The organism is Nocardioides insulae DSM 17944, assembly GCF_000422825.1.
GTDB lineage: Bacteria > Actinomycetota > Actinomycetes > Propionibacteriales > Nocardioidaceae > Nocardioides > Nocardioides insulae.
Genome location: NZ_AUGU01000016.1, coordinates 173,015 through 214,363, shown reverse-complemented (window position 1 = coordinate 214,363; position 41,349 = coordinate 173,015). Strand labels below are relative to the sequence as shown.

Genomic DNA, 41,349 nt, shown 5'->3' with positions numbered 1-41,349 from the left:
GCGAGACCAAGGACGTCCCCACGGCCGACCTCGGCCACCGGCCCTCTCCCGACCGCGAGTCGGAGCTGGTCTCGGGGTGAGACCACGGGGCGGACCCCTTGCCCCTTCGGCGAGGTAGGTAGCCGAGATGCCCGCTTCCCGGGGTGGAGTTCCACCCCGGGAAGCGGGCATCGTTCTGCATCCTTGCCGGACGAGCACCCCCTCACCGCCCGCCCGGCAGGATCGATCAGGCGTCGATCAGCTCCCGGTCCTTGGTCTCACCGAGCGCGAGCAGGCAGACGATGCTGAGCGCGCAGAAAGCCGCGATCACGGTGGAGAGCAGCATCGTGCCGGCGCCGGCGCTCTGCAGCCAGGCGAAGAGCAGCGGCGAGATCCCGGCACCCATGCCGGCCAACTGGTAGCCCAGGGAGGCACCGGTGTAACGGGACTCGGTCGAGAACACCTCGCTCATCAGCGCGGCCAGCGGGCCGTAGAAGGCGGCGTGGATGACCGACTGCCCGAGCACCGCGGCCAGCACGAGCAGGGCGGTGCTCCCCGAGTCGATCATCGGGAAGAGCAGGTAGCCGTAGACGGCGGTCACGGCTGCCGCGGTCATCACGACCGGGCGTCGACCCAGCCGGTCGCTGAGCGCGGACCAGCCGATGATGCCGAGGATGGCTCCGGCCGAGGAGATGGTCAGCGCGTTCAGCACGGTGGACCGCTCGAAGCCGGCGCCGAGGGCGTAGCTGATCAGGAAGGTGGTCAGCACACCCTGGATGATGAAGGCGCCCAGCCCGACGCCGGCGGCCAGGAACAGGTTGCGCGGGTGGTTGCGCAGGACATCGAAGAGCGGGACCTTCGCCTCCTTCTTCTGCTCCTTCATCGCGGAGAACGCCGGGGACTCCTCGACGCTCAGCCGGATCCACAGGCCCACGCCGAGCAGGACGATGCTCAGCAGGAACGGCACCCGCCAGCCCCAGGCGAGGAACTGGTCCGGCGTCGTGACCGAGGCCATCACCGCCATCACCGCGGTGGAGAGCAGCATGCCCGCCGGGGCGCCGGCGTTGGTGAAGGAGGCCCACAGCCCGCGTCGGGTGGTGGCGTGCTCGGCGGTCATCAGCACCGCACCGCCCCACTCGCCACCGATCGCGACGCCCTGGATCACCCGGAGCAGGATCAGCAGGACCGGTGCGGCCGCCCCGATCGCGGCGTACGTCGGCAGCAGGCCGATCGCGAAGCTGACCAGCGCCATGATGGTCATGGTGAGCACCAGCATCTTCTTGCGGCCGAGCTTGTCGCCGTAGTGACCGAAGATCACGCCGCCCAGTGGCCGCGCCAGGTAACCGGCGGCGAAGGTGCCGAAGGAGGCGATGGTGCCGGTGACCGGGTCGAGGTCGGAGAAGAACACCTGGCCGAACACGGTGGCCGAGGCGGTGGAGTAGAGCAGGAAGTCGTAGTACTCGATCAGGCTGCCGGTGAAGCTGCTCGCCACGATCTTGCCCATCCGGCGGGACTGCTCGCCGGTCCCGGCGTCGGGGGTGCCGAGGGTGCTGGTCATGATGTCTCCTAGTTCAGGAATCCTGATTAACAGGGTTCCTGGCAATCATGGTGATACGGGTCACCACGGTCAAGTGGATCGAGGGTGAAAATGTGGCGACCCCTCGAGAGAGCCTCGAGGGGTCGCAGCGACAGCGCTCTACCGGTCAGGCCAGGCCGAGCACCTTGGCGGCGTTCCCCTTGAGGATCCCGGGCATGACCTCGGGCTTCCAGCCCAGGCCCTCGGCGTCGGAGATCCAGCGCTCCGGGCTGATCAGCGGGTAGTCGCTGCCGAAGAGCACCTTGCGCTTGAGCATGCCGCCGGCCGCGCGGACGAGCTCGGCCGGGAAGTACTTCGGCGACCAGCCGGAGAGGTCGATGTAGACGTTCGCCTTGTGGGTGGCCATCGAGATCGCCTCGCCCTGCCACGGCACCGACGGGTGCGCGAGGATCACGGTGAGACCGGGGTGGTCCGCGGCGACGTCATCGAGCAGCAGCGGCTGGGAGTAGCGCAGCTTGATGCCGCGCCCGCCGGGGAGACCGGCGCCGATGCCGTTCTGGCCGGTGTGGAACAGGGCCGGCACCCCCAACTCCTCGAGCGCCTCCCACAGCGGCGAGAACGCCGGGTCGTTGGGCGCGAAGGCCTGCAGGCTCGGGTGGAACTTGAACCCGCGGACGCCGTGATCGGTCACCAGCCGGCGGGCCTGCGCGACCGCGTCCGCACCGCGGTGCGGGTCGACCGAGCCGAACGGGATGAGCACGTCGGAGTGCACGGCGCACCGCTCGGCGATCTCCTCGCTGGACAGTGCGGGCTGGCCGGTGGCGGTGGCGGCGTCGACGGTGAAGACGACCGCGGCCATGCCGTGCTCGCGGTAGCGCTCGGCGAGGTCGTCGACGGTCGGGGTGCGGTTGTCGGAGGACTTGAAGTACGCCGCCGAGGCATCCATCAGGTCATCGGAGAGCGACAGGCAGCCGTGATCGTCCTGTTCGACGTGCACGTGCATGTCGAGGGCGGAGATCTCCTCGAGGTCGATGCGCGGTTCGTAGCGGGTGGGGGTGGTCATCTGGTGGCTCCTTGGGAGAGATCGGCGTCGCCGTGCAGTTCCCGGACCCGGGACTTGAGCAGCTTGCCGGAGGCGTTGTGGGGGATCTGGTCGACGAAGACGACACTGCGCGGGATCTTGTAGCGGGCCAAACGGCCGTCCAGGTGGGCCAACAGATCGGCCTCGGTCAGCGAAGTGTCGGCGCGTCGCACGACGACCGCGCGGCCGACCTCGCCCCAGCGCGCGTCCGGGACGCCGATGACGGCCACCTCGGCGACCCCCGGGTGGGTGTAGACGGCCTGTTCGACCTCGGCCGGGTAGACGTTCTCCCCGCCGGAGATGAACATGTCCTTGACCCGGTCGACGACGTAGAGGAAGCCGTCCTCGTCCAGCACGGCCACGTCCCCGGTACGCAGCCAGCCACCCGGTTCGAAACTGCCGGCGGTGGCCTCCTCATTGCGCCAGTAGCCGGGCGTGACGTTGGGGCCGGACACCAGGATCTCCCCCGGCTGACCGGTCTCGGGCGGGTCGCCGTCCGGGCCGACCAGGCGGACGTCGGTGAAGAAGCACGGCGTACCGGCCGAACCGAGCCGATCGAGGGCCTCGCCGACCCGCAGCATCGTGGTGCCCGGCGAGGCCTCGGTGAGGCCGTACCCCTGGATGATGGTGAGCCCGCGGTCGCGCCAGGTCTCCAGCAGGGTGACCGGGATCGGCGCTCCCCCGCTCAGCGCGGAGCGTAGGGTGCTCAGGTCCGCGGTCTCCCAGTCGGGGTGCTGGGCCAGCGCGAGGTACATCGAGGCCACCCCGAACAGCAGCGTCACGCCCTCCCGCTCGATCGTGCGGAGCGCCTCGCCGGGGTCGAACTTGGCCGCGATCAGCGAGGTGCCGCCCTTGAGGAGGGTCGGCAGCAGGATCTGGTTGAGCGCGGCCGTGTGGAACAGCGGCGCGGTCACCAGTGCGACCTCGTCCGAACGCAGGTCCACGTCGACGAGCAGGTTGTAGGCGTTCCAGGTGATGTTGCCATGGGTGAGCTGCACACCCTTGGGGCGGCCGCTGGTGCCGGAGGTGTACTGGATCATGAAGAGGTCGTCGAGCCCGACCGTGCACGCCGGCACCGGCTCGGCGTCGGGCACCAGCAGCGCACCGAGGCCGCGGCCGCCCTCGGTGCTCACCCGGTGCAGCGGTACGCCGGTCGCGGCGATCTCCGGGAGCGCGACCGTCTCGTCGAACTCCTCGGCGTGGATCAGCACAGCGGGCTCGCTGTCGCCCAGGATCCAGGCGAGCTCGGGTGCGGCCAGCCGGGTGTTCAGGGGGAGGAAGACCGCACCCAGCCGGGCGGTGGCGTACAGGGTGACGATCAGCTCGATCGAGTTCAGGCCGAGGAAGGCCACCCGGTCACCGCGGCCGATGCCACGGTCGCGGAGCCCGGCGGCGGCGCTGCCGACCAGCGTCTCCAGTTCGGCGTAGGTGAGGGTGTGGTCGTCCTGGACCAGCGCTCGGGCGTGCGGGGTCATCCGGGCCCGGCGGGCGGGCCAGGAACCGATGCCGTTGTCGTTCATGCAGTGTCCTGATCGGAGGGTTCGTGGGGCGGCGGGGTCACAGGGGGCTCCTCAGAGTCCTTGATCCCGCTTGAGGTCGAGCAGGGCGGTGAGGGCGCGGTCGCGCCGGGCGACCAGGTCGGGGACGTCGACGCCGTCCATCTCCTCGTCGACGCCGGCGACCAGGGTGCTCACCAGGTCCTCGGAGAATTCGGGGCTGCCGAGGTCATCCCACCACTCGACCATCGGCGGTCCGAGATGTGCCATCACGTGCGCGAACCCACCGGGGCCGCCCGACACGTGCTGGGTGGCGAAGGGACCCAGCAGCGCCCAGCGTAGGCCGGGGCCCGAGGCGATCGCGGTGTCGATATCCGCGACCGAGACCACCCCCTGCTCGACCAGGTGGTAGGCCTCGCGCCACAGCGCGGCCTGGAGCCGGTTCGCCACGTGACCGGGCACCTCGCGGCGGATCCGGATCGGCTGTTTGCCCAGGTGGCGCAGGACGGCGAGCGCCGCCTCGGCGGCCTCGTCGGAGGTCGCCGCACCGCCGACCACCTCGACCAGCGGAACCAGGTGGGGCGGGTTGAACGGGTGGGCCACCAGCACCCGCTCCGGGTGCCGGGTGCAGGCGTCCTGGAACGTGCTCGGCCGCAGACCCGAGGAGCTGCTGGTCAGCAGGACCTCCGGGCCGGCCGCGGCATCCAGTCGGGCGAACAGTTCCCGCTTGGTCTCCAGTCGCTCCGGGCCGGCCTCGAAGACGATGTCGGCCGCGGCCGCCACGTCCTCGGGGGTCTCGACGAAGGTGACCCTGGCCTCCCCGACCCCCACGTCAGGGGAGGCCAGGGAGTTCAACCGCTCGGAGAGCCGCTCGGGGGCGTCCTCGGCGGGATCCCAGGCGACGACGTCCAGTCCGTGCTGGAGCCCGAGGGCGACCCAGCTGGCTCCGATCGCGCCGGTGCCGACGACGCCGATGGTGCGGACCTGCTCCGGGGCGATCATCGGGCGGCCATCGCGACGAAGGCGTCCAGCGACGCGGGGTCGGCCAGCGCGTCCCGGCTGGCGACGTCCTCCAGGCGAGCTCCCTGCAGGATCCGCTTGACCGGCAGCTCCAGCTTCTTGCCGGTGAGGTTGCGCGGGATCACGGGTACGCCGATCACCCGGTCCGGCACGTGCCGCGGGGAGAGCGCCGTCCGCAGCGCCGCGACCACCTGTCCGCGCAGCGCGTCGTCGACCTCGCCCGACTCGGCGACCAGGAAGCAGAGCAGCTCGCCGTTGCCGCCGTCGGGGTCCTCCAGGTGGACGACGAGGCTGTCCGCGACGCCGTCGACCTCCTCCACGACCCGGTAGAACTCGGCGGTCCCGAGCCGGACGCCGCCGCGGTTGAGCGTCGCATCGGAGCGGCCGGCCACGTGGCAGGAGCCGTTCTCGTGGAAGACGATCCAGTCACCGTGCCGCCACACGCCCGGGAAGTGGTCGAAGTAGGCGGCCCGGTAGCGGCTGCCGTCCGCATCGCCCCAGAAGCCCACTGGCATCGAGGGCATCGGGGAGGTGATGACCAGCTCGCCGAGCTCGTCCACGACCTCGCGGCCCTGCTCGTCGTAGGCGTGCGCGTCGACGGCGAGGGCGCGGCCGGAGATCTCACCGGCATAGACCGGGAGGAGCGGGTTGTTCTGCACGATGCCGGAGCACACGTCGGTGCCGCCGCTGCCGACGTTGATCATGGCGCCGGGCAACTGCTCGGCCAGCCAGGCGTAGCCCTCGGGCGGGAGCGGCGCACCCGCCGACCCCAGGGTGCGCACGGCGAGCTCGCGGCCGCCGGTGGCGCTGCCGTCGCGCAGGTCGAGGCCCTCCTTGCGGGAGGCCATCACGAATCCGGGGCTGGCGCCCATCACGGTGGCGCCGGTCTCGGCGGCCAGCCGCCACTGCCAGGCCACGTCGGGGTACATCGGGTTGCCGTCGATCATCACGATCGAGGAACGCACCAGGAGTGAGGAGACCAGCGCGTTCCACATCATCCAGGCGGTGGTGGAGAACCAGAGCATCCGGTCGCCCGGACCCATGTCCCAGGAGAAGGCGTGGTTCTTCAGGTGCTCGAGCAGGATGCCGCCGTGGCCGTGCACGATCGCCTTCGGCTTCCCGGTCGTGCCGGAGGAGAAGAGCACCACCAGGGGGTGGTCGAACGGCACCGGCTCGAAGACCGGGTCGCCACCGTCCTCGGCGGCGAGCAGACCGGACCAGGACAGGGCGTCCTCGACCCGGTGGTCGCCGTACTCCACGTCGATCACGTGCTCCACGGTGGGGAGCTCGGCCCGGATCTCGGCGATCTGACCGCGACGGTCGATGTCCTTGGCGCCGTAGCGGTAGCCGGCGGCGACCAGCAGCACGGTGGGCTCCACCTGGGCGAACCGGTCGATCACGCTGCGCGGCCCGAACTCGCTGGCGCAGCTCGCCCAGGTCGCACCCAGGCTCGCGGTGGCGAGGAAGGCCACCAGCGTCTCGGGGATGTTCGGCAGGTAGCCCACGACGCGGTCACCCCGGCGCACCCCGAGTCGCTCGAGGGCCTGCCGGGCCCGGGCGACCCGGTCGCGCAGCTCGGCGACGGTCAGCTCCACGTCCGGCCGGGTCTGGGAGCGGCCCAGCACCGCCACCTCGTCCGGATCGGCCCAGCCGTCGAGCGCATGCTCGGCGTAGTTGATCGCGGCGTCGGTGAACCACCGAGTCCCTGGCAGCTCGCGGCCGGTCAGGACGGTGGAGTACGGCGCCCCGTCCGCCAGCTCGGCATGGCTGCGGACCTCGAAGTACTCCCACACGGCCGACCAGAACCCGGCCAGGTCGTCGACCGACCACTCCCACAGCTCGTCGTGGCCACCGAGGTCGAGCCCGCGCTCGGCTCGCAGCCAGCGCAGGAAGCCACCTACCTGGGTCCGGTCGAGTACGTCGCTCGGGGGGGTGGAGATGATCTGACCCTGTTGGACAGCGGTGCCGCCGACCGACTCGGAACGCTCGGTTGCCATCGGGGCGGTCATTCGTCGGTCACCTTCTTCGCGCGGCCGGCGAGGAAGTCGCGCATCCGGCCCTTCGCGTCATCGGTGCCCTGGGCGATGGCGGCCATCATCGACTCCATCAAGAACCCGTCGCGCGGGTTGGCCTCCGCGATCCGCGGCAGTGCCTGGACGACGGCGAAGTTGGTCTGCGGGGCGTTCTGGGCGATCCGGTGGGCCAGTTCGATCGCGGTCTTGCGGGCGGTGCCGTCCGGCACGACGTACTGACTCAGACCGATGGCCTGTCCCTCCTCGGCGGAGTAGCGCCGACCGGTGAGCATCATGTCGGCCATCCGCGCCACCCCGATCAGGCGCGGCACCCGTACCGAGGCGCCGCCGCCGACGAAGAGTCCGCGCTGCCCCTCGGGGAGCGCGTAGAAGGTGGACTCCTCCGCGACCCGGATATGGGTCGCCGAGGCGAGCTCGAGCCCGCCCCCGACCACGGCTCCCTTGAGCGCGGAGACGACCGGGACCGGCCCGAACTCGATCCGCTCGAAGGCCCGGTGCCACATCCGGGAGTGCGCCACACCGGAGAAGGTGTCACGCTCGGCCATCTCGCCGAGGTCGAGTCCGGCGCAGAAGTGGTCGCCCTCCGCATCGATGACGACGGCACGGACCTGTTCGCCCTGTCCCTGCTCGATGGCGGCGAAGAAGCGCTCGATCCCCAGCACCGCCTCGTCGCTCAGGGCGTTGCGCTTGTGGGGACGGGCAAGCGTGAGCACGGCGATGTCGTCGACCAGCTCGGCGCGCAGGGCGTCCGGCAGGTCGGCGGGCCACAGATCTACTGGCATGGGTCGACTCCTCGGAATTAACAGGAATCCTGATATTCGCACGTCCCGGGTTCCTGCCGCAAGAGCAGGGGCGGACTGGTTCAATGACCGGGTGACCGAGGAGACCCGAGCCCCGCTGCTGCTCTACGTCGTCAAGCAGCTCGAGCTCGTGACCCGTGCCCGGCTGGACGCCGTCCTCAAGGGGTCGGGGGTGACCGCACTCCAATACACCGCGCTGTCGGTCCTCGAGCGCGTCCCCACCATGACCGCCGCCGACCTCGCCCGTGCGTCCTTCGTCCGGGCGCAGTCCGCGGCCGACCTGGTCGGCGCCCTGGAGCGACGCGGGCTGATCGAGCGACGGACCGATCCGGACAACCGCCGCAGGATGCTGATCTCGCTGACCACCGAGGGCAGGGCCTTCCTCGACGAGTACGACCCCCGGGTCGAGGAACTCGAGGAGGAGATGCTCCGCGAGATCGACTCCGCCCAGCGTGCCGACCTCCGCCTCATCCTCGACACCTGCCGACGTTCCCTCGCGGCCGGCCACTGACGCGCCTCGGCACGGTCCGGGGTCGAGGAGCGTCAACAGGCCAGGCGATGGGCCCGGAGGGCCTCGTCCAGAGCAGCCGCATCGGGCGTGGGCCCCCGCCGCGGGATCGCGGCCGCGACGAACCCGTCCGAGCGGACCAGGTAGGCCCGATCCGGGCGAAGTCGACCGGTGGCATCGGCGGCGAAGTGGTGCGGGCCCTCGATCCACTCGGGCGCGGCCGACATCTCGACGGGTACGCCGCCGTAGGTGTGCCACTGCCAGGCCAGTGCCCGCAGCGGCAGCTGGTTGTCGTGGGCGGGTGGGAGTCGGCGACCCACGAGGGGGTCCTCCGCCCAGCTCGGCAGCCGGTCCGCGGCGGTGAAGTGGTAGCGGATGCGGTACTGCCCGAGCCAGCCGGCGAGGACGCGGCCGACCGGGAGCCGGCGTACCGCACCGAAGAGCAGCGGAGGCAGCGCACTGCCGCGCAGCCGCAGCAACCCAGCGAGCCGCCCGCGGCGGGCGACGAGGCCGAAGGCGCGGTCGGTCGAGGACACCAGGTGGCGGGCGACCGGTCGGCGCTCGGCCTCGTAGCGGTCCAACGCCGCGGGCTCGGCGCGGCCGTGCCGCACGTCGGCGATGGTCAGGGCGAGGTGATGCGCGTCCTGGAGGCCGGTGTTCATGCCCTGACCGCCGACCGGCGAGTGCACATGGGCGGCGTCACCGGCGAGGAAGACCGGGCCGACCCGGAACCGCGTCGCGCAGCGATGGTGCACCCGGTAGGTGGAGAACCAGTCCAGCGACCGGTGGTCGATGCCGAGCTGGCGACGCAGGCTGCCCAGCGCCTCCTCCGGGGTGACCTCGATGCCAGGGGCGAGCGCGATCAACCGCACGTGACCGTCCGGCCCCAGCGGGAAGGCGACGCAGAACAGCTCCGTCCCGAACCGGAAGGACACCGCGTCGTCCCGCACGCCGCTGGCCCCTCGGACATCGGCCACCCAGAACAGCGCCTCGTCGGTCACCCCCTCGAAGGGCAGGTCGAGCAGGCGGCGTACCAGCGACCCGGCTCCGTCGGCCCCGAGGCACCATCGGGCCCGCACCCGGAGCAGACCGTCGACACTCTCGACCAGGGCCGTCACGCCGGACTCCTCGGACGGTGCCTCGATGAAGCTGATCAGGCGGTGCTGCCAGAGCACCGGACCGCCCTGCGCCGCGAGGGCCTCGGCCAGCATCGCCTCGTTGCGGCTCTGCTCGAAGACCCGGATCCCGGGGAACCGGGTCGCTCCTGCCTGGAGCTCCGCGAACGGGAGCGGGGCCCGACGCGTGCCGACGGAGACCTGAGGGGCCATCACCGCCTCGGCCTCCACCCGCTCGGCGAGACCGAGCTGGTCGTAGATCTCCATCGTCCGCGGCTGCACCGCCAGGGCCCGGGACTCACGGGTGGGTCCGCTCTTGGGATCCACGACCACGGCGCCGACCCCGACGCGACCCAGCGTCAGGGCCGCCATCAGCCCGGTGGGCCCCGCGCCGACCACGAGCACCTCGGTGTCCAGGACCGGAAGATCGGCGTAGGAGATGTGCCCCATACCGCTCCTTTCTACAGGTCGATCCACCAGGGTGCTGTCGCGGTGCTTGTCCGACCTGGGATGCTGGAGGAGCCGCGCGATGAGGAGCCCGAGACGCATGGACGACACCGCCACCACGAGTCAGGACGACCCGCTGGCGGTCGCTCTGAGCCGCTGGGGACCCGGTGACGACCTTCTCCCGGGTGCCGTGGCCGACCTCCAGGAGTTGCAGCGCGAGGCCTCCCGGTTCAGGTTGCGCTACAAGTTCGCGATCGACGAGGTCACCACCAAGATCTCGATCCTGCGCCAGGAGTTCGAGGAGACCCACGACCACAGCCCGATCGAGCACGTCCGCAGCCGGCTCAAGTCACCGGCGAGCCTGATGGCCAAGGTGGCCAAGCTCGACGTCGAGCCCACCTTCGCCGCCATCGAGCAGCAGATCCGCGACATCGCCGGGGTGCGAGTGGTGTGCCCCTTCGTCTCCGACGTCTACTGGATCCAGGAGATGCTCACCGGGCAGTCCGATGTCACCGTGCTCGAGGTCGAGGACTACATCGCCGACCCGAAGCCCAACGGCTACCGCAGCCTGCACACCATCATCAAGGTGCCCGTCTACCTCTCCGACCGCACCGAGCACGTCCCGGTCGAGGTCCAGATCCGCACCATCGCGATGGACTTCTGGGCCAGCGTGGAGCACACCATCTACTACAAGTACGACGGCACCGTGCCCGCCGGCCTGCTCGACGAGCTCGGCTCCGCAGCCCGCACCGCAGCCGACCTGGATGCCACCATGGCCCGGCTGCGCGGCGAGGTGCGCAAACTGCCGTGACGGGCGCCGCCGCGCCCCGACGGGACGCGGCGGCCCGGCCTCAGGTCAGCACGAAGGTGCGGATGAGGACGGCGTCACGCTCGGGTTTGAGCGAGTTCAGCGTGCCGACGAGTACCCGCTGGTTGAGCCAGGCGTGCGGCCCACTGGGCGCGGTGACCTCCATCCACGAACGGGCATAGCGACCCTGGTCGGTCTCGTGGATCACGACGTGGTTGACCACGGTGAGCACCGCCCCGTCGTCGGCCTCCAGTTCGTAGGTGGCCTCCAGCATGCGGACCCCGTCGTCCCGCACTGTCTGCCGGTCCGCGCCGCCGGCGCGCACCCGCCCGGCGATCCGGGGACCGGCGAACCTGCCGCCGGTGATCGGGACGATCCGCCGTCCGCCCCAGGGACCGTCACCGAGCTCCTCCGACGGTGCGATGTCGACCACCGCCTGGTAGGCCAACTCGGCTCCCGGCGCCTCCATCGGCACCGAGGCGACCAGCCTCGCGAACTCGCGCTCTCCCATCTGCCCACTCCTCTTCGATTCGGCTGCGGACGCCGGTGCGGCTCCGATCACGGCGGCGCCGGCCGCCGCCATCCCGAGACCCGCACCGAGGACGCTACGGCGTTCCACACCCATCAGTGCTGCCCCTTCCACTGCCGGTCGTTGACGAACTCGCCGGGGCGGAAGTCGACGTAGTCGGACTCACCCCACTGCTCCGCCGACTCCTGGAGGCGACCGGTGGAGGCCACCCGACCCCAGCGGCCGGTGTCGAGCCGCTCCTCGAGGGCGTCGAAGGCGGCCAGGTTCTCGGCCACGGTGAACTCGCAGTGGCCCTCTCGGTCGACGAAGGCCTGGCGCAGCAGCCCGCCCTTGCCGGCCCGACGGACGGTCTCGGCGTACTCCTCCTGATATTCGACCGGCGCGAGCGTGTCGATGAGGGTGTGGGTGGTCAGCTCCGGCACCTGGAGCTTCCCGGTCGGCACCGAGGTCTCGAGCATCCAGTCCAGCGCGTCCTCGTCGGGTTCGACGTCCGCCGCACTGGTCACCGCCGCCAGGTCCTTGCGGAGGTCGAGTCGGGCATCGCGGTAGAGCGCCCGGACGGTGTGCCGCTGCGAGGAGTCACGCAACAGTGCGGCGTAGTCCACCCCGGCCGTCCAACCGCTGTCGCCGCCGGCGGCATTGACGATGGCCGAGCGCCGGGAGATGACCTCGGGCAGGGTGGTCTGGACGTAGGCGGCCTGGGCGGCCGCCAGCGCCTCGGGATCCCTCCGGTCGACGCCGGGGAGCTCCGTGGGTGCGTTGAGCAGTGCGGCGACCAGCGATACCCGGGCGCGCCCCTGCGGCGTGGTCAGCGCCTGGTCCAGGGCGGCCGAGAGCACCTCGACGGTGCCTTGGGACTGGGCCTGATCGGTGAACCCGACCAGCGGTACGTCGGCGTCGGGGGCGAGCAGCGTCAGCGCCGCATGCGCCGCATCGAGCTGGTAGTTGTTCAGCGAGACGCCCCCGCCGAGTAGCCCGCAGGTGCTCACCGCACCGTCGATCCCGGCGTCGGGCCGTTCGGCCAGCAGACTGGTCACCAGACCGCCCATGGACCGGCCCATGGCGATCACTCGGGAGGCATCGCCGGCCTCCGCCTCGAACTCGGCCAGCGCGTCGAGCTGGTCCTGCGCGGCCGTCCCGAGCGCCCACCCGGTGGTCGCGTAGGACGAGGCCACGACCGCGACCCCGCGCTCGTTGAGGGCCTCGGCGGTGGGAGCGAAACTCTGGTCCCAGGCGGGGTTGTCCTCGCCGCCCCGGAAGCCGTGGGAGAACAGGACCGCCGTGCCGTTCCAATCGGCCGGGATCTCCGCCTGCCAGGTGGCGCCGTCCGGCAGTTCACCGGTCAGCTGCGTCGAACCGGCCGCGTCGGGAGCGGGCACCGCCGCCGCGACCTGGGCCGGCAGCAGGGCCGCCCCGAGCGCGGCGGACCCGAGCACGGCGATGGTGGACAGAGTGGGGATGCGCATGTGCATCGTCTCCTCGAGATGACGAAAGTGTGACGCCCACAACCTGTCGATAATCAGGATTCCTGTCAATGGGGGTGGGTCGGTCCGCCCGCCACCTTCATCACCGAGCGGCACCAACCCGGGGGCGATCGATGGGTCGAACAGTTCAGCAACGACCACACCAGACAGCCACGTGTCGGGGGGACAGCACCCCTGAGCAGCTCGGGCGCCCGAATGGCGTCCGAGCCGCACATGGATTCTCAGCTCCTGCCCGACTGCCCCACGGACGAGTAGCGCCCCCAGTCGCGACTGTCCCAGGTTCGCGGCGCACGCTCGCCCTGGTCCGCGCTCGTGAATCGCGCGCCTCCCAGGTCAAGGGAACTCTCGGTGGCGACCCGCGCAGCGCGACGGTCGAGCGCTCGTGATGAGGTGGCCGGCCAGCGTCCGTCGTCGATCCGGTCGAACATGGTCACCAGGGCGGTGACTTCCTCGGCAGAGGTGAAGGTGCAGTGGCCCTCGGACCCGACGAAGCTCTGTCGTAGGAGCCCTGCACTGCCTCCGGCGCGCACGGAGGCGGCGTAGGCGGCTTCATCGGTCGTCGGCCCTCCCGGATCCCCGGTGGTGTGCAGCGTCAGCACCGGTGCAGAGAGCCGGCCCGTGAACGTCGCGGTCTTCTCGACGAATCTCACGACGTCCTCGTCCGCGGTCATCCGAGCCGCACCCGCCAGTGTGTCCAGATCCTGACCGAGGTCGGCGCCGGCGGCTCGATAGGCACGCACCACCTCGGCCCACCGCCCCGAGGTGCGCAACTCCCGGGTGTAGTCGACGCCGGTGTTCCAGGAGAAGGAACCCCCCACAGTGGACTCGTAGCCCGTCCGGACGGACGCACCCACCGCAAACGGGAAGCCCGCGAGATAGCGCTCAGTGCGCTGGGCGAGATCCCGATCAGGGATTCCCTTGCCCGTCACGGGATCCACCGCGGGGACGCGCCCCAGGGCGGCTGCCAGGACGAGTCGCGCACGGCCCGCCGCGGTGGACGAGGCGTCGGCGAGCAGCCGGTCGAGGATCGCCTGCTCACGCTCCGCATCGTCAATGCGCGTGATCTGCAGCCCCGATTGCGGGTCGACGAGCTCCCGGAGGGCGAAAGCGGTGTCGAGCTTGTAGTTCCACATGCTGATCGCTCCGGCCCCTCCCCCGCACATGGGGACGGAGCCGTCCAGCCACTCAGGGCGTGACTCGGCCACGATCCGCGTGGTGAGGCCTCCCTGGGATCGGCCGCTCACGACGATGTCGTCGGGCTTGCCGGCGGCCATGGTGAACGTGGCGACGGCGCGGCCGGCGTTGCGCCGGTCCGATTCCAGGTCCCATGGGCTGCTGAGGTCGTAGCCGATGACGCCGAAGCCGTGTGCGGTCAACCAGTCGACCGTCGTGTCATCGAGATCGTCCCGGCCAGGCATGACCAGCAGGTCGCCGTTCCAGTTCGAAGGACGGATGAGTGAGTACGCCGCGTCTCCGCCGAGAACGCCGGTCGCGGTGACCGGGGTCATGAGCGGCGACGACTCGGCCTCGGACGTACTCGCCGCGGCGGTCAGCACCACCGGGATCGCCAGCGCCAGCGCGGTCGCGGTGGCAGCGAGACGACGCTTCATCGAGCACCACCTCCCGGGAGGCCACGCTCGGGCCGCAGCATGGCACGCGGATGAACGGTGTCGAAGTGTCCCGTTCCACGGTTGAGATCGCTGCTCCCGGCGATCCTGTCGGCGAGCCGATCGAGGTTGCCAGGCTGGGTCGAACTGCCCCAGCGACCCGACGCGAGTCGATCCTGCAGCGTGCTGACAAGGGCCGCGATCTCGGCGTCGGAGTAGTCGCAGTGCCCCGGCCGGTCGACGAAGGCCCGTCGGAGCAGGGCACCGTCGCGATGCCTGTGCACCCGGTCTGCGAAGGTCCGGGCGTGGCCCACCGTCGGGGCCGTATCGCCCGCCTCGTGCACGGACAGGATCGGGCCGTTCAGTTCGCCGGTCGGGGTGGCGTTTCGCTGCATGTAGTCGACTGCATCCGGGTCGGCACTGACTCGTGGCGCGGCGGCCAACAGGGCGAGCTCATCGCGCAGATCGAGGCCGGCCTCGGCGTACAGCCTTCGCACCAAGGTGGAGGTCCCGGACCCGGCGAGCTGCCGGGCGTAGTCCACGCCGGTGTTCCACGAGAAGTTCCCACCGGCCCGCTCCTCGAGGGGCTGCCGTGGCGACACGGCGCCCCACAGGAAGGCCGCGTACTGCTGGTGCTGCTGGGCCGCGAGGTCACCCCTCGCCGGACGCGAGGTGTCGACCTGGGTCCAGGTCGGGATCTGGGCGATGCTCGCCGCGAGAGAGATCCGAGCCCGGCCCTCCGGCGTTCGCTGTGCCTTCTCGAGCACCTCAGCGAAAGCTGCCTGACGGCCGACCTCATCCTGGACGTCCGTCAGTTCGAGGCGGTCGTCATCGGGCGCCAGGAGCGTCTTGAACACGAAGGTCGCGTCCAGGGACTGATTGAGCATCGGGACAGCTCCTGCGATCGACCCGCACATCGGCAGTGCAGCGTCGAAGGAGTCAGGGTGCGCCTCGAGGAGCGCGGCCGAGGTGAGTCCGCCCATTGAGTTTCCCCAGGCGACGACGTGCTGTGGGCGTCCGAGTTCGCGGGCGACGACGTCGGTGACCTCCTCCTGCTCCCTCAGGAGGTCCTCGACCGCCCACCCCTGCGTGGTGGGCTGAGAGCCGGCCAGCGCGTAGCCGTGATCGAGCAGCCACGTGGCGACCGGCTCCGACGGGGTCACGGCAACTTCACCCCCACCGCCCCCGCCGAAACCGGGACTCCAGACCAGTACGGTGCCATTCCACCGCTGGGGCTCGCGGATCATGTATCGAGCGCCGCTGGGGAGGCTGCCGCGATCGATGTCGGAGGTCTCGACAATTGCGGCACTGCCCGAATCGGCGGGCGCTGTCGCGGCGAAGGCTGAGCCGGCGAGTGAGCAGGCGGCGACCGTCGCAAGTGCGGTGGTCGCCAATCCTAGGCGGGTGCGGAACATGACCGTGCCTTCCTGTGGCCCGAGGCCACGGGTGGATGTGGATCCCGACGGAGACGTCGGTGGATGGGGAGTCGGCTCCTACCGGGAGCGACCGGGTCAGTCGCCCTGGATGAGTGCGGAGGAACCTGTGAAGGTGTGATGCGTGGCCAGGTCTGGCAACTGCTCGTCGTGGCCGGACAAGGCGCGGCGGAACGCGGTCTCACCCGCGGGTCCGAGCTGGTCGTAGATCGCCGCGCAGCAGGCGAAGGCCCGCTGACCCGGATCGTGACCGTCCAGCAGTTCCGACGGGAGACGCGGATCGGCTCGCACCAGTCGGCGCCAGTCGGCCATCACGCGGGTGCGGGTGATCAGGGCCTCCCGAGGTCGGCCACGGAGACGGTCCAGATCCTCGAGCAGCGGTTGCCAGCGGCCACAGAACTCCTCGTAGGCCATCGTCAGCTCCGCGATGCCGAAGGCTTGCTCCAGCATCACCGGGGAGACTCCACCCGGCAGCCGTGCGCCGGCGAAGATCGACACGCGAGCAGGGTCGAAGCCGGGAACTCCCTCCTCAGCCAGCTCCCGGACCAGGCTCTGGACCGCGGCCGGGTGGTCGCCGGGGCGGACCCACAGCGCGTCGTAGAGGTTCCCGAAGCGCTGCGTTCTGAGACCTTCGCGCAGTGAACGGCGTGCCGTGGCGGCCTCTTCCGGTAGGGAGAAGGCCACGATGGTCCACGTGCCGTCCCAGGCGACGGGTCGGTGACTCATGAAGAGTGACCGCACGTGTTCGTCAAGAGCCTCGCGGCTCTTGGCCTGAACTCCGTAGCGGGTCTGTCGGCCCTCCCGCTGTCCGACCAGGAAGCCGCGCTGCGCGAGCCGTTGGATGGCGGCGCGGGCTCCGGCCGGACTGACCTCGAAGGTGCCCAGCAGGTCGACCAACGCCGCCGACGGGATCGCCTCGTTGCGGCCGAACCAATAGTCCCCGAGGAGCACGGTCAGCAGTTGCTGCGATTGAGCGCCCTGCTGGAACCGCGGCATCCGCGGGTCGCGGACAACCGTGCGGGGACTCTCGTCAGCTTCTCCGGTCAGCATCGTCACCGCCCCGCCCGGCTGCGGATCGCGATCGGGACAGCGCGCGGGCCGTACTCCAGCCAGTTCATCATCTCCACCTCGCCCGCGAGCTCAAACCACTCCGTTCCGGTGAGCACCGTTTCGAGAGCGATGCGGAGCTCGATCCGTCCCATCCTCGCTGCCGGGCATCGATGAGCGCCGCGCCCGAAGGCGAGGTGGGAGTTGTTGGGCCGCCGCAGCACGAACTCGTCGGGGCGCTCGAAGACGCCCTCGTCGCGGTTGGCAGACGGGAAGATCAGGGCGATCGGCTCACCAGCACGCACCTCGCGCCCGTGGATCGTCGTGTCTCGGCGTGCCGTTCGTGCGAACACCCGATACGGCGCGTGTAGGCGAAGCAGTTCCTCGATCGCCACCGGCAGATCCTCAGGTCGCTCGCGCAAGTGCCTTTGCAGCTCGGGCGCGGTCGCGAGGTGGACCAGACAGCTCCCGAGGATCGCCTGAGGTGCCCCCATCCCGGCCACGATCATCTGCCGGATGGTGGCGATCGCGGACTTCTCGGTGATGTGGTTGACGGGGTCGGATGCTGCCTCGTGCAGGCTGGCGGCCAGGTCCTGGTCCGGATTGGGGTCGGCCGCGAGCCGATCGCGATAGATCTGCTCCGCGATGGTGTACAGCTCTGCGCTACACCTACCGATGACTGCATCGTCCATGTCCTGGATGGCGAAGGAGTAACGCACCCCGACCTCGCGGATGTGCCTGGCGAGGTCGCTCGGCACTCCCAGGAACGCCGCGAAACAATCAACGACGTACGGCGCCGCGAAGTCGCGCATGGCGTCGGGGCTCTCGGCCGCGACCAACCCCGCGAGCAGTTCCTCGGCGCTCGCCCGGAACTGGGGTTCCCGGGCCCGCAGGTTCACTCCGCGGAGCACCGGGTCGATCGCCTGGCGGTAGGCGGTGTGCTCGGGCGGATCGAAGTGCAGCGGCGGCCGGCGGGAGGAACGGGGGACGTGCGGCACCACGTTCTGCACGGAGGTGATGAAGAGGTCGTCGTCGCCGGTCACTCGGAGCACGTCGGCGTAGGTCGTGGCCGACCAGAATCCACCGAAGGCATCGCTCCACGGGAAGGGGTTCCCCGCCCGCAACTCCGCATAGTCCCGGTGGGCGCTGCCGAAGGTCTCGTGGACCGCCGGTTCCCACTCCGAGCTCCGAAGCGGGTGACCCTCGGCGAGGTCGCGGGCCACCGCGGGTTCGGCTGACCGCGACCGATCAGGAGACGAGTGGGGACAACCAGGCTGAGTGGACACCTCAGATCACCCGCGTCCTGGCCCAACGGGCGACCGCTTCGAGGGCGACCACCACGACGACCAGGCAGATCAGGACGCCGGCGGTGGTGCCGTAGTCCAAGCTGGCCACGGACTCCTGCAGGACGAATCCGATCCCTCCCGCACCCACGATCCCGAGGACCGCAGATTCGCGCAGGGCGAGGTCGGAGGTGAACAGACTGTTGCCGATCAGCGACGGCACGAACCGCGGCCAGACCCCGCTGACGAAGACCTGCAGTCGGGAGGCGCCGGTGGCCTCCAGCGCTCGCAGGGGTCCAGGATCGACCCCCTGGAGGGCGTCGGTGAAGAACTTCGCCGCCAGCGCCGTACAGGAGATGGAGAGCGCGAGGAAGCCGGCGAACGGACCGAGCCCGAGGGCGGCGACGAAGACCAGGGCGTAGATGACATCGGGGACCGAGCGCATCAGGACGACCAGCACCCTCAGTGCGAACGACAGCGGCGCGAACCGCACCACATGTCCGGTCGAGAGGATCGCGATCACCAGGCCGATGACCACGCCGACGGTCGTGGCCGTCAGCGCCATCACAACGCTCTCGAAGATGCCGGTCAGCACAGCCGAGTCGATCACCGGAGGGAAGAAGCCGGTCACCAGGTCGACGGCCGCCTGCCAGGACCTCCCCAACCGACTGGGATCGAAGGACACCTGGGTCAGTGCGTAGAGGAGGGCGCCGGCGGCGATCAGCGCGCCGCCGGTGCGTAGCAACCGGGCTCGGTTCCAGCCAGGTCGGATCGGGTCGGCCGTTCGGCGGTACAGCTCGGAGGTGACGCCGTCCTGAGCATGCTCGGCGACGGCACGCTGGACCAGGAACGAGACGAGTTCCAGCGCCAGGAGAAGGAGGCCGATGACCACGATGATCCCGGCCGCCTGCTGGTAGTTGAGGCTCCCGATCGCGGTCTGCAGGGCTACGCCGATCCCCCCGGCGCCCACCAGGCCCAGGACTGCGGACGCCCGGATGTTGATGTCCAGCCGATAGAGCACGAGGCTCGAGATCGCGGGCAGCGACCGGGGCAGGGTGGTCGCGGTGAAGTTCTGGAAGCGCGACGCCCCGACCGCGCCGATCGCCTCACGAGGAGCCGGAGTCAGTTCCTCGAAGACATCAGCCATCATCTTGGCGATCATCCCGACCGAGTGGAAGGCGATCGCGAGCGCCCCTGCGAACGGGCCGAGTCCGAAGATCCGTACGAAGACGATCGCGAAGACGAGCGAGGGCACAGCACGAGTGACGACGATGATTCCGCGCACCAACCACTGAACCGATCTGGGACCCGTGAAGTTCCGCGACGCGGCAGCGGCGAGCGGCAGCGAGACCACCGTGGCGACCCCGGTGCCCGCCAGTGCGATCCAGAGCGTCTCCAGGACGAGGGTGACCAGCTCGGAGAGCGAGCCGAACTCCGGTGGCAACATCCGCTCCAGCAGCCGAGCGATGTCGCCGGCACCGTCCTGCAGGGCGGTGAGGTCGATGGCGATCCACCACACACCGAAGACCGAGACAGCCAAATAACCCAACGGGATCAGCCAGGTGGCCGCTGCCGCGCGGGGCGGTCGGGGTTCACGCTCGCGCGTGACCGCAACCGGGCGTGAGGGAGTCGTGACGCTCATGTCGCCGGCCCGTTCCGTTGGTAGATGCTGCGGATCTGCGACTCGTTGGTCTGCGACGTGGCGGTGTCGAGCACCAGCGAGCCGTCGCGCACGGCCACGATGCGGTCCGAAATCGCCAGGGCGAGGTCGACCTGGTGGAGCGAACAGACGACGGTGAAACCGTCCTCGGCACTGAGTCGCCGCAGCGTTTCGAGCACCGAGAGGCTCGACGAGGGGTCGAGCGAAGCGACGGGCTCGTCAGCGAGCACGATCTCAGCATCCTGCATGAGCGTACGAGCGATCGCGACCCGCTGCTGCTGGCCACCCGACAAGGTGTCGCAGCGCTGGAACCGCGCGTCGATGAGGCCCACGCGCTCCAGGTTCCCGGCGGCTCGTCGCCGAAGGTCTTGGGGGTAGCTGGAGACGCCGTAGCGGGGCAGGCGCAGCGAGCCCAGCGCCCCCATCAGGACGTTCTCCATCGCGCTGAGCCGGCCGACCAGGCCGAATTGCTGGAACACGAAGCCGATGCGGGTCCGCAACCGCTGCAGTTCCCGGCGGGAGCACTTCGTCGGGTCGGTCCCGAGCACGGACACTGTTCCGACGGTGGGTCGATGACTCCCGTTGAGCAGCCGCAGCAGCGTGGACTTACCAGCCCCGGACGGGCCGACCAGGGCCACGAACTGACCCGGGCTGACCTCGAGGTCGATCCCGGCTAGGACCTCCTTGGCACCGAAGGACATGCCCACACCGTCGAGCCGAAGGCTCGCCTGCGCGCGGGATCCGACATCTGCGGCGTCACCGCCGGGAACGTTCACGATAGTTGATCCTGGCCGCGGCACCGGTGGTGGATTCTGAGACGTGGTCATGATGGTCCTCACTCCTCGCGGCAGACATCCGCCTGAGTGGTTTCACAGATATCGCGGATCGAGTCGTAGTCGGCATCCGTGGCGGGTTCGAAGGCGAAAGCACCCGTGCCGCCCCACATGCATGACGGCTTCCCGGCGTACTCCTCACCCCACAGATCGGGCGCCGGCTGCTCGGCTCCCTCACACATACCGCCTTCGGCCGCGCTCACCGAGTTGTACTTCTGCATCGCGGCAGCGACACCGTCCTGCACATCCTGCGGCAGCCAGTCGCCGACCACCATCGGGGTGCCCGGCAGACCATCGGACGTCCAGATCTTGGTGACGTCCCCGTCCTTGATCACGCCCTTGGCGGGCAGGATCTCGTCGACGAAGGTCGATGCGACGAAAGCGGCATCGCAGTCACCTGCCAGCATCTGGGTGACAGCGGTGTCGTGCGAACCGGCGAAGACCGGGTTGATGTCCTTCTCAGGGTCGATCCCGGCCTCGATCAGTCCGGCCGTCGGCGCGAGGTATCCCGTGGTCGACGCCGGGTCGGTGAAGCACACGTCGCCACCGCGCAGGTCGTCCACCGACGTGATGTCCGACCCCGCCTTCACCACCCCAACCGAGTAGACGGTCCCCGAGCCGGGCTCAGGGGTGAGCTGATCCATGGCGAGGGGAGAGATGTCCGCGACGTCTCGCGCGAGGTAATAGGAGAAGGCACCGTAGACCGCGACGTCGACGCGCTCGGCGACCTGCGCTTCGATCACGCCGGAGTTGCTGCTCACCGTCTCCACCGAGACCGGGAGACCTGTCTCCTCCTCGATGGCAGCGACGACAGGTTCGAAGGACTTCTCCAGGTCTTCGCTGTTGTCGGTGGGGACCACCGCGAAGACGAGCTCGGAGGGGTCGGCCGAGCCGCTCGAGTCGTCGGCGCGGGCGTTCGGGCTCTCCCCGCAGCCGGATACAACGAGTGCAAGGGCGGCGAGGCCGAAGGTCAAGGTTGGAGCCAGGCGCATGGGAGTGCTCTCTGTGCGGAAGCAGCATGTGAGCCACTTCGACGTGTTGGTGTTCACTTATGTGTGGCCTATCGACACCCACAGATCACGGGGCCGTGACGGACATCACCATAAATAATCAGGATTCCTGCTAGTTGTCAATGGCTCTGACGGCCCGATCGCGGCCACAACGCTTCTTCCCGCGATCCGCCGAGCTGTCGCCCGCGCGCGCAAGCTGGGGCGATTCGCGGCCCGCGATGGCGACGCGGGGATGCGGGCGGATCTAGGCTGTCGCCTCGTGGCTCTTCGTGGCTCCAGCCTGACCACCCGCTTGGCCAGTCGCCGGCGGTTCTTCCGGCATCCCGCCCAGGTCGTGGTGGTCGCCTTCGCGGCAACCATCGCCCTGGGCACGGTGCTGCTGATGCTGCCGCTCGCCACCGAGGGCGACGGTCACGCGGGCTTCGTGACCGCACTGTTCACCGCCACCAGCGCGGTGTGCGTCACCGGACTCGTCGTGGTCGACACACCGACGTACTGGTCCGGGTTCGGCGAGGGCGTGATCCTCGGGCTCATCCAGCTCGGCGGGCTCGGTGTGATGACCTTCGCGTCCCTGCTCGGCATGCTGGTCTTCCGCCGCCTCGGTCTGCGCTCCCGATTGACCGCCCAGACCGAGCGCAACACCGCCGGCCACGGCGAGGTGCGCAGCGTGATCCGGGGCGTGATCGGGATCAGTCTCGCCTTCGAGGCGGTGGTGGCCCTGGCCCTCTTCCTCCGCTTCTGGCTGGGGTACGACGAGCGGGTCGGCCAGGCGGCGTACCACGGCGTGTTCCATGCCGTCTCGGCCTTCAACAACGCCGGCTTCGCACTCTTCTCCGACAACCTGATGGGCTTCGTCGGCGACCCGTGGATCATCCTGCCGATCTGCATCGCCATCATCGCCGGTGGTCTCGGCTTCCCGGTCTGGCTCGAGCTCGGCAGGAGGCACCGGCCGCGGCACTGGAGCCTGCACACCAAGCTGACCCTGACGATGACCGTGCTGCTGCTGGTCGGGGGCACCATCTTCGTCACCGCGGCCGAGTGGCACAACGACCGCACCCTCGGGGCACTGGACGGGCCGACCCGGCTACTGGCCGGATTCACCCAGTCGGTGATGCCACGCACCGCCGGGTTCAACACCCTCGACTACGGCCAGATGCACGAGAGCACCCTGCTGGGCACCGACATCTTGATGTTCATCGGCGGCGGCTCGGCCGGCACCGCGGGCGGCATCAAGGTGACCACGTTCATCCTGCTCCTCTTCGCCGTCCTCGCCGAGGTGCGCGGAGACCGCGATGCGCATGTCTTCGGCCGCCGGCTCGACGACCGGGCGATCCGGCAGGCCCTGGCCGTGGTGCTGCTGGCGATCGGCGCCGTCGTCCTCGCCACGCTGTGCCTGATCCCGATGGTCGAGGCCCCCACCAGCGCGGTGCTCTTCGAGGCCACCTCCGCCTTCGCGACGGTCGGACTCTCCACCGGAATCACCTCGTCCTTCCCGCCCGCGGGTGAGATCATTCTCGCGGTCCTCATGTTCGCCGGCCGGGTCGGCACGATCACCCTCGTGTCCGCACTCGCCGTACGCAGCCGTGAGAATCTCTACCGACTCCCAGAAGGACGGCCCCTCATTGGCTGACAAACTGACCCGCGGAGTCGTGGTGCTCGGCCTCGGCCGCTTCGGCCGGTCCCTCGCCCTCGAACTCATGGCCGCCGGCGACGACGTCCTAGGCGTGGACGCCGACCCGCGCCTCGTGCAGCAACTCTCCGGCCGCCTCACCCACATCGTCGAGGGCGACACCACCAGCGAGGAGGTGCTGCGCCAACTGAACATCGGCGACTTCAGCCGGGCCGTCGTGGGCATGGGCACCGACCTGGAGGCCAGCATCCTGACCGCCTCGGTGGTGCTCGACCTCGGCGTGAAGCAGGTGTGGGCCAAGGCGATCAGCGCCTCGCACGCCCGCATCCTGACCCAGATCGGTGTGCACCATGTCGTCCGCCCCGAGCACGACATGGGCAAGAAGGTGGCCCACCTGGTGCGCGGCCGGATGCTCGACTACATCGAGTTCGACGACGGCTATGCCTTCGTCCGCACCCGGGTGCCGCAGGCGATGCACGGGCGTAGCCTGAGCGGCTTCGGCGTGCGTCAGTTGTACGACGTCACGGTGGTCGGGGTGAAGCCCGCCGGTGGCGAGTTCACCTACGCCACCCCCGAGACCGTCCTCCGCGCCGGGGACGAGATCATCGTCAGCGGACAGCAGCGCAAGGTCGAGGCGTTCGCAGCCCTCAGCTGAGGTTCACCCGGGAGGCTGGTCGATCCGCGCCGGCACCTGGTCGAGCAGGTCCTGCAGGGCCTGGCGGTGCGCCCGGTAGGCGCGCCGACCGTCCTTGGTGATCCGGAAGGTCGTCACACTCCCCCGGCCCCGCCCCTGCTTGTCGATCCGGACGTAGCCCGCGGCAGCGAGCGCGCTCATCTGCTTGGACAGGTCGGAGTCGCTGACCTGGAGGTGGTCACGCAGGAACGGGAAGTCCACGCTCTGGGCGTGCGCGAGCAGCGCCATCGCCGCCAACCGCTTGGGCGGATGGATCAGGGGGTCGAGCCCTGCGATCACGCCACCCGCCTCCTGAGCCGGCCGGCAGCCCGTTCATAGACCAGCCCGTAGACCCAGAAGCCGGCCGTACCGCCGAGGAAGGCGAACGGGACCGCGAACACAAGCCCCCACTGCTCGGCCGCGACCCAGACGACGCCCATGAAGGTGAGGAAGTAGACCAACCAGGCGAAGTAGGCGACCGCGATCTCCCGCGGCGGCTTGCCCCGCGGGAAGGCGCCCCAGCGGCGACGCTGATAGCCGAAGTAGGCCCCGAGGAAGGCCACCATCACGATCATCAGGACCACGGTGGCGATCTCCCAGGCCCGCCCGGCACCGTCGGGCAGCCCGACCAGCACCGCCCAGACGGCGCAGTAGACCCCGAATCCCGGTGCGGCCCACCATGGATCCTTCGGGTATTCGACGTACGGAGCCACCGCGGCCCGGTCAGCCATCCGGAGTTGCTCGTTGAGCTCGTCATCACTTTCCATGTCGGCAACATTAACGACAACTTTCCGGATCGGCAAGCATTCTGGGGTCCGAGGAGCTCGACGACGTCAGGGATCGCAAGAGAACCCCCATCCACCTCGGACCAAGGCAAGCCTCATGAATGACCGTTCAGTAGGATCCTTGTCACGCCGACGCCCCTCACGTGAGGGGGCCCACACGCAATAGGCTCTGACGCACGCCTGCCCGGATGCCGCGGGAGGGCACGTATCTCAACGAAGGGCCTACAGATGTTGCAGATCATCGCCATTGTCGTGGCGGGTGTGCTCACCGTGGCTGCCGCCGTCATCTTCCTGACCGGTCTCCGGGACATGCTCAAGGTGATCCGGATGGGCCAGCCATCCACACCGCGCACGGACCGACCCGGTCGGCGTACGGTCACCATGTTCAAGGAGACGGTGCTCCACACCAGAATGCTGCAATGGACCTGGGTCGGTGTCATGCACTGGTTCGTGTTCGCGGCCTTCCTGATCCTCAGCACCGCCGTACTCCAGGCCTACTTCCAGCTCTTCGACGCCGAGTTCGTCTACCCGCTGGTGGGGCACTGGTACCCCTGGGAATGGCTGTGCGAGTTCATCGGCGTACTGAGCACGATCGGCATCATCTACCTGATCGTGGTCCGGCAGCGCAATCACCCGCGCGACCTCGGCCGCAAGTCCCGGTTCTTCGGCTCCACCTTCTGGCAGGCCTACTTCATCGAGGCGATGGCCCTGCTGGAGGGCTCGGCGATCCTCTTCGTCCGCGGTGCGGAGTACAACCTGCTGGCCGCTCACGGCGACACCGACCACGCCAGCCGCGCCCACTTCCCGGTCTCGTCCTGGTTCGGGGACGTGCTCTACCCCAGCGGCGCCGACTCGATCGCGTCGCTTGAGAACATCATCTACGCGATCGCGGTCTTCAAGATCGCACTGGCGATGGTCTTCCTGATCGTCGTCGGCCGCAACCTCACCATGGGCGTGGCCTGGCACCGCTTCAGCGCCTGGTTCAACATCTGGTTCAAGCGGGAGTCCTCCGGCCGCACCGCGCTGGGCGCGATCAAGCCGCTGACCTCCGGTGGCAAGGCCATCACCCTCGACGACATCGACGACCTCGACGAGGACAGCAAGCTCGGCGTCGGCGCGGTCGAGGACTTCGCCTGGAAGGGCATCCTCGACTTCACCACCTGCACCGAGTGCGGCCGCTGCCAGAGCCAGTGCCCGGCCTGGAACACCGAGAAGCCGCTCTCCCCCAAGCTGCTCATGATGGGCCTGCGCGAGCACGCCTACGCCAAGGCTCCCTACGTCAACACCCCCGAGGACGAGCGCGACGCGCTCCGCGAGGAGCTACGCGCGATCGGTGAGAAGTCGCTGATCGGCAAGGCCGAGGATGGCGACTGGTTCTACAACCCCGAGGGCGGCGACTTCGTCATCGACGAGGACGTCCTCTGGTCGTGTACGTCGTGCGGCGCCTGCGTTCAGCAGTGCCCCGTCGACATCGAGCACGTCGACCACATCATGGACATGCGCCGCTACCAGGTGCTGGTCGAGTCCAACTTCCCCACCGAGCTCAATGGCCTGTTCAAGGGGCTGGAGAACAAGGGCAACCCCTGGAACATGTCGGCCAACGCCCGCATGGACTGGGCCAAGGACCTCCCCTTCGACGTGAAGGTCGTCGGCGAGAGCATCGAGTCCCTCGAAGAGGTCGACTGGCTGTTCTGGGTCGGCTGCGCCGGCGCCTACGAGGACCGCGCCAAGAAGACCACCCGCGCCGTGGCCGAGTTGCTCGACCTGGCCGGCATCTCCTTCGGCGTACTCGGGAACGGCGAGACCTGCACCGGCGACCCGGCCCGCCGCGCCGGCAACGAGTTCGTCTTCCAGGGCCTGGCGCAGCAGAACGTCGAGACGTTCAAGGAGTTCAAGGTCAAGAAGGCCGTCACCACCTGTGCTCACTGCTTCAACACGCTGAAGAACGAGTACAAGGAGTTCGGCATCGAGCTCGAGGTCGTGCACCACACCCAGCTGCTCAACCGCCTGGTGCGCGAGGGCAAGCTGACCCCGGTCAAGGACGGCGCCGGCGCCCACAAGCGCTCCATCACCTACCACGACCCGTGCTACATCGGCCGCCACAACGGCGTCTACTCCCCCCCTCGCGAACTCCTCCAGATCCTCCCCGGCGCGGAGTACAAGGAGATGCCCCGCAACTCCGAGCGCTCCTTCTGCTGCGGCGCCGGCGGCGCCCGCATGTGGATGGAGGAGACCATCGGCGAGCGGATCAACGTCAACCGCACCGAGGAGGCCGTGGCCACCGGCGCCGACCAGATCGCGGTCGGCTGCCCGTTCTGCCGGGTGATGCTCTCCGACGGGCTCACCGCCGCGCAGTCCAACGGCAACGCCCGCGAAGAGGTCGAGGTGCTCGACGTCGCCCAGATGCTGCTCGCCTCGGTCAAGGGCGAGATGGCCACCAAGTTGGCCCCGGGTGCCGGTGTCGCAGCGGGAGTCGCCGTCGCGGCCGAACCGTCCGCAGGCGACGTCACCATCACCGAGGACACCGTGGTCGCCACCGAGGACGCCGGTCCCGCGGCCAAGGCGTCGGGCGGTACGTCGCTGTTCGACTCGGCTCCGGCCGCGCCCGCCGAGACGGCTCCCGACGACGCATCCTCGCTCTTCGACACCCCCGCTCCGAGCGAGCCGGGTGCCGGTGGCGGCTCGTCGCTGTTCGACATGGGCGGCGACCAGCCTGCTGCACCCGAGGCGAAGTCGGGCGGATCGCTGTTCGACATGGGCGGCGACGAGCCGGGGGCACCGGAGGCGAAGGGCGGCTCGCTCTTCGATCTCGGTGGCGACGAGCCGGCGGCACCGGCCGCCCCAGCCGCTCCGGAGGCCCCCGCAGGGGGCGGGTCGCTCTTCGACATCCCTGCCGAGGAGACGCCCGCGCCGGCCGAGCCGGCCGGCGAGCAGCCCGACCTCGGTGCCGGGGGCTCCCTGTTCGACGTCGCTCCCTCCGCCCCGGCCGAGCCTGCCTCCCCGGCTGCTCCTGCGACCCCGGCTGCTTCGGCCGCCCCGGTCGAGGAGCCCGGTGTCGACCTGAGCGCCGGAGGGTCGCTGTTCGACATCCCCGCGGCGCCGGCCGAGCAGGCCACGCCGGCGGCCCAGTCGGCACCGGAGCCGACCGCCGAGCAGACGGACCCCACCCCCGCTCCGAGCCCGGCCCCTGCCGGCGGAACGGCGGTGGCCTCCTCCCCGCGCACCGACGTCGACATCGAGGCAGCCTCCTCGCTCTTCGACATCGAGGCTCCCGAGGGGCAGGTCGTCGCCGCTGCCGCGGTCGCGGCAGCACCGGTCGCGCCCCCTGCCGCGGCGCCTGCCACGGCCGAGCAGCCCGCTGCGGCCCCGGCTCCCGCCGAGGCGGAATCGCCGCCTGCCGCTGCGGCTCCGGAGGCTCCCGCCGCCACCGCCGCGCCGTCCGCCCCGGCACCCACCGCCCCGGCTCCGGCCGTTGCGGCTCCGGCCGTTGCGGCTCCGGTGATCGGCGCCAGTTCGGGGATCGCTTCGACGCCACGCAGCGACGTGGACATCGAGGCGGCCGGCTCGCTCTTCGACATCGAGGCCCCCGAGGGCCAGGTCGTCGCAGCCCCCGCGGAAGCCGCGCCTGCCCCGGTCGAGGAGGTGGCACCCACCGAGGACGCCGTACCGGCCGCGGAACCTGAGGCCGCCGAGCCTGAAGTCGCCGAGCCCCAGGTAGCCGAGCCGCAGGTCAGCGAGCCCGAGGCTGCGGCAGAGCCCGCTACCGAGGCACCGGCGACCGCCACTTCGGGTGAGGCATCGCCCTCCTCCGGCGAGGCGCACACCCCGCGCACGGATGTGGACATCCACGAGGCCGGTTCCCTCTTCGACCTCTGAGGCCGGTCGGGACGCAGCGGCGCCGTACTCCCCCGGGAGTGCGGCGCCGCTGCCGTCTCCCGTCCGCGCACAGGTGCTACGACGGCGTGGTGGTCAGCGCCCCGCCCCTCCCCCGACACCCACCACCGACCGGACCAAAGGACCCGGACGGCGGGGGGTCAGCGAAGGATGGTCAGTCGCCGGAGGTCGGGGGGACGACGGTGGGGCGCAGGACCGCCCAGAGGATGAACGCGGCGGCGACGACGAGCAGGGCGAGACCGGCCCAGAGGTTGGCGTTGACGCCACCGGTCTTGTCGAGTTCCTGGTCGCCGAACAGGCCCATCGCGGTGAGGATGACGCCGTAGACGGCCAACAGGCCGCCGATGATGTTGCGGATGTCCGCCAGCCCGGCGGTCCGGCGGGGAGTGCCGGATGGGTTCGACATGGGGATCTCCTTCTCGGATCGTGGGTCAGATGAGGATGTTGAGGATGATGACCAGCACCAGCGCGATCAGGGCGAGCGGGATCGTGCGGCGGTAGAACGGGTAGCCGGCCTCGTCCGGGTCGGTGAGCGACTCCTTGGGTGTCTCCGAGTAGACCAGGCCGACGAGTTCGGAGGCGGGTTTGGGCCGGGTGAACAACGTGACCACGATGCTGACGACGACGTCGACGACGAACGCGGCGCCGGCGGCCAGGAAGGCCGCACCCTGACCGTCGATCGGGATCACGCCGATGCTGAGCGAGCCCAGGGTGCCCTCGCACAGGATCGCCACGATGATCGCGCCCACGGTGCCCGAGACCAGCCCGACCCAGCCCGCGGTGGCGGTCATCCGGCGCCAGAACATACCCACGATGAACGTCGCGAACAGGGGTGCGTTGAAGAACCCGAAGAGCGTTTGCAGGTAGTCCATGATGTTGCTGAAGTTCGACGCCAGAGCCGCGGTGAAGATCGCGACCACGGTCGCGCCGACCGTGGCGAGCCGGCCGATGGTGAGGTAATAGCCGTCGGGACGGTCCTTGACGACGTACCGCTCCCACAGGTCGTAGCTGAAGACGGTGTTGAACGCCGACACGTTCGCCGCCATGCCCGCCATGAACGCGGCGAGGAGTCCCGCGATGGCCAGGCCCAGCAGGCCGTTGGGCAGCACGTCGCGCATCAGTAGCAGCAGCGAGTCGTTGTAGGACACGTTGCCGCCCGATCCGCCCGGGATCTCCGCGGTGCCGCCGGAGGCCTTGAGGTCGGCGATCTCGGTGACGAGTACGGCGGCGATCATGCCGGGGAGGATCGTGATGAACGGGACGAACATCTTCGGGAAGGAGCCGATGATCGGCGTCTTCCGGGCACTGGAGATGGAGTTGGAGGCCATCGCCCGCTGCACCTCGACGAAGTTGGTGGTCCAGTAGCCGAAGGAGAGCACGAACCCGAGGCCGAAGACGATGCCGATCACCGACATCACGTCGTTGTCCAGGCCGGACAGCGCGTTGCCCGGCCACGGGTTCAGCTGCTGGTCGGCGGGTACGACGGTGTCGGGGTTGGCGCTGGCCGCTCCGGTGATGCCGTCCTGGACCCCCTGCCAGCCGCCGACCCGGTGGAGGCCGATCAGGGTGAGCGGCAGCAGGGCGGCCACGATGACGAAGAACTGGAGCACCTCGTTGTAGATCGCCGCCGACAGCCCGCCGAAGGTGATGTAGGAGAGCACGATGACCGCCGCGACGATCAGCGCCACCCACAGCGGCCAGCCCAGCAGGGCGTGCACGATCGAGCCGAGCAGATAGAGGTTGATGCCGGCGATGAGCAACTGTGCGACGGCGAAGGAGAGTGCGTTGACCAGGTGCGCGCCGGTGCCGAAGCGGCGGTACATGAACTCGGGGACCGACCGCACCTTGGAGCCGTAGTAGAAGGGCATCATCACGACGCCGAGGAAGAGCATCGCCGGGATCGCGCCCACCCAGAAGTAGTGCACCGTCGGCAGGCCGATCTCGGCGCCGGTGGCCGACATGCCCATGATCTCGACCGCGCCCAGGTTGGCGGAGATGAAGGCGAGTCCGGTGACCCAGGCAGGGAGCGATCTTCCGGAGAGGAAGAAGTCCACGGAGTCGGAGACCTGGCGCCTGGCGACCATGCCGATACCGAGCACCACGGCGAAGTAGATGAGGACGATCAGATAGTCGACTGCCTTCGCGTCGATGATCGTGTCGCGCGCCGCCACGACGGTGGCGGCATGAGCCGAGATTCCGCTGAGCGCCATGCGAGGCAGTCAAGCACCTGGGCCGCCTCGGGTGATGGCTCCGGGCCAGATGACACCAAGCTGGCTTGATCTGACGTCACATTGGCGTCAGAATGGCGTCATGGATCTGAGCCCGTACGCCGACACCCTCCGCCGGGATCTCCTCCGGGTAGCGGAGGCCGGCGGCCCCGAGGTCCGCGACGCCATCGAGCGGGTCACCCATGCCATCGAACCCGCCGCCCGACTGGCCCTGATGGAGGCGATCGGCCAAGCTGCGGCCGAGATCTCAGCCGAGCTCCCCGACGCCAGCGTCGAGGTCCGGCTCGACGGTCGCGACCTCGGCTTCGTCCTCCAGCACCTGGCCCCGGAGCAGCCGACGGCACCGTCGCGCCCCTCGACCACGGAGCCGGAGGCCACCACCGACGCCGGCCAGGCCCGAGTCTCCCTCCGCCTGCCCGAGCCGCTCAAGGCCCGAGCCGAGGAGGAGGCCGCGCAGGCCGGGCAGTCGCTCAACACCTGGCTGGTCGCCGCCGTCCGGGCGGCCACCGGGTCGGCCTCCGGGCCGACCGACCCGACCCCCTCATCCTTCAGCCCCCCGCCGCTCGGCGACCGGCCGACCTCGGGCCCCCGCCGCCTCACCGGGTGGCTGTGACCAGCACGCCACCCGACCACCAGGAGACCCCATGACGACCCAGCAGTACGACCACTCCTTCCACACCCCTGGCCCGATCAAGCTCCACATCGAACTGGGCAGGGGCTACGCCGACCTCACCTTCTCCGACACCGACCGCACCACGGTGGTGGTCGCCGGCCGCGATGCGGATCAGTGCCGCGTCGAGCAGCACCAGGACCACATCGCAGTGATCGGCCCGAAGAGGCAGGGGCTCACCGGCTCCGACCTCGTCGTCCAGGTGGTGGCGCCGACCCTGTCCACCCTGACCAGCAGGACCGGCAGTGCGGAGGTCCGGGTCGCCGGCGTCTGCGGCACGGCCAGGACCCAGTCCGGTTCGGGTCAGGTCGAGTTCGACCGCGTCGAGGGTTCCCTGGTCGCCAGCAGCGGCTCAGGGGACGTCCGCGTCGCCGAGGCCGTCGGCGACGTTCGGGTGAAGAGCGGCAGCGGCGACTGCTCGCTGGGTACGACGGCCCGCTCGGTCGTGGTCTCGACGGGGTCCGGCGACGCCGAGATCGGCAGGGCGACAGGCCCCGTCCAGGTCAAGACCGGGAGCGGCAGCCTCCGGATCGCCGAGTCGTTCGGCCAGGACGTCGTGCTCAAGACCGGCAGCGGGGACCTGGAGCTCACCTGCGTCCACCGCGGTCGGGTCAGCACCAAGGGCGCTTCCGGCGACGTCAGGATCGGGGTGCCCACCGGCGTACCCGTGTGGACCGACATCACCACCGTCAGCGGGCGCATCGAGTCCGCCCTCCAGCCCACGGGCGCGCCCGCGGAGGGTCAGGAGCATGTGGAACTTCGGCTGCGCACCGTCAGTGGCGACATCAGCCTGGCGGGGCGCTGAGGGCGGGACGCCGGGATCAGGCGCGCATCGCGACGCCCTCGCGCCAGTAACCCATGAAGGCGACCTGCGAGCGGTCCAGGCCGATGTCCTTGACCAGCACGCGGCGCAGCCCGGTGACGGCCTTCGACTCTCCCGCGATCCAGGCGTAGAGCGCACTGTGCTCGTGCGGGAGATCCGCGATCTCCTCACCGGAGGACGAATACTCCGGCGTTTCCCACAGCCCGACCTCGACCTCGTCGTCGGCCACGCTGGGGAGTGCCGCCACCGCACCGAGGTGCGCGACCGTCGCCTCGTGCATCCGCTGCCCCACCGGTGCCTCGTCACGAGGCAACCAGACGATCTCCACCCCGTCGGGGCCGGAGATCTGCTGGACGTCGTCCGCGCGGGGCACCTCCACGAACGCCGTACCGCGGGCATGAACAGGCAACTGCTCGACGATCGCCGCGATGGCCGGCAGCGCCGACTCGTCGCCGACGAGCAGGAGTCGCTCGAGCGAATCGGGCGCGAACTCGATCCCTCCCATGTACTCCCCCTTGCGCGGGCACACGACCAGCAGCCGCGACCCGACCTCGGCGGCGAGCGCCCAGCTCGAGCCCGGCCCGTGCGGGGCGGGGTGGACGACGATGTCGACGACCAGCCTGGTGTCGGCCCCGGTCCCGAGGACCTCGCGGATCGTGTAGGTGCGGATGCTGCCGCGCTCGTCCTCGGGCAGGGCGAGGTAGTCCTGCCACCAGGTGGCCTCCCCCAGACCCTGCGGGAGCTCGCCGGCCTCGTTGGGGAAGATCAGCTTGATCCGCTGGTCGTAGGTGGGTCCCTCCACCCCGAAGTCGGCCAGGCCGGCGGCGCCCAACTCGACCCGGACGAAGGACGGAGAGAGCCGGTGTACGGCAGTGGCGGTGACTTCGATGAGCACGGGAATCCTCTCGGCGGAACTGGGCGGTCCTCGGCCGAGCCACCCGCGGGTGAGCTCGACCGCTTCAACGCGCATTGACGTCCCAGGTTGGTTAGGAAAGCCTAACCAGTCGAATCGCCTCGCGGTGAATCGAGGGTCCACGATTAGGACCCGGGCCGGGCGGGTAGGACGATCCCGCTGTCCGTCTCCCCCCGGAAGAGAACCCCGCCATGCCCACCCCCGCCCGCGTCGGCCTGCCCGGCGTGCTCGCCTCGGCCGTCCTGCTCCTGCTCGCCCTCACCGCCGTCCCCGCGCAGGCCGACGACCCGTCCGGCGAGGCCACCGACACCTCCTCGGGCACCGAGGTCGACACCGACTACGGCCGGATGATGCTGGTGCTCGACTCCTCGGGTTCGATGGCGGAGAAGGCCGGCGGCAGCACCAAGATCGACCAGGCCAGGCAGGCGCTCGCCACCGTCATCGATGCCCTGCCCGAGGAGGCGTACGTCGGGCTGCGCGTCTTCGGCTCGGAGGTCTTCGCCGCCAAGGACCCTGGCGCCTGCCAGGACACCCGGGTCGTGGTGGAACCGGGCACCGACAACCGCGCCGAGATGGAGCAGGCGGTCGCGTCGTACAAGCCGTACGGCGAGACCCCTATCCCCGCCGCGCTGCGTGCCGCCGCCGCCGACATCGGCGGTGAGGGCAAGCGTTCGATCGTGCTGGTCTCCGACGGGGAGTCGACCTGCTCCCCCGATCCGTGCCAGGTGGCCGCCGACATCGCGGCCGATGGTGTCGACGTCCAGATCGACGTGGTCGGGATGTCGGTCTCGGGCAAGGCCCGCGAGCAGTTGCAGTGCGTCGCCGAGAAGGGCGGCGGCACCTACTACGACGCCGCGGACGCCGCCGAGATGGAGAGCACGATGACGCGGATCAGCGAGCGCGCCATGCAGCCCTACGCCGCGACCGGTGACCCCGTCACCGGCACCGAGAACATCTCCGAGGCGCCGGTGCTGACCGAGGGCACCTACGCCGACACCATGCCGGTCACCTCGGCGAAGCGGTTCTACCTGCTCGACCGCACCATCCCCGGTTCCACCCTGCGCGTCGGCCTCACTGCCCAGCCCTACGCCGACCAGAGCCTCGACCTCACCCTGAGCACCGGGGCGGGCGCGGAGTGTGGCAGCTCGACCGCCGAGAACGACGCCTATGAGGACAACAACCGCAACCGACTCCTGCACGGGGCCGTCCTCAGCAGCGAGGCCGCCTACCAGGACGAGTGCTTCACCTCCGACCAACTGGTGCTGACCCTGGAGGTCACCGACGGCCGCTCGAAGGGCGACACCCCGCTGGAGATCGTGGTGGGCGAGGAGCCGCCGCTCGCGTCGTACGACGGGCTCCCCCCTGCCGCGGAGCACGAGGACGTGCTGTGGGACAACGTCCCGAACGAGCAGGATCCCGTCGACACCGGCTTCGGCAGCTCCTTCGCCGACGCCGTGGAACTGGAGGACAACGCCTACCGCCGCACCATCGTGCCCGGCGAGATCCAGCTCTTCCGGGTGCCGCTCGACTGGGGCCAGCGGCTGCAGACCGAGGTGCGGCTGCACGCCGCTCCGAAGCTCGCCGACGTGGTCGCCCCCGACTCCGATCTCAGGGTCGAGCTGTACGACCCGTATCGCGCCGATGCCGATCTGACCTCTGTCTCCGACGTGTCCGGTGACTCGATCAGCAACACCACCAACCTCTACGGGATCGACGATGAGTCGCGCATCGGAGCCACCACCGCGCCGGTCCGCTATCTCAACCGCGAGACCTACCTGGCCGACGTCCGGGCGGCCGACACGTCCGGTGACTACTACGTGGCCGTCCAGCTGAGCGACGAGGCGACCCGGACCACCTACGAGCTCACCTACGATCTGATCGTGAGCAGGCCCGGCACTGCCGGGGAGGGCGCACCGGACTACGCCGAGGAGGGTCTGGCCACTCCCGTCCCCTCACCGTCGGCGTCCCCCACCGAGGAGCCGACCGAGGACCCGGCTGCCCCCACCGAGGAGCCCAGCGCCTCCGCGGAGGCCGGCGAGCCGGCCACCGCCACCGACGAACCCGGACCCTCGACGGTCAAGCTGGTCGCGGCCGGGAGCCTCGGCACGCTCGGGGTCGCGGCCCTGCTCGGCGCCGGCGTACTGCTCCTGCTGCGCTCGCGGCGCCGTTCGCACTGATCCCCGACCCCTGCCCTCGGGCGGTCAGAGCACGACGATGATCGCTGCCAGCAGCAGGAGGAGTCCGGCTCCCGCGAGCAGCATCGGCAGGAGCAGGCTCGACCTGTGCTCGTCCGCGGCCCGCACCTGGGTCTCGGCCCGTGTCGGCCGCCGCGGCCCGGACGGTGGCCCGCTGACGGGCCCCGGAAGCGGGCCGGACCGCGGCCCCGACGAGGGTCGCGGTCCCGACGCCGACGGAGGCGGTCCGCTCGGGCCGGACGGGGCCCCCGGCGCAGCGAACTGGTCTGCGACGAACACCCCCGCCGGATCCCAGGATCCGGCGGTCGCCAGCTCGCCCAGGGCCTCCCGGAACTGCGCCACGGTGGGACGCCGGGCAGGGTCCTCGGCCCGGGCGGTGACGAGTAGGTCCTGGAGCCGTCCGACGGGCCCAGACCCGAGGTCGAACGGCGGCCGTCTGCCGGTGAGCATCTCCAGCCCGACCGTGGCGGCGCCGTACACGTCCTGGGCCGGATCGGGCTCGGCACCGAGTTCGACCTCGGGGGCCATGTAGCCGGTGGTCCCGACCGACTGGGAGACCCGGGTGAGCCGGGGCTCCCCCAGCGGCGCCGCGATGCCGAAGTCGGTGAGCCGGACGATCGGCCTGGCCGCACCTGTGGGCTCGAGGAGCAGGTTGGCCGGTTTCACGTCGCGGTGGACGACACCCGCCTCGTGGACGGCGGCGAGCCCGGCCAGCAACTGGTCCAGGACGGCGCTCACCCAGGGCTCCGGCAGGGCGCCGTAGGTCGTGATCAGGCCGGCGACCGAGCCGCCGCGAACCAGCGGCATGGTGAACAGGACCACGTCGTCCTCGCCGGCCCACGACATCGGGGTGACCACGTGCGGGTGGTGGATCCGGGTGGACTGCTCCCGCATGAATCTCAGCAACGAGGACGCGTCGATCTGTCGCAGCAGCTTGGCCGCCTTGACCTGGCCGTCCTTGCGGTCGTGTACGCGCCACACCGACCCCATGCCGCCTTCGGCGATGGGGTCGAGGAGTTCGTAGCGACCGCCGAAGACCTGCATCCGGGTGTCCTAGATCGGGGTGCGGTGGAAGTTCTGGAACGACCGGGATGGCGTCGGGCCCCGCTGACCCTGGTAGCGCGAGCCGTACTTCGCCGAGCCGTAGGGGTGGTCGCTGGGCGAGGAGAGCCGGAAGAAGCAGAACTGGCCGATCTTCATCCCGGGGTAGAGCTTGATCGGGAGGGTCGCGACGTTGGCCAGCTCCAGGGTCACGTGCCCGGAGAACCCGGGGTCGACGAAACCCGCGGTCGCGTGGGTCAACAGCCCGAGGCGGCCCAGCGACGACTTCCCCTCGACCCGGGCGGCCACGTCGTCGGGCAGCGTCACGACCTCGAAGGTCGACCCCAGCACGAACTCTCCGGGGTGCAGGATGAAGGGCTCGTCGCCGTCCGGCTCCACCTCGCGGGTGAGATCGGTCTGGTCGGCGGCCGGGTCGATATGGGGGTACTTGTGGTTCTCGAAGACCCGGAAGAAGCGGTCGAGGCGCACGTCGATGCTGGAGGGTTGCATCATCGCCGGGTCGTACGGGTCCAGCCGGATCCGGCCGGCGTCGATCTCGGCGAGGATGTCGCGGTCGCTCAGCAGCACGCCGCACAACCTACCTGCCCCGGCCGCTCGACGTACCCCCGCGACCATGCGCCGGGCTCCCGGAGCGCACAATGGAGGCCATGGTGCTCGACGCTCTGATCCCCGGTCGGTTCCAGCGGTACGTCGCCCTCGGGGACTCCTTCACCGAAGGTGTCGGCGACCCCGATCCGGGTCGCCCCAACGGCGTTCGGGGTTGGGCGGACCGGGTCGCGGCGCAGCTCGCCGGGCAGGACGATCGCTTCCGCTACGCCAACCTCGCCATCCGCGGCCGCAAGCTCCCCCAGATCCTCGCCGAGCAGCTCCGGCCGGCGCTCGCGCTGGAGCCCGACCTGGTGACGATCTACGCGGGCGGCAATGACATCCTCCGCCCCCGGGTCGACATCGACACCCTGATGACCCACTACGACCGGGCGATCGGCCAACTGCGAGCGAACGGCGCCACGGTGCTGGTGTGGACCGCCTTCAGCGGGCAGGGCTCGGCGATGTACAAGCCGATGCGGGGGCGGTTCGCCTACTACAACGAACTCGTCCGCGAGAGCGCCGACCGGCACGGTGCCACCATCGTGGACTTCTGGCGGATGCGCGAGTACGACGACTGGGGGTGGTGGGACCTCGACCGCCTGCACATGGCCGCGCCTGGCCACGAGCTGATGGCCGTCAAGGTGCTCGACCGGCTCGGGATCAGGCACTCGCTCCCGGCACCAACCCCACGCCCCCTGCCCGTGCTCACCCGCCGCGAGCAGCGGTCCGCCAACTGGGAGTGGACCAAGGACCACCTGGCCCCCTGGGTGCGGCGCCGGGTCACCGGCCGCTCCTCCGGAGACGGTCTCACCCCGAAATTTCCCGAACTCGCCCGCCCGATGGACATCCCCTCGACCCGGTGAGGTAGCATCCTCACCGCCGGTCAGCCGGCACTGCGGATGTAGCTCAGTTGGTAGAGCGCGACCTTCCCAAGGTCGATGTCGCGAGTTCGAGTCTCGTCATCCGCTCCACGATCCCCCGAGATCGCGCTCCAGCGCGACGCTCCGCCGAACGTCGATGTCGCGAGTTCGAGTCTCGTCATCCGCTCCACTCCACGATCCCCCGAGATCGCGCTCCAGCGCGACGCTCCGCCGACGTCTGACCCGGCCACCGACCGACTGTCCTCCGCCCGTCACGCCTTGGGACGGGCGGAGGAGAGCCGTACGCCGAGGGGCGCCGTGGCCGCCACGAGGAATGCCATCACGACCAGCGCAGCGGTGTACCCGGCGGTGAGGTCACCAGCCCGCTGCGGTGCTGCGATCGCCGCAGCCACAGCCATGAGCAGGGCCAGCAGCACCGCTCCACCCAGTTGACGCGAGGTGTTGAGCAGCCCGGAGGCCAGCCCCACGCGGTCCTCGGGAACGTCGGCCAAGGCCGAGAGCGTCAACGGCAGCCCGGAGAACCCGCACCCGGCCATCGCGAGGAACGAAGGGGCGAGCACCTGCGCGGGTGCGGACTGCAGCAGCACGACGGTACAGAGCCAGAGCAGACCGGTCACCGTGAGGGCTACGCCGATCAGGTAGGCCTTCCGCTGCGACGCCCACCGCAGCAGCTTCGGAGCCAGCCTGGCACCGAGGCTGATCCCGATCGCTCCGGGGAGCAGCAGGAAGCCGGTCGCGACGGGCGTGGCGTGGTGCACGTTCTGGAGGTGGAGCGAGAGGAAGAAGAAGGTCGCGCCGACGACCCCGCCGGTCAGCAACGAGAGCGTATTGGCGATGACCAGCGAGCGGATGCGAAAGATCGACAGCGGCATCAGCGGCGCGCTGACCCGGCGCTCGATCGCGACGAAGCCGAGGGCCAGGACGACCGCGACGGCGATCAGTGCGACGGTGCGCGGGTCGGACCACCCGAGGCCTTCGGCGGTGGTGATCCCGCCGATGAGGGCGCCCGACGCACCGGTCACGGCCACCGCACCGGGGACATCGAGGCGTCCGTGGCTTCCATGGCCGCGGCGGACGGGGAAGACGACCAGCGCGGCGACCATCAGCGCGACGCCGACCGGGACGTTGATCATCAGCACCCACCGCCAGTTCAGCAGCCCCGTGAGTAGGCCTCCGAGCACGCCGCCGAGCGCACCGCCGATGCCCGCCACTGCGGCCCAGATCCCCAGTGCGCGCGCCCGTTCCTGAGACCCGCGGAAGGTCCGGGTCAGCAGGGTCAGGGTGACCGGGGCGAGCACGGCGCCCCCGACACCCTGGACGGCGCGCGCGGTGATCAGTTGCCACCCCTCGACGGCGAGGCCGCCGGCCAGGCTGGAGACGGTGAAGACGACCAGCCCGACCTGGAAGACGAGCTCGGCTCCCCAGAGGTCGGCAGCCCGACCACCGAGCAGCAGGAACCCCGCCAGGGTCAGTGCGTAGGCGTTGACCACCCACTGCAGCTGCCCGGCGGAGAGTCCGAGCTCGCGCTGCATCGCGGGCAGCGCGACGGTCACGACCGAGAGGTCGAGCACTGTCAGCAGCGCGACCGCGCTGGCGACGACGAGCACGGCGGTCTGGCGCCGGGACGACACCTCCGATGTCGACGCGGCGCGGAGCATCCCCTCGCTCACCGGGTGCTGAAGGCGGCGTCGGAGGCGGACTCCGGGGCCACGACTCCCTCCACCCAGCCGTCGAAAAGCTCGGTGCCGTCGGACTCGGCTCGGTACTCGAAGGCGTCGATCGACAGCGTTCCCGACTGGCAGGCGACCCCGACCATGCGGCCGGTCATCCCTCCGGCGACCTCGGTGGAGACGTAGCGCCCGTCGATCGCACCGAGCTCGATCCGCTGGCCGTGCCGGAGGAGGGCTGCGGTGAGGGTGTCGGGGCCGCGCGAGGTGGAGAACTCGTGTCCTTCCGAGGCTCGGCTGGCCAGTTCGAGGACGTCACCGTCGGTGAGGTCGTGTTCGCCGAGGACGTGGCGTACCTCGCCGATTGCCCACACCGCACGGGCCCTTCCGCCGTCGCGTTCGACCTCGAGCGCGTGTCGCGGGTCGATCCGGACAGAGATCCCGCCGACGCCCTCTCCGCTGAGCCGCGCGCGGACCGTCATCACGAGGTGCTCCTGGCGCCGTCCGACGAAGACGGGACGCTCACCCGCCGCCAGGGTCCAGGCACCGTCCCCCGGGGACATCACCTGCTCGGGGAAGCACTCCTGCCCGACCCAGTCGGCCGGCAGGTCAGCGGAGCCGAGGGACCAGAGCGTCGGGCCGGCCGCCGCGGATGGCGGGTCGATGTGCGAGGTGATCCGCGGCCACCCGTCGGCCCACTCGACCTGGTCGGCGAAGGTCTCCCGGCCCAGGACGTGCCACTCCGGGCTGGAGCCGCGGGCGCGGACACCGTGGTAGACGATCGCCCAGGTCCCGTCGGGGCCCTGCACGAGGTCGGAGTGGCCCGTGGACTGCACCGGGTCGTCGCTGCCGCGGCGCGTCAGGATCGGATTGGCCGGGCAGCCGTCGAAGGGACCCTGAGGCGACGGGCCGCGCGCGATCGTGACGGCGTGACCGCGCTCGGTCCCACCCTCGGCGACGAGGAGGTACCACCACTCGCCGACCTGGTAGAGGTGCGGGCCCTCGGGGAACTTGCCGCCGGCGCCGGACCAGAGCCAGCGCCGTTCGGTGAGCACCTCTCCCGTCATCGGGTCGATGGCCGACTGGACGATTCCCTCACCGCCGTTCGGTCCGAAGCCGGCGTACGTCATGAGGCAGGTGCCGTCGGCGTCCCAGGCGAGGTCGGGGTCGATCCCGATCGCCGACGGGATCCGGACAGGGTCGGACCACTCGCCGGCGGGGTCCTCGGCCCAGGAGATCAGCTGGCCGCCGTTGTCGGCCCAGTTGGTCGTGATCATCCAGAACCGGCCGTCGTGGTGCCGGATCGTGGCCGCGAAGATGCCGCCCGAGGAGCCCGCCGTGGAGACGTCGAGCTGACCGGGTCGGCTGAGCGCGTGCCCGATCAGCGTCCAGGAGCTCAGGTCGGTGGAGTGGAAGATCGGAACGCCGGGTGCGTACTCGAAGCTCGAGTTCACCAGGTAGTAGTCGTTCCCGACGCGGCAGATGCTGGGATCGGGGTGGAACCCCGGGATGACGGGGTGCTGCTCACTCATCGAGTGTCCTTTCGGCGGCAGGGCCGGTGATCGGGACGTCCACGTACGGCGTGAACGTGACTGGGCCGCGCAGGCCTACCTCGACGGTCCGCGTGCTG

General features: G+C 70.2%; 35 protein-coding genes and 1 tRNA gene (1 of these 36 running past the window's edge). 10 read left to right on the top strand and 26 right to left on the bottom strand.

Annotation, left to right across the window (positions count from 1 at the left end; all coding sequences use genetic code 11):
• Nucleotides 1-226 precede the first annotated feature (226 nt).
• The 6 genes from G515_RS0108890 to G515_RS0108865 form a co-directional block, all read right to left on the bottom strand.
• Nucleotides 227-1,537, bottom strand: coding sequence for an MFS transporter (locus tag G515_RS0108890; RefSeq protein WP_028659867.1), 1,311 nt, complete (start codon nt 1,535-1,537; stop codon nt 227-229).
• A 145-nt stretch (nt 1,538-1,682) separates the two neighbouring features.
• Complete coding sequence (locus G515_RS0108885) at nt 1,683-2,579, bottom strand: amidohydrolase family protein (RefSeq protein ID WP_157571055.1); 897 nt, start codon at nt 2,577-2,579, stop codon at nt 1,683-1,685.
• On the bottom strand, nt 2,576-4,117 hold the full coding sequence (locus G515_RS0108880) for an acyl-CoA synthetase (protein WP_028659865.1): 1,542 nt from the start codon (nt 4,115-4,117) through the stop codon (nt 2,576-2,578). Before G515_RS0108880 ends, G515_RS0108885 begins: the two co-directional genes overlap by 4 nt.
• Nucleotides 4,118-4,168: 51 nt before the next feature.
• A complete protein-coding gene (locus tag G515_RS0108875; RefSeq protein ID WP_028659864.1) occupies nt 4,169-5,095 on the bottom strand; it encodes a 3-hydroxyacyl-CoA dehydrogenase NAD-binding domain-containing protein in 927 nt (308 codons plus the stop codon).
• Nucleotides 5,092-7,122 (bottom strand): acetoacetate--CoA ligase, encoded by a 2,031-nt coding sequence (locus G515_RS0108870; RefSeq protein ID WP_169570515.1) that lies wholly within the window; start codon nt 7,120-7,122, stop codon nt 5,092-5,094. The genes G515_RS0108875 and G515_RS0108870 overlap by 4 nt, the downstream gene beginning before the upstream one ends.
• Entirely contained in the window at nt 7,119-7,928 is an 810-nt protein-coding gene (locus G515_RS0108865) for a crotonase/enoyl-CoA hydratase family protein (protein ID WP_028659862.1), read from the bottom strand. The genes G515_RS0108870 and G515_RS0108865 overlap by 4 nt, the downstream gene beginning before the upstream one ends.
• Nucleotides 7,929-8,019: 91 nt before the next feature.
• Between G515_RS0108865 and G515_RS0108860 the strand changes: the two genes are divergently transcribed.
• Complete coding sequence (locus G515_RS0108860) at nt 8,020-8,457, top strand: MarR family winged helix-turn-helix transcriptional regulator (protein WP_028659861.1); 438 nt, start codon at nt 8,020-8,022, stop codon at nt 8,455-8,457.
• A 32-nt stretch (nt 8,458-8,489) separates the two neighbouring features.
• On the opposite strand, the gene G515_RS0108855 is transcribed toward G515_RS0108860, so the two are convergent.
• A complete protein-coding gene (locus tag G515_RS0108855) occupies nt 8,490-10,118 on the bottom strand; it encodes an FAD-dependent monooxygenase (protein WP_211220985.1) in 1,629 nt (542 codons plus the stop codon).
• Here G515_RS0108855 and G515_RS20400 point away from each other — a divergent pair.
• Nucleotides 10,117-10,827 (top strand): GTP pyrophosphokinase, encoded by a 711-nt coding sequence (locus tag G515_RS20400; RefSeq protein WP_084653346.1) that lies wholly within the window; start codon nt 10,117-10,119, stop codon nt 10,825-10,827. The genes G515_RS0108855 and G515_RS20400 overlap by 2 nt on opposite strands.
• Before the next feature lie 40 nt (nt 10,828-10,867).
• On the opposite strand, the gene G515_RS0108845 is transcribed toward G515_RS20400, so the two are convergent.
• The 9 genes from G515_RS0108845 to G515_RS0108805 form a co-directional block, all read right to left on the bottom strand.
• The gene (locus G515_RS0108845; RefSeq protein ID WP_211220984.1) at nt 10,868-11,335 is read right to left on the bottom strand and encodes a DUF3237 domain-containing protein; all 468 of its coding nucleotides are present in this window, start codon (nt 11,333-11,335) and stop codon (nt 10,868-10,870) included.
• A 113-nt stretch (nt 11,336-11,448) separates the two neighbouring features.
• A complete protein-coding gene (locus tag G515_RS0108840) occupies nt 11,449-12,819 on the bottom strand; it encodes an alpha/beta hydrolase family protein (RefSeq protein WP_051218053.1) in 1,371 nt (456 codons plus the stop codon).
• 239 nt (nt 12,820-13,058) lie between these two features.
• A complete protein-coding gene (locus G515_RS22645) occupies nt 13,059-14,447 on the bottom strand; it encodes an alpha/beta hydrolase (protein ID WP_051218052.1) in 1,389 nt (462 codons plus the stop codon).
• Complete coding sequence (locus G515_RS20390; protein WP_051218051.1) at nt 14,444-15,607, bottom strand: prolyl oligopeptidase family serine peptidase; 1,164 nt, start codon at nt 15,605-15,607, stop codon at nt 14,444-14,446. Before G515_RS20390 ends, G515_RS22645 begins: the two co-directional genes overlap by 4 nt.
• Nucleotides 15,608-15,955: 348 nt before the next feature.
• Complete coding sequence (locus G515_RS20385) at nt 15,956-16,873, bottom strand: PaaX family transcriptional regulator (protein ID WP_051218050.1); 918 nt, start codon at nt 16,871-16,873, stop codon at nt 15,956-15,958.
• A gap of 56 nt (nt 16,874-16,929) precedes the next feature.
• Nucleotides 16,930-18,147 (bottom strand): cytochrome P450, encoded by a 1,218-nt coding sequence (locus tag G515_RS0108820; RefSeq protein WP_051218049.1) that lies wholly within the window; start codon nt 18,145-18,147, stop codon nt 16,930-16,932.
• A gap of 64 nt (nt 18,148-18,211) precedes the next feature.
• Nucleotides 18,212-19,849 carry a phosphonate ABC transporter, permease protein PhnE gene (phnE, locus tag G515_RS0108815; protein ID WP_084653341.1) on the bottom strand — a complete coding sequence of 546 codons (1,638 nt, stop codon included), beginning with the start codon at nt 19,847-19,849 and terminating at the stop codon, nt 18,212-18,214.
• Complete coding sequence (phnC, locus tag G515_RS20380) at nt 19,846-20,694, bottom strand: phosphonate ABC transporter ATP-binding protein (RefSeq protein WP_084653338.1); 849 nt, start codon at nt 20,692-20,694, stop codon at nt 19,846-19,848. Before phnC ends, phnE begins: the two co-directional genes overlap by 4 nt.
• Before the next feature lie 8 nt (nt 20,695-20,702).
• Nucleotides 20,703-21,692, bottom strand: coding sequence for a phosphate/phosphite/phosphonate ABC transporter substrate-binding protein (locus G515_RS0108805; protein ID WP_028659855.1), 990 nt, complete (start codon nt 21,690-21,692; stop codon nt 20,703-20,705).
• A 277-nt stretch (nt 21,693-21,969) separates the two neighbouring features.
• Between G515_RS0108805 and G515_RS0108800 the strand changes: the two genes are divergently transcribed.
• Entirely contained in the window at nt 21,970-23,340 is a 1,371-nt protein-coding gene (locus tag G515_RS0108800) for a TrkH family potassium uptake protein (RefSeq protein WP_245565309.1), read from the top strand.
• Nucleotides 23,333-23,995, top strand: coding sequence for a potassium channel family protein (locus tag G515_RS0108795; protein ID WP_028659853.1), 663 nt, complete (start codon nt 23,333-23,335; stop codon nt 23,993-23,995). Before G515_RS0108800 ends, G515_RS0108795 begins: the two co-directional genes overlap by 8 nt.
• A 3-nt stretch (nt 23,996-23,998) precedes the next feature.
• Here the strand turns inward: G515_RS0108795 and G515_RS20375 are convergent, their stop codons facing one another.
• Nucleotides 23,999-24,313, bottom strand: coding sequence for a transcriptional regulator (locus G515_RS20375; protein ID WP_036555003.1), 315 nt, complete (start codon nt 24,311-24,313; stop codon nt 23,999-24,001).
• Nucleotides 24,310-24,780 carry a hypothetical protein gene (locus G515_RS0108785; RefSeq protein ID WP_028659852.1) on the bottom strand — a complete coding sequence of 157 codons (471 nt, stop codon included), beginning with the start codon at nt 24,778-24,780 and terminating at the stop codon, nt 24,310-24,312. Before G515_RS0108785 ends, G515_RS20375 begins: the two co-directional genes overlap by 4 nt.
• 246 nt (nt 24,781-25,026) lie before the next feature.
• Here G515_RS0108785 and G515_RS0108780 point away from each other — a divergent pair, with 246 nt between their 5' ends.
• Nucleotides 25,027-28,674: a (Fe-S)-binding protein gene (locus tag G515_RS0108780; RefSeq protein WP_028659851.1), complete on the top strand. Its 3,648-nt coding sequence runs from the start codon at nt 25,027-25,029 to the stop codon at nt 28,672-28,674.
• Between the two features lie 172 nt (nt 28,675-28,846).
• Here G515_RS0108780 and G515_RS0108775 read toward each other — a convergent pair whose 3' ends face one another.
• Both G515_RS0108775 and G515_RS0108770 read right to left on the bottom strand, forming a co-directional pair.
• Nucleotides 28,847-29,098, bottom strand: a complete 252-nt coding sequence (locus tag G515_RS0108775; protein ID WP_028659850.1) for a hypothetical protein — start codon at nt 29,096-29,098, stop codon at nt 28,847-28,849.
• A 25-nt stretch (nt 29,099-29,123) separates the two neighbouring features.
• Entirely contained in the window at nt 29,124-30,902 is a 1,779-nt protein-coding gene (locus tag G515_RS0108770; RefSeq protein WP_051218047.1) for a sodium:solute symporter family protein, read from the bottom strand.
• 100 nt (nt 30,903-31,002) lie between these two features.
• Between G515_RS0108770 and G515_RS0108765 the strand changes: the two genes are divergently transcribed.
• Together G515_RS0108765 and G515_RS20370 are read left to right on the top strand one after the other, a co-directional pair.
• Nucleotides 31,003-31,533, top strand: a complete 531-nt coding sequence (locus tag G515_RS0108765; protein ID WP_028659848.1) for a toxin-antitoxin system HicB family antitoxin — start codon at nt 31,003-31,005, stop codon at nt 31,531-31,533.
• Between the two features lie 31 nt (nt 31,534-31,564).
• On the top strand, nt 31,565-32,395 hold the full coding sequence (locus tag G515_RS20370; RefSeq protein WP_051218046.1) for a DUF4097 family beta strand repeat-containing protein: 831 nt from the start codon (nt 31,565-31,567) through the stop codon (nt 32,393-32,395).
• A 16-nt stretch (nt 32,396-32,411) separates the two neighbouring features.
• On the opposite strand, the gene G515_RS0108755 is transcribed toward G515_RS20370, so the two are convergent.
• The gene (locus G515_RS0108755; protein WP_245565305.1) at nt 32,412-33,308 is read right to left on the bottom strand and encodes a siderophore-interacting protein; all 897 of its coding nucleotides are present in this window, start codon (nt 33,306-33,308) and stop codon (nt 32,412-32,414) included.
• A 209-nt stretch (nt 33,309-33,517) separates the two neighbouring features.
• Here G515_RS0108755 and G515_RS20365 point away from each other — a divergent pair, with 209 nt between their 5' ends.
• A complete protein-coding gene (locus tag G515_RS20365) occupies nt 33,518-35,503 on the top strand; it encodes a VWA domain-containing protein (protein WP_051218045.1) in 1,986 nt (661 codons plus the stop codon).
• 24 nt (nt 35,504-35,527) lie between these two features.
• On the opposite strand, the gene G515_RS23600 is transcribed toward G515_RS20365, so the two are convergent.
• Entirely contained in the window at nt 35,528-36,565 is a 1,038-nt protein-coding gene (locus tag G515_RS23600; protein ID WP_051218044.1) for a serine/threonine-protein kinase, read from the bottom strand.
• Nucleotides 36,566-36,574: 9 nt separating this feature from the next.
• Entirely contained in the window at nt 36,575-37,150 is a 576-nt protein-coding gene (dcd, locus tag G515_RS0108740) for a dCTP deaminase (RefSeq protein ID WP_028659846.1), read from the bottom strand.
• Between the two features lie 80 nt (nt 37,151-37,230).
• Between dcd and G515_RS0108735 the strand changes: the two genes are divergently transcribed.
• Nucleotides 37,231-38,034 (top strand): SGNH/GDSL hydrolase family protein, encoded by an 804-nt coding sequence (locus G515_RS0108735; RefSeq protein WP_051218066.1) that lies wholly within the window; start codon nt 37,231-37,233, stop codon nt 38,032-38,034.
• Between the two features lie 32 nt (nt 38,035-38,066).
• Nucleotides 38,067-38,142, top strand: a tRNA-Gly gene (locus G515_RS0108730).
• A 161-nt stretch (nt 38,143-38,303) separates the two neighbouring features.
• Here G515_RS0108730 and G515_RS20355 read toward each other — a convergent pair.
• The 3 genes in view from G515_RS20355 to G515_RS22635 are tightly spaced (at most 35 nt apart) and all read right to left on the bottom strand, a layout consistent with a single transcriptional unit that may run on beyond the window.
• On the bottom strand, nt 38,304-39,683 hold the full coding sequence (locus G515_RS20355) for an MFS transporter (RefSeq protein WP_211220982.1): 1,380 nt from the start codon (nt 39,681-39,683) through the stop codon (nt 38,304-38,306).
• Between the two features lie 35 nt (nt 39,684-39,718).
• Complete coding sequence (locus G515_RS20350; protein WP_051218043.1) at nt 39,719-41,251, bottom strand: glycoside hydrolase family 43 protein; 1,533 nt, start codon at nt 41,249-41,251, stop codon at nt 39,719-39,721.
• Nucleotides 41,244-41,349: the end of a glycosyl hydrolase gene (locus tag G515_RS22635; RefSeq protein ID WP_028659844.1), read on the bottom strand. Its footprint extends 2,819 nt past the window's final position; 106 of the gene's 2,925 nt are visible here — the last part of the coding sequence; its start codon lies off the right edge, out of view; it ends in the stop codon at nt 41,244-41,246. Before G515_RS22635 ends, G515_RS20350 begins: the two co-directional genes overlap by 8 nt.

Coding starts and splice junctions, on each gene's coding strand:
- G515_RS0108890 (WP_028659867.1), bottom strand. CDS start 1,537: ATGACCAGCACCCTCGGCACCCCCGACGCCGGGACCGGCGAGCAGTCC.
- G515_RS0108885 (WP_157571055.1), bottom strand. CDS start 2,579: ATGACCACCCCCACCCGCTACGAACCGCGCATCGACCTCGAGGAGATC.
- G515_RS0108880 (WP_028659865.1), bottom strand. CDS start 4,117: ATGAACGACAACGGCATCGGTTCCTGGCCCGCCCGCCGGGCCCGGATG.
- G515_RS0108875 (WP_028659864.1), bottom strand. CDS start 5,095: ATGATCGCCCCGGAGCAGGTCCGCACCATCGGCGTCGTCGGCACCGGC.
- G515_RS0108870 (WP_169570515.1), bottom strand. CDS start 7,122: ATGACCGCCCCGATGGCAACCGAGCGTTCCGAGTCGGTCGGCGGCACC.
- G515_RS0108865 (WP_028659862.1), bottom strand. CDS start 7,928: ATGCCAGTAGATCTGTGGCCCGCCGACCTGCCGGACGCCCTGCGCGCC.
- G515_RS20400 (WP_084653346.1), top strand. CDS start 10,117: ATGGACGACACCGCCACCACGAGTCAGGACGACCCGCTGGCGGTCGCT.
- G515_RS0108855 (WP_211220985.1), bottom strand. CDS start 10,118: ATGCGTCTCGGGCTCCTCATCGCGCGGCTCCTCCAGCATCCCAGGTCG.
- G515_RS0108845 (WP_211220984.1), bottom strand. CDS start 11,335: ATGGGAGAGCGCGAGTTCGCGAGGCTGGTCGCCTCGGTGCCGATGGAG.
- G515_RS0108840 (WP_051218053.1), bottom strand. CDS start 12,819: ATGCGCATCCCCACTCTGTCCACCATCGCCGTGCTCGGGTCCGCCGCG.
- G515_RS22645 (WP_051218052.1), bottom strand. CDS start 14,447: ATGAAGCGTCGTCTCGCTGCCACCGCGACCGCGCTGGCGCTGGCGATC.
- G515_RS20385 (WP_051218050.1), bottom strand. CDS start 16,873: ATGCCGCGGTTCCAGCAGGGCGCTCAATCGCAGCAACTGCTGACCGTG.
- phnE (WP_084653341.1), bottom strand. CDS start 19,849: ATGAGCGTCACGACTCCCTCACGCCCGGTTGCGGTCACGCGCGAGCGT.
- phnC (WP_084653338.1), bottom strand. CDS start 20,694: ATGACCACGTCTCAGAATCCACCACCGGTGCCGCGGCCAGGATCAACT.
- G515_RS0108805 (WP_028659855.1), bottom strand. CDS start 21,692: ATGCGCCTGGCTCCAACCTTGACCTTCGGCCTCGCCGCCCTTGCACTC.
- G515_RS0108785 (WP_028659852.1), bottom strand. CDS start 24,780: ATGGAAAGTGATGACGAGCTCAACGAGCAACTCCGGATGGCTGACCGG.
- G515_RS0108780 (WP_028659851.1), top strand. CDS start 25,027: ATGTTGCAGATCATCGCCATTGTCGTGGCGGGTGTGCTCACCGTGGCT.
- G515_RS0108775 (WP_028659850.1), bottom strand. CDS start 29,098: ATGTCGAACCCATCCGGCACTCCCCGCCGGACCGCCGGGCTGGCGGAC.
- G515_RS0108770 (WP_051218047.1), bottom strand. CDS start 30,902: ATGGCGCTCAGCGGAATCTCGGCTCATGCCGCCACCGTCGTGGCGGCG.
- G515_RS0108765 (WP_028659848.1), top strand. CDS start 31,003: ATGGATCTGAGCCCGTACGCCGACACCCTCCGCCGGGATCTCCTCCGG.
- G515_RS20370 (WP_051218046.1), top strand. CDS start 31,565: ATGACGACCCAGCAGTACGACCACTCCTTCCACACCCCTGGCCCGATC.
- G515_RS20365 (WP_051218045.1), top strand. CDS start 33,518: ATGCCCACCCCCGCCCGCGTCGGCCTGCCCGGCGTGCTCGCCTCGGCC.
- G515_RS23600 (WP_051218044.1), bottom strand. CDS start 36,565: ATGCAGGTCTTCGGCGGTCGCTACGAACTCCTCGACCCCATCGCCGAA.
- G515_RS0108735 (WP_051218066.1), top strand. CDS start 37,231: ATGGTGCTCGACGCTCTGATCCCCGGTCGGTTCCAGCGGTACGTCGCC.
- G515_RS20350 (WP_051218043.1), bottom strand. CDS start 41,251: ATGAGTGAGCAGCACCCCGTCATCCCGGGGTTCCACCCCGATCCCAGC.